54 protein-coding genes (2 of these 54 running past the window's edge) are annotated in these 57671 nt (G+C 52.5%); 47 read left to right on the forward strand and 7 right to left on the reverse strand.

Annotated elements, in window-relative coordinates:
- From PUR_RS06510 to PUR_RS06550, 9 genes are all read left to right on the forward strand, one after another.
- Positions 1-1194: the 3' portion of a TadA family conjugal transfer-associated ATPase gene (locus tag PUR_RS06510; RefSeq protein WP_179034532.1), read on the forward strand. The gene continues 75 nt to the left of window position 1, outside the view; only the last 1194 of its 1269 coding nucleotides appear in the window; its start codon lies beyond the left edge, outside the window; its stop codon occupies positions 1192-1194.
- On the forward strand, positions 1194-2165 hold the full coding sequence (locus PUR_RS06515) for a type II secretion system F family protein (RefSeq protein WP_332107935.1): 972 nt from the start codon (positions 1194-1196) through the stop codon (positions 2163-2165). Before PUR_RS06510 ends, PUR_RS06515 begins: the two co-directional genes overlap by 1 nt.
- 5 nt (positions 2166-2170) lie before the next feature.
- Complete coding sequence (locus PUR_RS06520; RefSeq protein ID WP_332107936.1) at positions 2171-3049, forward strand: type II secretion system F family protein; 879 nt, start codon at positions 2171-2173, stop codon at positions 3047-3049.
- Between the two features lie 12 nt (positions 3050-3061).
- Positions 3062-3250, forward strand: coding sequence for a Flp1 family type IVb pilin (locus PUR_RS06525; RefSeq protein ID WP_179034534.1), 189 nt, complete (start codon positions 3062-3064; stop codon positions 3248-3250).
- 11 nt (positions 3251-3261) lie between these two features.
- Positions 3262-3936 carry a TadE family protein gene (locus PUR_RS06530; protein ID WP_232101739.1) on the forward strand — a complete coding sequence of 225 codons (675 nt, stop codon included), beginning with the start codon at positions 3262-3264 and terminating at the stop codon, positions 3934-3936.
- 78 nt (positions 3937-4014) lie between these two features.
- Positions 4015-6261, forward strand: coding sequence for a hypothetical protein (locus tag PUR_RS06535; RefSeq protein WP_179034535.1), 2247 nt, complete (start codon positions 4015-4017; stop codon positions 6259-6261).
- Between the two features lie 19 nt (positions 6262-6280).
- Positions 6281-7282, forward strand: coding sequence for a TadE/TadG family type IV pilus assembly protein (locus PUR_RS06540; RefSeq protein ID WP_179034536.1), 1002 nt, complete (start codon positions 6281-6283; stop codon positions 7280-7282).
- Between the two features lie 24 nt (positions 7283-7306).
- Positions 7307-7822 carry an A24 family peptidase gene (locus PUR_RS06545; RefSeq protein WP_179034537.1) on the forward strand — a complete coding sequence of 172 codons (516 nt, stop codon included), beginning with the start codon at positions 7307-7309 and terminating at the stop codon, positions 7820-7822.
- Positions 7823-7860: 38 nt separating this feature from the next.
- The gene (locus PUR_RS06550; RefSeq protein WP_232101740.1) at positions 7861-9627 is read left to right on the forward strand and encodes a DUF6382 and FHA domain-containing protein; all 1767 of its coding nucleotides are present in this window, start codon (positions 7861-7863) and stop codon (positions 9625-9627) included.
- Positions 9628-9653: 26 nt separating this feature from the next.
- Here PUR_RS06550 and PUR_RS06555 read toward each other — a convergent pair whose 3' ends face one another.
- Both PUR_RS06555 and PUR_RS06560 read right to left on the reverse strand, forming a co-directional pair.
- Entirely contained in the window at positions 9654-10553 is a 900-nt protein-coding gene (locus PUR_RS06555; protein ID WP_179034538.1) for a TIGR01777 family oxidoreductase, read from the reverse strand.
- Positions 10554-10614: 61 nt separating this feature from the next.
- Positions 10615-11079, reverse strand: coding sequence for a DUF2621 family protein (locus PUR_RS06560; protein WP_179034539.1), 465 nt, complete (start codon positions 11077-11079; stop codon positions 10615-10617).
- 171 nt (positions 11080-11250) lie between these two features.
- On the opposite strand from PUR_RS06560, the gene PUR_RS06565 reads away from it, so the two are divergent.
- The 17 genes from PUR_RS06565 to PUR_RS06645 all read left to right on the forward strand — a co-directional run bounded on the left by PUR_RS06565 (position 11251) and on the right by PUR_RS06645 (position 31479).
- A complete protein-coding gene (locus PUR_RS06565; RefSeq protein ID WP_179034540.1) occupies positions 11251-12378 on the forward strand; it encodes a deoxyribonuclease IV in 1128 nt (375 codons plus the stop codon).
- Between the two features lie 42 nt (positions 12379-12420).
- Positions 12421-13320, forward strand: coding sequence for a formyltetrahydrofolate deformylase (purU, locus tag PUR_RS06570; RefSeq protein ID WP_179034541.1), 900 nt, complete (start codon positions 12421-12423; stop codon positions 13318-13320).
- A 111-nt stretch (positions 13321-13431) separates the two neighbouring features.
- Positions 13432-14169 carry a CpaB family protein gene (locus PUR_RS06575; RefSeq protein ID WP_179034542.1) on the forward strand — a complete coding sequence of 246 codons (738 nt, stop codon included), beginning with the start codon at positions 13432-13434 and terminating at the stop codon, positions 14167-14169.
- Between the two features lie 15 nt (positions 14170-14184).
- Positions 14185-15249 carry a CpaE/TadZ family protein gene (locus tag PUR_RS06580; protein WP_179034543.1) on the forward strand — a complete coding sequence of 355 codons (1065 nt, stop codon included), beginning with the start codon at positions 14185-14187 and terminating at the stop codon, positions 15247-15249.
- Positions 15246-16715: an ATPase, T2SS/T4P/T4SS family gene (locus PUR_RS06585; protein ID WP_179034544.1), complete on the forward strand. Its 1470-nt coding sequence runs from the start codon at positions 15246-15248 to the stop codon at positions 16713-16715. The genes PUR_RS06580 and PUR_RS06585 overlap by 4 nt, the downstream gene beginning before the upstream one ends.
- Positions 16716-16727: 12 nt before the next feature.
- Complete coding sequence (locus PUR_RS06590; protein ID WP_179034545.1) at positions 16728-17777, forward strand: hypothetical protein; 1050 nt, start codon at positions 16728-16730, stop codon at positions 17775-17777.
- A gap of 10 nt (positions 17778-17787) precedes the next feature.
- Positions 17788-18657, forward strand: a complete 870-nt coding sequence (locus PUR_RS06595) for a hypothetical protein (protein ID WP_179034546.1) — start codon at positions 17788-17790, stop codon at positions 18655-18657.
- A gap of 58 nt (positions 18658-18715) precedes the next feature.
- Positions 18716-18922 carry a hypothetical protein gene (locus PUR_RS06600; protein ID WP_179034547.1) on the forward strand — a complete coding sequence of 69 codons (207 nt, stop codon included), beginning with the start codon at positions 18716-18718 and terminating at the stop codon, positions 18920-18922.
- A 6-nt stretch (positions 18923-18928) separates the two neighbouring features.
- On the forward strand, positions 18929-19072 hold the full coding sequence (locus PUR_RS06605; protein ID WP_179034548.1) for a hypothetical protein: 144 nt from the start codon (positions 18929-18931) through the stop codon (positions 19070-19072).
- 24 nt (positions 19073-19096) lie between these two features.
- Positions 19097-19477 (forward strand): hypothetical protein, encoded by a 381-nt coding sequence (locus PUR_RS06610; protein ID WP_179034549.1) that lies wholly within the window; start codon positions 19097-19099, stop codon positions 19475-19477.
- 9 nt (positions 19478-19486) lie between these two features.
- A complete protein-coding gene (locus tag PUR_RS06615) occupies positions 19487-19984 on the forward strand; it encodes a hypothetical protein (RefSeq protein ID WP_179034550.1) in 498 nt (165 codons plus the stop codon).
- Positions 19985-20193: 209 nt separating this feature from the next.
- Positions 20194-20826 carry a hypothetical protein gene (locus PUR_RS06620; RefSeq protein ID WP_179034551.1) on the forward strand — a complete coding sequence of 211 codons (633 nt, stop codon included), beginning with the start codon at positions 20194-20196 and terminating at the stop codon, positions 20824-20826.
- The gene (locus PUR_RS06625) at positions 20823-23126 is read left to right on the forward strand and encodes a hypothetical protein (RefSeq protein ID WP_179034552.1); all 2304 of its coding nucleotides are present in this window, start codon (positions 20823-20825) and stop codon (positions 23124-23126) included. Before PUR_RS06620 ends, PUR_RS06625 begins: the two co-directional genes overlap by 4 nt.
- A 22-nt stretch (positions 23127-23148) precedes the next feature.
- Positions 23149-27051 (forward strand): glycoside hydrolase family 78 protein, encoded by a 3903-nt coding sequence (locus PUR_RS06630; RefSeq protein WP_179034553.1) that lies wholly within the window; start codon positions 23149-23151, stop codon positions 27049-27051.
- A 184-nt stretch (positions 27052-27235) separates the two neighbouring features.
- Positions 27236-29287: a transketolase gene (tkt, locus tag PUR_RS06635; protein WP_179034554.1), complete on the forward strand. Its 2052-nt coding sequence runs from the start codon at positions 27236-27238 to the stop codon at positions 29285-29287.
- Positions 29288-29331: 44 nt separating this feature from the next.
- Positions 29332-29652 carry a pyrimidine/purine nucleoside phosphorylase gene (ppnP, locus tag PUR_RS06640; RefSeq protein WP_179034555.1) on the forward strand — a complete coding sequence of 107 codons (321 nt, stop codon included), beginning with the start codon at positions 29332-29334 and terminating at the stop codon, positions 29650-29652.
- Positions 29653-29964: 312 nt separating this feature from the next.
- A complete protein-coding gene (locus tag PUR_RS06645) occupies positions 29965-31479 on the forward strand; it encodes a M14 family metallopeptidase (RefSeq protein WP_232101741.1) in 1515 nt (504 codons plus the stop codon).
- Positions 31480-31782: 303 nt separating this feature from the next.
- Here the strand turns inward: PUR_RS06645 and PUR_RS06650 are convergent, their stop codons facing one another.
- Complete coding sequence (locus PUR_RS06650; protein WP_179034556.1) at positions 31783-32670, reverse strand: NAD(P)-dependent oxidoreductase; 888 nt, start codon at positions 32668-32670, stop codon at positions 31783-31785.
- Between the two features lie 320 nt (positions 32671-32990).
- Between PUR_RS06650 and PUR_RS06655 the strand changes: the two genes are divergently transcribed.
- From PUR_RS06655 to PUR_RS06665, 3 genes are all read left to right on the forward strand, one after another.
- Positions 32991-34346 (forward strand): glucose-6-phosphate isomerase, encoded by a 1356-nt coding sequence (locus PUR_RS06655; protein WP_179034557.1) that lies wholly within the window; start codon positions 32991-32993, stop codon positions 34344-34346.
- A gap of 124 nt (positions 34347-34470) precedes the next feature.
- The gene (locus tag PUR_RS06660; RefSeq protein WP_179034558.1) at positions 34471-35103 is read left to right on the forward strand and encodes a YigZ family protein; all 633 of its coding nucleotides are present in this window, start codon (positions 34471-34473) and stop codon (positions 35101-35103) included.
- Positions 35104-35108: 5 nt separating this feature from the next.
- A complete protein-coding gene (locus PUR_RS06665) occupies positions 35109-35690 on the forward strand; it encodes a TetR/AcrR family transcriptional regulator (protein ID WP_179034559.1) in 582 nt (193 codons plus the stop codon).
- 248 nt (positions 35691-35938) lie between these two features.
- Here PUR_RS06665 and PUR_RS06670 read toward each other — a convergent pair whose 3' ends face one another.
- On the reverse strand, positions 35939-36340 hold the full coding sequence (locus PUR_RS06670) for a secondary thiamine-phosphate synthase enzyme YjbQ (RefSeq protein ID WP_179034560.1): 402 nt from the start codon (positions 36338-36340) through the stop codon (positions 35939-35941).
- Positions 36341-36540: 200 nt separating this feature from the next.
- Here PUR_RS06670 and cysT point away from each other — a divergent pair, with 200 nt between their 5' ends.
- From cysT to PUR_RS06720, 10 genes are all read left to right on the forward strand, one after another.
- Positions 36541-37356, forward strand: a complete 816-nt coding sequence (gene cysT / locus PUR_RS06675) for a sulfate ABC transporter permease subunit CysT (protein WP_179034561.1) — start codon at positions 36541-36543, stop codon at positions 37354-37356.
- Complete coding sequence (locus PUR_RS06680; RefSeq protein ID WP_124695447.1) at positions 37353-38150, forward strand: sulfate ABC transporter permease subunit; 798 nt, start codon at positions 37353-37355, stop codon at positions 38148-38150. Before cysT ends, PUR_RS06680 begins: the two co-directional genes overlap by 4 nt.
- A gap of 1 nt (position 38151) precedes the next feature.
- On the forward strand, positions 38152-39216 hold the full coding sequence (locus tag PUR_RS06685; RefSeq protein WP_179034562.1) for a sulfate/molybdate ABC transporter ATP-binding protein: 1065 nt from the start codon (positions 38152-38154) through the stop codon (positions 39214-39216).
- A gap of 173 nt (positions 39217-39389) precedes the next feature.
- Positions 39390-40448, forward strand: a complete 1059-nt coding sequence (locus PUR_RS06690; RefSeq protein WP_179034563.1) for a sulfate ABC transporter substrate-binding protein — start codon at positions 39390-39392, stop codon at positions 40446-40448.
- A 292-nt stretch (positions 40449-40740) separates the two neighbouring features.
- The gene (locus PUR_RS06695; protein WP_179034564.1) at positions 40741-41526 is read left to right on the forward strand and encodes an MBL fold metallo-hydrolase; all 786 of its coding nucleotides are present in this window, start codon (positions 40741-40743) and stop codon (positions 41524-41526) included.
- Between the two features lie 431 nt (positions 41527-41957).
- Positions 41958-43283, forward strand: coding sequence for an ABC transporter substrate-binding protein (locus tag PUR_RS06700; RefSeq protein ID WP_179034565.1), 1326 nt, complete (start codon positions 41958-41960; stop codon positions 43281-43283).
- Between the two features lie 67 nt (positions 43284-43350).
- The gene (locus PUR_RS06705; RefSeq protein ID WP_179034566.1) at positions 43351-44229 is read left to right on the forward strand and encodes a carbohydrate ABC transporter permease; all 879 of its coding nucleotides are present in this window, start codon (positions 43351-43353) and stop codon (positions 44227-44229) included.
- Positions 44230-44239: 10 nt separating this feature from the next.
- Positions 44240-45082: a carbohydrate ABC transporter permease gene (locus PUR_RS06710; RefSeq protein ID WP_179034567.1), complete on the forward strand. Its 843-nt coding sequence runs from the start codon at positions 44240-44242 to the stop codon at positions 45080-45082.
- 39 nt (positions 45083-45121) lie between these two features.
- Entirely contained in the window at positions 45122-46078 is a 957-nt protein-coding gene (locus PUR_RS06715) for a nucleoside hydrolase (protein ID WP_179037789.1), read from the forward strand.
- 74 nt (positions 46079-46152) lie between these two features.
- Positions 46153-46737 (forward strand): GNAT family N-acetyltransferase, encoded by a 585-nt coding sequence (locus tag PUR_RS06720; protein ID WP_179034568.1) that lies wholly within the window; start codon positions 46153-46155, stop codon positions 46735-46737.
- Positions 46738-47191: 454 nt separating this feature from the next.
- Here the strand turns inward: PUR_RS06720 and PUR_RS06725 are convergent, their stop codons facing one another.
- Complete coding sequence (locus PUR_RS06725) at positions 47192-47959, reverse strand: SDR family NAD(P)-dependent oxidoreductase (RefSeq protein WP_179034569.1); 768 nt, start codon at positions 47957-47959, stop codon at positions 47192-47194.
- Between the two features lie 16 nt (positions 47960-47975).
- Positions 47976-48434: an S-ribosylhomocysteine lyase gene (locus PUR_RS06730; protein ID WP_179034570.1), complete on the reverse strand. Its 459-nt coding sequence runs from the start codon at positions 48432-48434 to the stop codon at positions 47976-47978.
- 265 nt (positions 48435-48699) lie between these two features.
- Between PUR_RS06730 and PUR_RS06735 the strand changes: the two genes are divergently transcribed.
- From PUR_RS06735 to PUR_RS06760, 6 genes are read left to right on the forward strand one after another with little or no spacing between them, the layout of a single operon-like run.
- The gene (locus PUR_RS06735; RefSeq protein ID WP_179034571.1) at positions 48700-49560 is read left to right on the forward strand and encodes a MetQ/NlpA family ABC transporter substrate-binding protein; all 861 of its coding nucleotides are present in this window, start codon (positions 48700-48702) and stop codon (positions 49558-49560) included.
- 21 nt (positions 49561-49581) lie between these two features.
- On the forward strand, positions 49582-50796 hold the full coding sequence (locus PUR_RS06740) for an aminotransferase class I/II-fold pyridoxal phosphate-dependent enzyme (protein WP_179034572.1): 1215 nt from the start codon (positions 49582-49584) through the stop codon (positions 50794-50796).
- Positions 50793-51887, forward strand: coding sequence for a methionine ABC transporter ATP-binding protein (locus PUR_RS06745; RefSeq protein ID WP_179034573.1), 1095 nt, complete (start codon positions 50793-50795; stop codon positions 51885-51887). The genes PUR_RS06740 and PUR_RS06745 overlap by 4 nt, the downstream gene beginning before the upstream one ends.
- The gene (locus PUR_RS06750; protein WP_124695460.1) at positions 51884-52540 is read left to right on the forward strand and encodes a methionine ABC transporter permease; all 657 of its coding nucleotides are present in this window, start codon (positions 51884-51886) and stop codon (positions 52538-52540) included. The genes PUR_RS06745 and PUR_RS06750 overlap by 4 nt, the downstream gene beginning before the upstream one ends.
- A 59-nt stretch (positions 52541-52599) precedes the next feature.
- On the forward strand, positions 52600-53730 hold the full coding sequence (locus PUR_RS06755) for an iron-containing alcohol dehydrogenase family protein (protein WP_179034574.1): 1131 nt from the start codon (positions 52600-52602) through the stop codon (positions 53728-53730).
- A gap of 54 nt (positions 53731-53784) precedes the next feature.
- Positions 53785-54507 carry a 5'-methylthioadenosine/adenosylhomocysteine nucleosidase gene (locus PUR_RS06760; RefSeq protein WP_179034575.1) on the forward strand — a complete coding sequence of 241 codons (723 nt, stop codon included), beginning with the start codon at positions 53785-53787 and terminating at the stop codon, positions 54505-54507.
- 120 nt (positions 54508-54627) lie between these two features.
- Here the strand turns inward: PUR_RS06760 and PUR_RS06765 are convergent, their stop codons facing one another.
- A complete protein-coding gene (locus PUR_RS06765) occupies positions 54628-55422 on the reverse strand; it encodes a Cof-type HAD-IIB family hydrolase (RefSeq protein WP_179034576.1) in 795 nt (264 codons plus the stop codon).
- A gap of 233 nt (positions 55423-55655) precedes the next feature.
- Here PUR_RS06765 and PUR_RS06770 point away from each other — a divergent pair, with 233 nt between their 5' ends.
- A complete protein-coding gene (locus tag PUR_RS06770; RefSeq protein WP_179034577.1) occupies positions 55656-56369 on the forward strand; it encodes a metal-dependent hydrolase in 714 nt (237 codons plus the stop codon).
- Between the two features lie 238 nt (positions 56370-56607).
- Positions 56608-57671, forward strand: the 5' portion of a protein-coding gene (locus PUR_RS06775; RefSeq protein WP_179034578.1) for a cache domain-containing sensor histidine kinase. The gene runs 745 nt beyond the window's last position; the window shows 1064 of its 1809 coding nt (coding positions 1-1064); it begins with the start codon at positions 56608-56610; its stop codon lies beyond the right edge, outside the window.

The raw sequence follows: 57671 nt of genomic DNA on the forward strand, positions 1-57671 counted from the left end.
GGCGAGCTGGTCTCGCATATTGAAAGGACGATTTTTGAGCGGGAAGAGCTGCAGCGCTTAACTGCCCAGGAGAAGCACGGGCTCGTCCGGAGACTGTTCGATTCTTTTCGCGGTCTGGACGTTCTTCAGCCGCTCGTAGATAACCCGGCCATCAGCGAAATTATGATCAACAGCCATGAAGATATTTTTGTCGAGGAGGATGGGGAAATCCGCCGGCTGCCGCTGGCGTTCGAATCGGCGTCCAGACTGGAAGATATTATCCAGATCGTCGTCTCCGATGTCAACCGTGTAGTCAATGAATCGTCGCCGATCGTCGATGCCCGTTTAAAAGACGGCTCGCGGGTCAACATTGTGCTCCCGCCAGTAGCGCTGAAGGGTCCAACGATGACGATCCGAAAGTTTCCCGAGTCGCCGATGACAATGGATGACCTTGTCCGCCGGGAGGCCATCAGCCGGGAAGCGGCCGGTCTGCTTAAGACGCTCGTTGCCGCCAAATACAATATTTTTATCAGCGGTGGAACGGGGTCGGGGAAGACGACCTTTTTGAACGCTTTATCCCAGTTCATTCCACCGCAAGAGAGAGTCATTACGATCGAGGATTCGGCGGAGCTGCAAATCGTAACGGTGCCGAATCTGGTATCGCTGGAGACGAGGAACGCCAACACGGAGGGCAAAGGGGAAATCTCCATCCGCGATCTGATCCGCTCGTCGCTGCGGATGAGGCCGAACCGGATCGTCATCGGCGAGGTGCGCGGCGCTGAAGCTCTTGATATGCTGCAGGCGATGAACACTGGCCATGATGGAAGCTTGTCCACCGGCCATGCGAACAGCGCGCGCGACATGATCAGCCGACTGGAAACGATGGTGCTGGGCGGCGCTGATCTGCCGGTTGCCGTCGTCAGGCAGCAGATTAGCTCGGCCATCGATATTTTTGTCCATCTGGCGCGGATGCGGGATCGTTCACGGCGGGTCACAGAGATCAGCGAGGTAATCGGTCTGGATAACGGAGAAGTGCAGCTGAATCCGCTGTATGAATTCCGCGAAACCGGCGGGAGCGGCGGGCGCCTGAGGGGAGAGCTGGAAGCGTGCGGCAATTCTTTTCGGAATACGGCGAAGCTGGCTATGGCGGGAATAGCATATACTCCGCTGGCGCGCTTTGCCGGTGAAATTGAGAGAGGAGGAGAGGCAGAGTAATGTTCGAAATGACGAAAAAGAGCTGGGCACCGGCCGATCGTGCACCATCCGGTTCCGGACCGGACAGTCGCGAACCGGCGTATGGCGTGGAACCTTATCTTAATTCTGGCAGAAGGTTGGCTAAGCGCGATATCACGCGCATTGGCCGGGATACAACTAATGATGCGCCGCCCAAGAGCCTTCGAAACAACCTTGGACAGGCGGGAAGCGGAAACGTCTCTGCGCCGCTGTTGCCGGATTACACGGTTTACACGCTGAATCCGAGACAGAGAATCGTTTCGGCGGCGGCCGGGGGGCTTATTTTGTTCGGAATCGGCTATTTGTTTTATCATAATCCGCTGATTGCCCTGGTGCTGTCAGCGGGAGGATACTTTGCTCCGCGTATATGGCGGGATTATCTGAAGGCTCGCCGCCGCTCCGCGCTCAACCTCCAATTTAAGCAGATGCTGTTTTCGCTGTCTTCCTCGCTGTCCGCCGGAAGATCGGTAGAGAACGCATTTCGCGAAGCGGTGCAGGATTTGAAGATGCTTGACCCGGAAGGCGGCAGCGATATGATTGCCGAGCTGAACATCATCTGCGCGCGGCTTGAATACGGACAGCCCGTCGAAGAAGCGCTGCATGATTTCAGCAGAAGGGCGGGAATGGAGGATATCCGGCGGTTCGCCGATGTCTTCTCCGTCTGTAAACGGACGGGCGGCGACCTGGTGGAGGTGGTGCGGCGCACCTCAAGCATTATCGGCGAGAAACTGGATGTTCAACAGGAAATCGCCGTCAGCGTTTCCCAGAAACGGTTCGAGTCCAAGGCCTTGCTTGTTTCTCCGCTAGTTATGCTGCTGTTTATGAGCTTTAGCGCCGGGGATTACATGCAGCCCATGTACACCGGATTCGGGATGGCAATCTCGACGTTTGCTCTGGCTTCTCTGATTCTATGTTATTTCTGGATAAGAAAAATAATGGACATTCCGCTGTAAGGAGAGTGGGAAATCTGAGATGGATTTGCGGGCTAGCCGCCATTGCGCTGGTCTTGAGCTGGATCTCGCTCCGTGCTGTGAGCGGGAAGCGGTACGCCGCCCTCAGGAATCTGCCTGTGGACGGCCTGCGCCTGCGGAGTCTTTCGGAGCCGCTGCTTGTGCTGCTGGAGAAGGGCGGTATCGCCCGGAGATTTCCAGTATTCGTATTTCGGATGCAGCGGTCGGTTCAGCGGATATACGGGCAGCGCCACAGCGCGGAAATAACACTGCTCTTCATGGGCGAAATGCTGGCCTACGCCTGGCTGCTCGCCTTGGGGGGATGTGTTCTGGCGACGCTCAGCGGAGAGCGGGCCGCGCTCGTTCTTGGAGTTCTGCTGGCCGTCCTGCTTCCCGCCGCGCTTGCAGCCGATCTGCACAAAAAGGTTAAGGTACGCGAACAGCTCATCATGATGGAGCTTCCGGATCTGCTGAGCGGGATTGTGCTGCTGGTTAGCGCAGGTGAAACGGTGCAGCGGGCAATTATACGCTGTTTGGAAAGCCGGAAGAATGACAATCATCCACTGTACCGTGAACTGCTTGTCATGACCGGCGAGTGGGAGAAGGGCTACTCGTTCCAGCAGGCTTTCGAGAATTTCAGCAAGCGCTGCGCCGTGCAGGAAGTCTCGCTTTTTACGACGACGGTCCTGCTGAACGTCCGAAGAGGGGGGAGCGATTTCGCGCTTGCGCTTCGCGATTTATCGCGGCTGCTGTGGGAGAAGCGCAAGGCGGTCAGCCGGACGAGAGGGGAGCAGGCTTCCTCAAAGCTGGTGTTTCCGATGGTTGTCATTTTTGTAGTCGTGATTGTATTGGTGGGCACTCCGGCTTTTATGATGATGAATATGTAGGAGGTTGAGAGCATGTTAACGATTGTGGAGAAAAGTAAGAATTTTTGGCGGGATGAGGAAGGTCTGGGCACACTCGAAATGATTCTGATTATTGCCGTTCTGGTCGCTGTGGTTGTATTGTTCCGCCAAAAGATCAAAGAGGTGATTTCGGGTCTGATTGATACCGCCGGCGAAAAGAGCCAGGAAGTATTTGAAGAGTAGTCATTTATACGATGCTGAACAAAATCCGTAACGACGAAGGAAGCTTCACCGTCGAGGCGGCTATGGTGCTGCCGATCATCATGTGCGTGACCATGCTGCTGCTGTTCTTCTGCTTGTACAGCTACCAGAAATCGATGCTGCTTCAAATCGCGTCTTCCGCATCTGAACGTGCGGCCTATAACTGGGACAACAGCCACAAGGCCAGTGATGGGTCGTTTCCGCAGGGACAATACGATTCCCTTTACTGGCGAATTGGAGACGATCGTCTGCTGGGAAGCCTGTTCGGGACCGGAGAGAACGGCGAAGCCGCAGCAATACAGCTGCCGGACGGCAGGGCGGAAGAAAGCAATCTCCCGGCCGTCAAGCTGGGTAAGTCCGCTATGAGAATTCCCGACAACTTACAGGGAGAAATGAGCTACAGTTACACCCTCACGGGGAGAAAAGTAAAGGCCAAGCTTCGGCGAATGCTGAACCTGCCGGTTCTGGACGAAATTCTTTCGGATAGAGCGCAGCCCGAGGTTACCGCGCGGTCCCTTGTCGCCGAGCCGGTTGAATTTATTCGCACCGTGGAATTGATGCGCTACTATGGAGCTAAATTTAGAGGGAACTCGGCGAATGCTGAACCGGAGCAGGCCATGAAGCGGCAGGATGCTTCCACCATGATGTCCAAACTGGGTAAACGGTAAAGATTCATAACCATAGTCCGCAGGCTTGCCTGCACTTCCGCTATATGCTGCGCTTATATTTAACGAGAGGAAATAAGGATGAAAAGACGAATTGGGGCCGGAATCCGCCGCGCCGAACGGTTAAGAAGCGGGTGGAGACAGACGGAAGGTTCGGTATCGGTTTTCTTGATTATGGTGTTGGCCTTTGTATTCCTGTTCTCTGCGGTGCTCATCGATTACGCTCGGATGGCCGCCGCCAGTGTGCAGGGCGAACGCCTGGCCCGAGCGGGCGTACGGTCGGCGATGTCGGCGTACGATGCGGGACTGAGGGAACAGTACGGGCTGTTCGCCTTCGGCGGAAGCGACGGAGACGAAATAATGGCCCGCACGCTTGCCGATTCCTTTCATAAAAGCGGACGAGGCGACGGTTTTAATCTGATCGCCTTGGGCCTTGATTCCTCCACGCTAGAGTGGAGCCGCCCGATGGGCAGCTATGACGTGTTCCGCCGCCAAATGGGCGAGGAAATGAAATACAAGGCTCCGGTCGATTTCGCGCTGGAGCTTGCGGGAAAGTTCAAGCCGCTGTCCGGAGCGATGGAAGAAGCCTCCCGCACGACGGAATTATTCGCTAAGCTGCAGCCGCTGTACGACAAGCGGGAGGCGGAGCTCGACCGAATGCTGGAACGCAGGCGGCAGGCTGCCGAATGCGCGCGGACGCCGCTCACGCTCATTAAGAATCCGGCTGCCGGCGGCATTGCCGATTCTTCCATCGGCGCTGTCTCAAGCACTGCGGATATCGCTGCCCAGTATGACGATTATGTGTGGAAATCTAATATCGACATGTATAGAGGGCCAAAGAAACCGGCGATGTATACCCATGCTATCACTTCTTATCGTGAGCAATCCGCAGCGGTTCTCTCCGGACTGGGCAGCCGGCTTGCCGTTTGGCAGAATGATCACGCCCTGCTAATAAAGCAGGCAAGCGACGCGCTTAATGAGGCGAAGATAATCAACGAGGAAATGAGCGAAGCCATTAAGTTGGCAGAAAGCCGAAGCGCCGGACGCGGATATGACACGGCTGATTCCTGGGATATTCCTAATTCACAGGCAAGTGCCGCAGCCAGGCCTAACTTGCGTGAGCAAGCGAAGCAGTTGGTGCTTGACTCCGCGGACTTGCTCGGTATGGAGAATAGTCTGGCGGCGCAGGAAGCGGCTTTTCGGGATTCCTTCTTCCGGGCTTCATCCCTGCCGGGGGCGATGAGCCCAGCTTTGGGGCTAAACGGCGACGCCGGCGCGATGAAAGCCGCGGTAACCGGCGCGGCGGGCACCGTAGACGCATATTTGAGCGATTATGGAAACGGAGGGGGCGTTATCGGCCGGGATGCGGCCGAAATCGAGAAGCACCGCGGCTCGGACAATCAGCGAAAAGAACTGGAAAAAGAGGCGAAGACCAAGCTTGGGGAGGCGCTAAAAGTTGCCGACGCTCTTCGCAATCTGAATAGCGGTGCCAAAGAAGTGCTGGAGCGTTACGAATTATTGAATCAATACTATGAAGAAAGTAACGATTATAACAAGGGCCTGGCTGAAGATTCGGCGGATGAGCCAGCTAAGAGCGATCCGTATGCCGCCGAAAGCGAGGCTATGGACCAAATGGACAATCTTTACGAAGCGTTGAGCAGCGTTCTGCTTGCTTCAAGGGAAAGGCTGTTTCAAACCGAGTACGCGGCGCAGTATTTTCCCCATTTTGATCTTTCGCAGCTTAAGGAAATAGCCGAAGGCTCCGCTGAAGAAGTCGGGGATAAGCTGAAGGAGCAGCTCGATCCGCACAGCCAGGAGCTGGAATATATCTTGTATGGTTTTGACAAGCCTGGACTGAATGTGGCGGCGGCTTACAGTGAAATATTCGCAGCCCGGCTGGCTATCCGTACGATGGAAGGATTTGTGAAAAAAGCAGGAATGGGCAATCCGCTGCTAGTAGCGGCGGCGGCACTAGTGTACGGGCTGACGGAAGCGGTCAAGGATATGATTACGCTCTACCGCGAGGGAGCCGTCCCTTTATCCGAATATGTGCCTGCCAAACTGACCTACCGTGATTATTTGCGCCTGTTTTTGGCGCTACATGGCTCCGGAGAAGCCGAGCTGTCGCGGATGCTGGCCCTAATCCGGCTGAATACGGGGATCAATCCGGCAGAGAGAAGCACATATGCTTCCGCTGAGGTGCGTTTAGGGATGCGGCTTTGGTTCTTGCCCGGCATCATGAAGCTGCTTCAACATTCCGGCGCGGTTCCGGGGGAAATCGACGGCCATACTTTTTTTAAGTCGGTGAAGGCTGACTTTGCGTATTGACGGGAGGAACAGAGAAACAATGAAGAACCGGCTCAAAGAGGAAGGGAGGTTTAATAACGAAGGCAGCATGGTCGTGGAGGCGGCTATGGTGCTGCCCCTATTTTTGCTGTTCGTGCTGTTCCTGATCTTTATCGTGCAAATGACCCTATATTCAACCGCTTTGCAGAGCACCGTATCCGATACCGTAAAAGAAGTGGCCACGCATATGTACCCTGCCGCCTTGGCGGTGCAGAAGGGAGAACAGTCCGCGAACGCTTCAGATGAAGCCGGGAGCGGAATGAACGGCCAAGCAACTGCGGACAAGCCGTCCATTTGGACTATTCCGAGACTATCGGTTACGGATTGGGCTGAGCAATACGCCTCCAAGCTGCCTCCGCCGCTGGGTGATTGGGTCAGAAGCGCGGCTGAGAAGGGAGAAGCTCCTCTTCAGGAGCTCCAGGCCAAAGGCTCGGAGGCCGTTTTGGACGTTGCCGTCAAGCCGCTACTAAAGCCTTACATCGCTTCGGATATGCTGGACTACAGGCGACTCCACGTTTCTAATGTGACGGTTCCGAAGCTGAAAGACGGCTCCCAGCCCTATTTTGGTCTTCAGGTCAGCTATGAGCTCCCAATGAAGGTGCCGTTCCTGAATCGCAGCATTGTGCTGGAGGCCTCTGCCGTGGAGCGGCTATGGATAGGGGATACAGGCGAAGGTGGAAGCGGCGGTGAGGAGGGTGGAGCCAATGACAACAGCTTCATTTCTATTCTGGAGAAGCCGAATCCAGCAAGGCCTAACAAACAGGGAGTCATCCGGATTAAAACAGCGCCAAATGCTTCGGCGAATCTCACGGTCTTCTACAAAAGCGGTAAAAGCACCGCCAAGTATTTGGGCTGGAAGAAAGCGGACGAGAACGGCTATATCGAGTGGGAATGGAGGATCGGCGGCAAAACGACGCCGGGTTCATGGCCGACATTCGTCATAGAGACAGAAGGCGGTCAATCGGCGGAGGGCCAATTTTACGTGGCGGATAAGCCGAATTGATTCACAGAAAAAGGAGCCAAGGCAATGAATGAATGGGCGTTTTGGGGCTGTCTGCCCTTTTTGGCGGGGGCGTTCCTTACGGATACGCTGACGATGAAAATACCGAACTGGATTACGGCGCCGGCTGTGCTTATGGGCTTTATGGCACAGGGACTTTCCGGCGGCTGGAAAGGGGTGGTGTTTGCGGGAGCCGGCGCTGCCGCAGGATTTTTACCGCTTCTTCTCATGCACTTCATAGGGGCTGTTGGAGCGGGTGATGTCAAGCTTTTTGCCGGAATCGGCGCCTGGACGGGATCTTTGTTCACTGCTCAGGTCATCGTATACTCGCTGCTGTTTGCGGCGGTGATCGGCTGGGTGATTGTGCTCAAGAGACGGGAAGCCTTTCGCCGGCTGCGGAGTGTCGCAATATTGCTGGCTGGAATCTTTTATATACCGAAATGGACATTGTTCAAAAGCCGCGACGGCGATATGCTGCGATTTCCTTTTATGCTTGCCGTGATTCCCGGGGCGGCGGCCGCTTTTTTGGGGGGCTGGATTTAAGGGCCGTCCGTTCAATTGTAAGAGGGAGGTGATCGTCATTGTTTGGGTTAACCAGGGATTTTGTGCAGCAGGACGGCATCCGGATGGTGCTTGGAGGACGAGAGGGAATGCCGGCGTCCAGGCTCAATTCGGTTCAGAGCCGCATGCTGTCCTCCTTAACCATTCCGCATCATCTTAGGCTGTTTCTCAAAGAGGTGGATCTGAGCGTAACGCTGGAATACCCGGTATCCGGGAAAAAATTGCTCTCGCATCTTCTCAAGGGAGTCAAGCTGACCCTGGCCGAATTTTACGGGCTGCTGCTTCAGATCGCTCAAGGTATGGAGGACGGCCGGCTGCATATGCTTCATCCCGGGCAGTACGCTCTGCATGAGGATTATATTTTTATTGAAGGTCCCCTGCAAAGGGGGAAAGTCTACTTGACGTACGTTCCTCTTCAGATCATCGAACCGGCGCAGTCATTGGGAGAGAGCCTCAAGGGGCTGATTATGGCGCTGATGCCAAGCGTGGGGGAGTTGAAAGGAGACGGCGTCCAGCGGCTGCTGCACTACTGCGGCGAAGAGGAATTTACCGTTGGAGGGTGGAAGAAGCTTCTCTCAGCGCTGCTGACAGATGACGGGGAACGGAATCCGATGGTGCATGCGGAGACGGCCGCGGCCAAACCATCGACGGAAACCGGGCATTACACGGTGGATCGTTACTTTCAAGAAAAGGTTTTGGATAGGGCGGTTCAATCATTCGCTGACAACGGTAAAAGATCCACCGCGAAGCGTGACGGCCCGGATGCGAATCAACGTATTTTCAGCAGATCCGGTTCTTCGGTGGACTCCGCGGAAACAGATGCTTCACGGGAGAAGTTCAATTCGCCGATTGCCGAATGGATGAGCGGGAGTGCTTTTTTTAAAGGCAGGCAGCAGGAAGATAACAAGCAGGAAGGAGGAAGGGAGAGAAGCTGGAAGGAAGAGGAAAGTATGAACCCCGGTTTGGCTTCCGGCGAATTCCTCGAGGCCAACGATGGACGTTCCTCAAAAAAGACATATATTTTGCTGGGCTGCGTTCTGCTGGACGCCTTGCTGTGGAAATACCTGTACCTGGATCATCCGGGAAGGTTAATGCTGATTCTTTGCGGAATCGCTACGGTTCTGCTGATTGCAATAAACGGGTTAATCTGGGCGGGGAAAATAGGCGCAGGCCAAATGGAACAGGAAGAGACAGAAGAAGAGGGGGCCGAAGGTCCGGAATTTGGAATACCTGGGGGGTTCAGAATGATGCCGCCGTTTGGCGGGCGGAACAGGGACAAGCTTGAGGAATTCCGGCGGCTCAATCCTGAGCCAGTTGACCGGAATAAACGGGTCGTCGCCGAAATGCATGAATTCGGATCTGGCGGTATAGGGATTGAGGCAATGGAGGAATATCCAAAACCAACGGAGCCCGAACCGGCTACTGTGCTGCTTTCGAGAGAGAAAGCACCGGCTCCGGAAGAAACGAAGCTGCGCGAGGGAGCGGTGCCATATCTAGAAAGAACGGAGGAAGGAAGCGACCGCCGGGAGAAAATCGAACTGAACCGGACAAGCTTTATTATCGGCCGTTCACCTGAGGTGGCTCAGTATATGGAATCATCGGAGGGCGCATCCAGAGTGCATGCCGAGATATTCCGTAGCGGCGGAGGCTATGTCCTGAAAGATTTGGATTCGCGCAACGGCACCCGGTTTCGGGGAGAGGTAATGGTTCCCTACAAGGAGTATCCACTGACTGACGGGGACGCCTTCACAATTATAAAAGGGAATTATACCTTTCATCAGCGTTAACGCTTTTTGATCGCTATGTACCAGGCTCATGTTCTCAGCTGCCGCAGCGCTTTTGGAAGATCGGGATAAGCGAATACAAAGCCATGCTGCAGCAGCTTGGCGGGAAGAACGCGCTGGCCCTTAAGCAAAATCTCCGACAGCTCGCCGAGGACGGCTTTCAGCAGAAAGGCAGGCAGCGGGAACCAATGGGGACGACGGTACACTTGTCCGACAGCCGTGCCGAACCGGTCGTTGGTCACCGGGTCAGGGGCGGTCGCGTTAACGGGGCCTGAAATATCGGAACAAGCGGCGCAGTAATCAATCAAAGCGACCATGTCTGCTAGATGAATCCAGGACAACCACTGCCGGCCGCTGCCGATTTTGCCGCCGAAGCCGAGCATATAGGGCAGCTTCATCTTCGGGAAGGCGCCGCCTTCATTGCCGAGCACAACGCCGGTCCGCAGTTTGACCAGCCTGATGCCTTGGTAGGCCTGATCAGCGGCATCTTCCCAGGTCTTCACGACCTCGGAAGGGAAATCCATCACCCGCGGGGCAGAGGATTCATCGAAGGTCTCGCTGAACGATGTGCCGTAAATCGCAACAGCGGATGCCTGAATGATGACCTGCGGTTTGGACTTCAGGAGACTTAGCAGCTTGCCGGCTGCAGCAACGGTTCCAATCCGGGATTGCCGGATGAGCGATTTGCCGTGTTCGTTCCAGCGCTGGCTAAGGCTGGCGCCGGCGAGATTAACGAGGACATGGGTGTCTTCCGCCGGTTCGGGATAATCGGCCAATCCTTCCCAGGTTCGGTACAGCAGTTTGGGGTGAGTTATCGCTTCCTTCGGCGCTTCGCGGCCCACAATAATAATTTCATGTCCAGCCTGCAGCCAGTAATGGGTCAGCGCAGTACCGATAAAGCCGGTGCCGCCGCAAATAATCGCTTTCATTTTATGGCCTCCTTGCTATCGCGCAACGGCTGCGCCGGGGTGTGCCAAATTTTTTAAAAGTTTACTTCATCAGATGACGGTATGGGGAGTAGTCGATGTGGTTCTTTTCCAGAAATTGAACCAGAAAGCGGCTGTCCCGCCTTGGGGTGGCTGCAATGTAGCCCTTGATGCAGTGATCGCGTGTAACCTCGCTTGCGTGGCTTTCGATGGCGATCCTGCCGATTTCGGCGGCGATGGAATGCTTGGCGATATCGCGGAATGGCCCGGGTACGGGCTGCACCAACTGGTCGAGGAAGGCTTTGGATTCATCGCTCCACAGCGGACGGCTGCGTTCCACCCAGTAGTTTTGCCAGTCCAGCTTGGATTTTCCATCCGCCTTGGGCAGGACCTTGAGAAATTTGCGGAACATAAAATAGCCGCCAATGCACATGCAGCCCAGCAGCAGAAATGTCCAAAAAGCGATCGTGTTCATAAACCAACTGTTCGGTGACATGGACAACCAGCCAAGCCCTGATTTAATAAACATAATACTATCACCTCATCAATGATGATGATCACAGACTTCTTCCCAACTTAAATTATAGCGTATAACCGGCGTTTTGCGAAGGTGGAAGCCAGATATCGGCAATGCCTAGATTTATTGTCCCAATCACGATAAAATAAGTTTTAATTCGTGAAAGAAAGAGGGAAAAACGGCATGCTAAAAATTGGTTCCCATGTTTCGTGCGCGGCTAAGGGACTGCTCAGCGCGGCAAATGAAGCGAATGAATACGGTTCAAGCTCTTTTATGATATATACTGGCGCACCGCAAAATACCCGCCGGAAACCGATCGAAGACATGTATCCCGAAGAAGGCAAAGCGGCGATGCGGGACAACGGCGTAGAAGAGATTGTCGTTCACGCTCCTTACATCATTAATCTGGGTTCATACAAAAATCACACCTACCAGCTAGCCGTCGATTTTCTCCAGCAGGAGATCCACCGCACCCATGCGCTGGGCGTCAAGCATATCGTGCTCCATCCGGGCGCTTATACGGACAAGGACCCGGAATATGGCATCCAGCGGATTGCCGACGGTCTGAACGAGGTGCTCGGCGGCACGCATGAGACGGAGGTTCATATTGCGCTTGAAACCATGGCCGGCAAAGGAACGGAAATGGGCCGGAGCTTTGAGGAAATCGCGTCCATAATCGATAAGGTCGTACACAACGAGCGGCTGTCGATCTGCCTGGATACCTGCCATATCCACGATGCCGGTTACGATATTGTAGGCGACCTGGACGGCGTGCTCGAACAGTTCGACAAGACAATCGGCTTGGACCGGATCGGCGTAGTGCATATCAACGACAGCAAAAATCCGATCGGTTCGCGTAAAGACCGCCATACGCCGATCGGTTCGGGCTGGATCGGTTTTGATACGATTAACCGGGTGGTTCATCATGAACTCCTTGCCGGGCGCCCGTTCATTCTTGAAACGCCGTGGATCGGCAAAGACGCCAAGACCCAGCGGCCGATGTATGAAGCGGAAATCGCGCTGCTTCGCGGCAACGTCCAGGAGAGGTTCGGCGGAGAGTTTTTGGCCCAGGTCGAGGAACTGCACGCTTTCTTTGCCAAGCAGGAGCTGGACCCAAGGCAGTATGTGCTCGACATTTGGAATGTGCTCAAGACCGATGCCAAGGCCAAAAAGGCCGATCCGCGCGAGCCGATGGAACGCCTTTACGACCTGGTAATCGCCGCGGGTGTGTTTCCGGACTTGAGCGAAGAAGCGGTAAATCACCGGCTGATCGCTTGGCTGGCGGGCAAGCAGGTGCTGGTTAACGTTTAAACTCAGGCAATGCGTGAATGACGAGAGGATGGAAAGTACACAATGGAATTGCATGTAAAAAGAGAACATTCTTCTTCGGACGGGCAGCACCCGAACCGGGCGCGGATGCTCATTTCCTGTCCGGACGGCCCGGGAATTGTGGCCGCGGTATCCCGATTTTTATTCGAGCACGGAGCCAATATCGTACAATCGGATCAATATACGATGGACCCGTCCGGCGGAATGTTCTTTATGAGAATCGAATTCGATCTGCCGGAGCTGGAGAAGCGCATGGAGCAGCTTCAGGCGGAGTTCGGCGAAATTGCCGGACAGTTTCAAATGAACTGGCAAATGTTCAATGTCAGCCATAAAAAGAGACTCGCGATCTTCGTATCGAAGGAGGATCATTGTCTTGTCGAACTGCTCTGGCAGTGGCAGGCGGGTGATCTGGATGCCGATATCGCGCTGGTTGTGAGCAATCACGCGGATATGAAGGAGTACGTCGAGTCGTTCGGCATTCCGTATCATCACATTCCTGTAACGGGGGATACGAAGGCGGAGGCGGAACGGCGCCAATTGGAGGTTGTCGGAGAAGATATCGACGTCATTATCTTGGCGCGGTATATGCAGATTATCTCACCGTCGTTTATTGAGCATTACAAGAACCGGATTATCAATATCCACCATTCGTTTCTTCCGGCCTTCATCGGCGGCAATCCCTATGCCCAGGCGTACCGGCGCGGGGTGAAGATTATCGGCGCTACCGCCCACTATGTGACCGAGGAGCTTGACGGCGGTCCGATCATCGAACAGGATGTGCAGCGTGTCAGCCACGGGGATGACGTCGGCGAACTGAAGCGGATCGGCCGCACCATTGAGCGCGTCGTTCTCGCCAGGGCAGTCAAATGGCATATCGAAGACCGTATCCTTGTTCATCAAAACAAGACGGTCGTGTTCAACTAATCGAATAGCTGCTTGCTTTATAGGTAAAAAAGCATTTTACCCACACTTTGGCGCTCTATGCCAAAGTGTGTTTTTTATGCGCAAAATACACCTTGCAAAGGGGGGATCTGCTTGTCGGCGCAGCGCGGTCATTTATTGAAGCGCAATTATATTTTTGCTGTTCTGATTTTAATTGTCGGTTTCGGCGGTCTATTGGGATATGATCTTTACTTCAAGCCCTACGTGCTGTCCCAAACCGTAGTGAAAATTAAGGTGGACGGAGGCGGCGTGCTGCCCAAGAATCACGAGCTGCAGGCGGGAGAACTTTATCTCGATTCCGTCCAGACGAAGGATGTCCCGGGCGGTGCTGTTACTCAACTGAACCAGGCGGAGCGTAAAATTACGAACGTGAGCCTGACGGACGGCAGCATTTTGACAGAGGCGCTTGTCGATTTGAACGACTTGGAGCCGAGGACGGACGAAGGGATTTTTCCGGTGCCGAAGGAAGCTGTCTATGCGATCAATGGCTCTCTGCGCAGCAGGGACAAAGTCGACATCTATCTTGTGTTAGATGAAGCGAAGGCTGCGGAAAACTCCAACATTGCGAAGGCAGGATCTGCACAGGGAAGCCCTGGCAACGGGGAGGCGGCTGTGCCTGAGGTGGCTTTTTTAACCGGAGTGACCGTGAATTATGTACGCACGGAAGATAACAACGACGTTCGCGACACGGAGCTTGGCAATGACAATAACCGGGTCACCTCGACCGGCAAGGTGGCGGTTCCGGAGCTGAAGCTGAAGAAGAGTGACGGCGAACTGCTGAAGCAATATCTGGAGCGTGGCTGCAAGCTTTGGATTGTCCGGGTGGAATAGGAGGAATAAGGCTTTATGAAAATATTCAGTCTAGGCCTGGACCAACTGACGATAAATGATATCCGGCAGGCCGGCTATACCGTTGTTATGCAAAACGCGCTTCCCGATCCGCAGCAGGCAGCGGGCCATATGCTGATAGCGACGAGCGGACAGGCCGAAATCTCCGAACTCCGGGAGCTGCGCGAAAAGTTTCCGGATACGCTTATCCTGTATTTTTACATGGAACGGGGCGTACGCGGGTATTACGGCATCCATCTGACCTGTGAGGAGCTGGGCATCCATTTCCTGCCGCCGCGCTCGACTTCTTCGGCAATTATCGAAAAGATCAGGCTCGTCCTGAAGGACGACGGCGATGAACGCAGCAATGTGCTGGGGGTGCTTGGCTCCGGACCGGGAATCGGCTGCACGAGCGTGGCCGGACTGCTGGCGGGACGAATGGCGGCGGCGGGCAGACGGGTTATTTTGCTGGGAATGAATGTGTATGACCCGGGTTATGACCGTAAACCGGCAATCAGCCTGGACCGGATTCGGCCGAAGCTGACAGGCAGCAGACTCTATGACGAGGATTTTGCCCAACTGATTGTACAGGAGGGCTACCGCTATTTGCCGGGAAACTGCGATTACTTGAGCGCCCAGGATTATAAGGAGAACGAGATGGAGTATTTGCTCGCCCGTGCCTCGGACAACGCCGACATCGTTATCGCCGATCTCGGCTCCGTACCTGAGAGCGCGGCGTGGTATACCGGAATGAGAAAATCCGCGCTGCGCCTGCTCGTTACCCATCCGAAGCATGAACACAGACTTGAAGCGCTTATGGACTTGGCCTGGCATATGGACCTGCAGCCGCATGATTTCAAGCTCATCATGAACCGCGGCGGCCAGGAGGAGAGCGTTTCCCCAAAAAGCATGGCTCTGCGCTTCGGCACCGAGATTTTTCTGGATATTCCTTACTATCCGATGTCCTCCGGCAAGCTGCCGCTCGGAAAGAAAGAGCTTGCGCAGTCAGATGAAAAAGTCCGCTCGCTGTTGGCTGCTTTCGGCTTTGCGCCCGAGATCAAGAAGAAGGGGATGTTCTTATGAGCAGTGTAGCGGACTCCGGCCTTACAGTTGCTTCTGCGGCAGGAACTCCGTTCTCGCTTAAACAGAGCGTGCTCCGCGGCAGCAGACCGGGAAAGGATGACTTTCCTTCTTTCCTGCAAAAAATGAAAAGAGAGATGAACGCAGGTCTGGAGCGGGAGGACGAAGCGTATTTCGAGCTTAACGCCAAGGCGCTGACAGGCGACCCGCAGGCGGTCAGCTTTTTTATGAATGAAATTGAAAAATACTTGCGAAAGACGCCTTATACCGGCAGCGTTCCCGAAGCATACGACACGGCGGCCGAAGCGCTGTTTCATGAATGGAAAGGATTTGGCCCGGCTTACCGCTGGTTCACAGATCGGGCGTACAGTGAATCGACGGGGCTGCAAATTATCGGGAGGCAAATTTTTTACAATGTAAAAGGCAAATTTGTTCCTTACCCGTATGAGATGCCGTCACTGGACCGGGTGGAGCAGTTGAAGCGTTCGCTGCTGAAGAGCGATCCGAACAAGAAGCTGAATAAGGATAATCCGTCCGTGGAGTTCAAAATGGATGATCCCCTCTGGCCCGGCAGGTTTATCCGGCTCGCCATTTGGGTTTCGCCGCGTGTATGGGAAGGCTTTACGACGATTTCCATGCGGCGTCAGGTGGTCGAATTTCTCGATCTGGACGATCAGGCGGGAACGGGATGCATTCCGGCAGAGGCTGTGCCGATGATCCGCGCACTGGCAATGACTTTTCGCAACACGATTATTGCCGGCTCTGTCGGCTCGGGCAAAACGACCTTTGCCAATACGATTGTCGGCGAGCAGCTGCTCGGTTCCGCCTCCTGCATGGGCGTTGTGATGATTGAGAAGCATCCGGAATCGACGCTGCCTTACCAAATCAAAGGGCACCGGATTATCCCCATCCAGGCCGCCAATGAAGAACTGATGGAAGTGGGAATAGAATCGCTGCGGCATGATCCCAACCTGCTGTACATGACGGAAATGCGGTACAACGAATGGGAATTTTACCTGTGGAGCGGGGAAAAGGGTTACGACGGCATAACGGGAACCTTTCACACCGTCGATTCGGAGGATATTCCCTATCAGGGCGCTTTCGCCGTCTCGACCCGTATTGGCGGAAGTTTAAAAGGTCACCTGGTTTCCGCGCTGAAGGCATGCGAGCTTGTGTTTATTCTCGAAAGCGCGGGGGAAGGCAGAAAGCGGCTGGCATGTATTTCCGAAGTATTTTACGACGAAGCCCGTAATTCGGTGTTTGCCAATGATCTGATGCGCTGGGATGAGGATAAAAGAGATTGGACCTACAATGCCGGAATCACCGAGGGGCTTGCCCTAAAGATGCGGAAGAGAAACGTGGAAGCCGCTCAGGCGATGCGGGATTCGTTAAAAAGGCTGGCCGGCGCGAAGCCGTTGTCCAACCCTTTAAGGGAAAGTCTGAAATCCAGAATCGTGCTGAACGAATGAGGCGGTGAAAAAGTGAATGGAGTGTTTTACCTGCTGCGCTTTGTGCTGCACCTGCTGATCGTCTGGGGAATTTGGCTGCTGGTCAAACCGCTTACGGAACAGGGAATCCGGCATTTTGCGGCAAAAATCAATTACCTATTTATTAGCAGAAGGAAAATTCTCGGGCGGAAAGCGGGTGGTATTCCCCGGTATGTGCCGTTTTACAATCATTTGGACAATCTCTTGTACATCGCCAAGCGAAATTACGAGCCGGGAACGACTGTGCTGCGGTTCATGCTGCAATCGGGTCTTTTGGCCGTGGCCATATTCTTGTCAGGCTTGTTGACGCTCCGCGAGCTTCCGGGTCATTTGGCCTTTCATAATCCTTTTTTGGAAGGGGTGTCGTTTGACAGTGGACGTCCTTGGCAGGACGGGTGGCGGCTGCCTCTGTTCTTGGCGGTTCTCGCCGGAATGCTGCCCTATCTGCGGCTTCGGTATGCTTATGCGCATAAAAAAGTGAAAGGCAGCTACCACCTGCTGGATGTAGTCAAAATCGCCGCGAAGTTTACACACCTGCATGTCGATTCGTTACTGGATAGGACGGCCGATTTTTTGGACAAAGACAATGTTCTTATAACGCCGCTAAAAATACTGGCTGCCTCATTCGCCAATTACAGCAGTGAGCACGAGCTTGCTGCAGAGACGCAGCGTTTTGCCAATGCGGTCGGCACCACGTTTGCTGTTGAGTTCGTTTCGGATCTGCTGTACTGCGAGAAGGAGGGCGGCTTTTATTTGAAAAATTCCCTGATGATGCTTAACCGCTCGATGGAGCAGCAGCGGGAGACGATTCTGGAGGTCAAGGCCAACAGCCGGGATGCAATCAGTCTGGGGCTTTACGGTAATCTGGTTGTGCTGTTCTTTTCCATCGGAACCTTCATTTATATGCTGAAGCCCGGCGTCTACTTTCGACTGCAGTTTGAGACCCGGGCCGGTTTGGCCTTTCTGATGGTTATTGTCTCAGGCCTGTTTCTGTCTTTTGTGATCAGCAGCGTGCTGGCCAAGCCCAAACTCGATTACCACTGAGGAGATTTGTATGGACAGATTATTTTTGCTGACTGCCGTAATTGGCATCGTCTATCTCGTTTTAGTTGTGTTTGTCGGCGCCACAGGAAAGCGGGAGCGGTATATGCTGCGTTTGCAGCAGAGATGGAACGGATTGGGAGAACGCATGGAGAATGGCAGGCTTCAGCAGGTTCTTTATGCAGCAGGCTTGACTGTATCCGCCCGGAAGGTTACTCTGCTTCGTTATTTGGCGGCTTTTCTCTATCTTCTCGTAAAAATATTGGGCGACTATATCCGCGGTTTGCCGTTCAATGCATACGATTTGCTGATCGCCGCGCTGATTATCGGCCTTACGAGTCCGGCCCGCTATCTTCCGTTCGGCTGGCTGCTTTCGTGGCTGCATCAGAGATCCGTTGTTCAAAAAGATAGCGAATTGATCTCATTCCTGCGGCTGTATGAGAACAACAGGCTGCGCAGGCGGGGATATGTGCAGTTTGGCGCTTTCTGCGCCGGGGCTGCCGGACATTTTGTCCACATTCGTCACGATTTGTACGAACTGTCGGAACGGGCGGTCGATGAGGGGCCTGAGCGGGCCATCGAATGGTTCTGCGACCGGTTTCCTGAGGGCCATGCTTTTATCGGCGATATCCGTTCAATTCTGCTGGCTACGGAGGGGATGGATGATGATACGGAGGCCGCCGCTTATTTGCGGGAGCAGGGTAAAATGATCGCCAAAATATCCAGCGACCAATATCTGCGCAAATGGTCTCTGATTGGGGATATCTCCTCGATTATTAATGTGATTCCGTCGATTGCCACCTTTTTAATGATCGTAACACTGGCCATGCAGTACATCATGCTGATCAAGGGGAATTTTAACGATACTCGCCTATTTCAGTGAATAAATGTCATATTCAATCAGCACATAAAAAAATAAAATTAAAAGGGAGATATTAACAATGAAAAAAGATGCTATTTCTACGGGGCTGTTTATCGCAATCGGGTTTCTATGTGTCGCTATTGTCATTGCCGTGCTGATTCCGATCGTGCGGGATGTAATTGATGATGCCGACGACAACCGTCCGACCGTGCCGGCGGTCAGTATGATCCAGCCGCTTAACCCTGCTGATCCGACGTCTGATGTATCATTCCTCTTGGGAGCCTAGCAGTCGATGAAAAAAGATTCGATCTCCGTCGCCTTGTTTCTCGCCATCGGATTTATTATTGCCGGGATCTTCATCACGTCCGCCACAGGTATGATTGGCAGCAGCCAGGATGACATTATCGCCCATACGAAGCAGGTGGAGAATTACTAGCCGAAAGGAGTACGAGTATAGACCATGAAAGCGACGGTCCTCCGGGCTTTGTTTATGTGGCTGGTTTTGTTCATTATTTTGCAGCCAATCTTTACCTATATCGATTATTTGCTGGATTTGCAGGTCAAGGCCAACACCTCTTACATTGCACAGAAAGCCGCAATCGAAGGGATGGTGACTACCGGCATGCGGAGCGAAGTCGTGAACAATCTGAAGGCCTTAGGTTTCTCGGGAGCATCTATTGAAATTACCAGCAGCTCCGAGACGGTTCAGGATAGAAAAACGAGACTCGACGTATACGTCAAAGCCCCTCGGATCTCCATGTTTCCGTACGACTTTTCAGGAGAGGCGCAGTCTTCGTTCTATTACGGCCATGGTTCCATTATGAGCGAATATCTCGATTAAGGTGACATTATGGATTACATTATCAAGCTTGCTTTTGTGCTGCTGATCTTTATTTATGGCTGGTTTTTTCAGACGCAGAATCAGGAATGGGACATCGACCGGGAACTGCTCAAAAGTGCAAACAACATGGCCGTCCACGATGCCGCCCAGGAAATGAACGAGTCGGAACGCGCGCGAGGACGGTTGATCTTCGATCGGGCTGCGGCGGAAGCAAGTTTTAAGGAAACGCTGGAAGCCAATCTAGGACTGGATGATAGCCTGACTCCCCTCGCTGGCAGCCGCCTGCATTCCAGAGTGGATGTCGTTCATTTTGAAGTGATCGATGAATCCACCGACGTGACCTTTCCGTTTCTCTATGAAGACAGCCGCTATGGCATTACAAAATATATACAAGGACCATCCGTAATTGCCGTTATAAAAACAAGGCATCCGGTGCTAATCGCAAGAACCAAAAATCAGGAAGACATTCAGGTCCCTGCGATTCAGGAGTACAAGTACAATAAGTAGCTGTTTAGATGGGAAAACCGATTTGAAGGACAGTGGCGCGGCTTGGATATTGCGCTTTCTACGGCTTCCAGGCCGCTGCGCATTGCCTTTCAGTTTATCGGCAAGGGACTTTCCCGGCTGTTGAGAGCCTTTGCCGATAAATGGATTGACAGGAGAGCAAGTTTGACTATCTTACATAAATAATTCATTAAAAAAGGAGAGGTAAGAAAATGAAAAAGATGATTTTGAAAGTAAGTACGGCTGCGTTGCTGCTCACGCAAATTGTTTTGGTGGGGGGAGTTTCGGCAAAAGCGGTGGACGCAGCGGCACACCGTGTGGTAGCTGCGACTTCGGCTAAAACAAATACTCCTGTTATGACTGACAACCTGTCCAAGTATGGACTAAAAAAGGCTATGAATCTGCCTGTTACGCTGTCCTCCGAGGGGTTAAGCTACACTCTACATAAAGTGATGATTTATGATTTTAATTCGCCAGAGGTTAAAAAGCTGCAAAAGCTTTATGGATTTCAGAATGGTAGTGACGTTATCATTGTTCCTAAATATTTTATCTGGACTAAAGTTACTATAAGAAACAATACTTCTAAGATGTTAAAGGGAGATGGGACAGATATTTATAGATTGATCCGACTTACGTTCCAAACGGGTGAAATTACTGATCCGGCATGGCCGATGAACCTAGCTCAAAAAATAAACAGTAAAGATGCGCTATGGACATATAGAATAAAACCGGGTGAACAGATTACGACCTATTTAGCATATTATTACGATAAAGAGATAGATTATTTCGTAATTCGTATGCTGTATGGTAAAAATTTCGTAGAAAAGTATGTGGTACCTGAATGAAAAGAATCTCAAATATTCTAATCATTTTCATTTTGCTGGCATCTATTTTGGCTGAACCGACCTCTGTTAAAGCGGCAGAAACAAGTGCGTCAGTCGCGATTCCTGTGAATACGGGACTTGTGGGTGACGACAATGCGGTAAAATCGTATACGCTTGATTTGCCGAGCGGTGTTTCGGCGGCTTCCATAAATACCAACTCCCTAAAATATACGGGCAACAATACTTTAGATGGGAGTATTACCGTCGAAAATGGAAAAATCAGATTGAAGCTTAAAGGGGTAGCAAATACTAAAACGCTGACTAATCTAGTTGGTTATCAATCATCATTTGAAGAAGAATTTTTTACCAATCCAAGTAACTCGATCTGGCGGTATTCTGACGGAGTTCGCTGGCAGATTAATGAGTATAGCGAAGCATCCGATTCATTGATCTCAAAAGATGTGCCCGCAGAGGATAGCAGCATCCCATCCGATCACCCGCCTAGAACGATCGTTTCGGCTGCCCCTATGCAGGATACGAATTATCTTAAATGGTATGATGGAGCGAAAACGAAGGTTATTGATTCAAAATATGTTATTCCATCAACGATTAAACCTGTTTGGGATGATAAGAAATCTTCTAACACTATCAAAGAGCCTCCGAAATTTAAAAATGGGAAAGTCATTGTGAACTATGCTATTCCCTGGTATGTGGTTACAGCGGGTCCAGATGCGGGAAAGATACGATTGCAAACATATGAGAATGTAAGTGATGAAGCGACCCATCCTCTTGTCGGTCATGCCCAAGGGAGAGAGTTCAAGGTAAATGTGTTTTATTACTACATAGCCGATGCAAAGGTCCCAACCTACAGCTATAGCGGGAGCATATCTTTTAACTATTCGCCCATCACCGAACCTACCTTGGACGGCAGCGTTATTGTCGTCCAACCTAATCCTAACCCAACCAAAGGTGATGGGAGCGATGTGTCGGTTACGCTAAAGGTTAATGGCGAGCTTCTGGCTTTTACGGATTCGTCTAACATCGAAGAATGGATATTCTACGCCAAGGAATCCGGATCAAGCGATGTTAAGATGAAGAAGGATTATGGCAAGGTTCAAACTTCCAGCCGGACTTTTGATGATTTCAAAATACCTAAAGCGAAGTTTGCCAGCGGCGAGTATGAGCAGGAGTATACGCTGACTGTTACCGTGCGCTTTTCCAAGCCGCTTATAAGCGCTGGCGGGGACATCCCCTCAATAACCAAAACGATGAAAGCGAAGGTCGGCGTATATACAGGGCCGCAGCCATCGTACATGCCTGATCCGCCTCCGACTCTCCCTAGCGGAAAACCGCCTGTGGCGGTCTTGGACGTACCCGATACTGTCGTTGCCGGTGAAAATTTCACCATATCTGGAGGCGGGTCCTATGATCCTGATGGAACGATTAAGAGCTATGTGTGGGATACTCCTGCTGTTGTAGATGCGATTAGCGGCAAATATGGAGAAACGAAATATCCGCTTTCAGCAATAGGTACGACACAGACGGTTGTACTTGAAGTTGTCGATAACGACGGTCTATCGGGCGTAACATCTAAGAAAATTGATGTTGTGGCCCCGGTTCCGCAGGCGAAGGTAGAAGTTAGGGGTTCACTTAAACAAAATCGGAGAGTGACCTTGCATAATGCCAGCCGCAATGAAGCGGATGCCTTCCCGCTCGTTGAGTCGAAGACCAAGTTCACGGTTGTTCCCATATCTGGAGGTTCGGCTTCAGACATTAAGTATAGTGGTTCCCTGAGCGGGGTGAACGACAAGGATATTTTATTTAGGCAGCCCGGGACATACAGAGCTACGATTACCGTGGAAAATACGGCAGGGTACACGGGAACAAGTTCAACTACTTTTGTCATTGTTCCTGATGAAACACCAACCGCCTTAATATCCGTTCCGAGGGAAGCCTACCGTGATCCTGGTAACGGAAACAAAGCGTCGGCTACAATAGACGATCTATCATTTTCTCCAGATTATGACTATCTAGCTAGGCGTTTGTGGGAATATCGATATGATTCCAATAACAATGGGAGTTTTGATGATGAGTCTTGGGTTATTTTAAGCAATGACAACGAAAACAGACTCACCTTTATGCCTACTCAGGTAGGCCGATACGAAATCAAGCTGACGGTATTTGAAGAATTCGGCCAGCCGACGATTGATGAATTTGTAACGGATGCGGACCGGAGATCCGCCGATTCCGGAACTCAAAACAGCATTGAAAAGATTATTACGGTCTATAACCGCGCTCCAGTCACGGATTGGACATGGTAGGCACTGGTAGGGGGTGGATAAAATGAAGCATAGAAGCACAAATAGAGGGCTGAAAATACTCCTTTGTTCTGCACTTCTGATGATACCATTGCTGATACAGTGGGGAGACAATAAAGCTTTTGCCACAGATACTTCAATAGTTAATTATATGGATTATACAGTCCCCGCAACTGATGTGATGGGGCAATTAGCGGACATTGCTCCAGACCCGAATGATGAATCATGGTTGTTTGACCCTGCCCTTGCTGCAAAAAATGAAAAAATAAATCTTTATATTTCAAGAATGGAAGCTAAGAGTTACGTACATCGAGATGAATACAAAGTAACTAATATCCGGTTCAACAGAGTTACCCGCACTCTTACCTACGACACCAGTCCGTATGTCACAAAGATTCGTTCTTACCGCACATACAAACCTGGAATGCCCACCGGATGGGCAGTAGCAGCGCCATCTCTAGGTGTGTTCTATTGGATAGAAGGTGATGTATGGGATAATCATGGAAATAACCTTCAAGATGATCAATTCCCTTTTTTGTTTGAAAATCGCACATATGTATTTGGTGAAAATTCTTATTATAGCAATGAATTTTCTTATACTGAGCGTACCGTAACCGTACCTGGGGGTAGTCATAGTTATTCTTTCGCTGATTATACAAATGCGGTTAATATAAGTTATACCATCAATGGTGATCCATCCAGCATAATAATTAATACTAAATGGGAGGATGAAATTTTTGGTGGTTCATTTGTAACCTACCCTATAAACGATAAACAACAGATCCCGCTTGCTGTTAATTCACCACCCAGTCTTAAACTTATTAGCCCCAATAATGTCACTCTTTACAACGAGAATGGCAAAAACATTCTAAATATCGAAGGTTTTGCTCAAGACCCGGATAACGAAGATTTGGATGTAACGGTGGAAGTACCAAATGTCTTTTACCGCAAGGCCAAAGTGTACGGAGCATTAACGGCAAAATACTTCAAGGTTCCCATTGATGTGATAGCCGATTCGATCCCTCCGGGAGATTATCAGGCTAAAGTGTCAGTAGTGGACCGTTACAATTTCAAAGCGGAATCGCACTTGAATTTTTCAGTACGAAATCACTTAAAGAATAAAGCCTTTTATCTGATCAACAGTCCCGTAGAAATCAATAAAACATATGGAGACTATGAGAACGACCCTCAACACTCCGAACGGTACAGGTACGATCAAGACCCGGACTTTTTTGATAACTCAATGGGGATGATTTGGGACTCCGGATTGTGGCGATCCAGTAAGTATACTTCTTTCCCTTTCAGTGGAGCGTACACGGCCAGAGTACAGGTACGTGACAACCCGCAGAATGATGACCGGTTTGATGCATTTCGAATGTGGAGCGGTGACAATCTTTCTTCGATGACCTTTTTGGTTCACCGGAAACCGATTGCGCTGTTCTCAGCCAAACTAGTGAACGGCAGCTTGCAGCTTTCCGACAGTTCGTACGACCTGGATCACGTTTCAAGCCCCAATAAAGGCTTAATTGATCGGCAATGGCAATGGCGAAAAAGCGGGATGGAAGTCTGGAACGATGGACAACCGCCATCACCATTACCAACGAGTGACCCTTATGAAATGCGCCTTCGGGTAAGGGATGTTGACGGGCCAAGCGGAATCGGGGTCTGGAGCGATTGGTTCCAGCAAACCGTTGGCAGTCCAGGGAATCTTCCTCCAGTGGCTTTGTTTACTGTCGATCCGAATAATGTCAGCTACCGGAAAGCTACTACGATCACGGATAAGTCCTTCGATCCGGACAATGATTATCTGGATACTTACGAATGGAGAGTAGTCAAGGATGGCTGGCAGGAGGTTTGGTATCATTATGGAGGAGCGACGACCCCGCCTAACATCGCTGGCTTCGGCATAGGCAACTACCAGGTTACTTTGAAAGTGCATGATAACCGTGGGCTTTGGTCAGCTCCATACAGCCAAGCCGTACAAGTATTAAATCATCCCCCTGTCGCTGATTTTAACATGCCGAATGAAGTGTACCGGGATACCGTAATCACGATGGAAAACCTAACGCCCGATCCGGACCAAGACGGTGATTGGCTTTCATATGAATGGTATGGGCGATTGAACGGGGGTTCCTATTTCTGGACAGGAAATAGCCGGAATCCGTCAATGACCATTAAAGGCTTAATCAATAGCTATGGCATTTCCGATAAAGACGCTATCTCTGATAATTGGGAAATGCGGCTTAACGTATCGGACGGCAGCAACACATCGTATGCAACAGAAATGTTCGTAGTCAAAAATCATCGTCCAACTGCGGATATATCCGGGCCGTCTACTGTGAATCAGTATGATATGAGAACCTTTGCTTCAGCGGATGAAGATCTCGATACGTCTGATCAGAGTAGCTTGCATTACTATTGGAGAGTTACGGATAGTGATGGGAAAATCAAGGTGTATAATACAATAAATCTTGATAATCTGACATTTGACCAAGTAGGAGTGTTTACCTTGGAACATTGGGTGGTAGATCAAATCGGTGATAAGTCCAATATTGCCACCCTAAAAGTCAATGTCATTGAGAATTTGCCCCCATCCATGACGCTTATATCCCCTGCCGGAACCCCTGGTAATCCTACCATCATCGACGCTGAGCTAGAAGGCGACCCGTTGATCCAGTGGACCTATGCCGATCCGGAAAACGACGGTCAGGAGAAGTACCGGTTGGAATTTTTCACGAAAGACGGGCTGCTTGCTAAAAGTGTGGAGAATACGGACAGTACCGGTAATACAAGACAGCGGCAGATGCCGAACCACTCTCTGGAGCGGTTCCTGTTCTACTCCGTTCAGGGCCGGGCTTTTTCCAAAAACAACTGGTCTGAAATATCCAATGAAAAAGCCTTCATCATCGACAACCCGCCGGTTCCCGGTTTCACGTTGATGACGGACACCGGAAAAGATGCAAGCCTGACGCCGATTTACCGGACCGATGTCTTGCAGATTACAAGCACGGCTTACGATGACGATCAGCCGAAGGGAGACAGTCTAACTTATAAATATTACCTGAAACCGAGCGGGGGAACTGAAGGATTAATCAGCGCAACCGACAGCTTTACGAAACAGTTTACGACCAATGATACGTTTACCATCCGCCAGGTTGTGACCGACTCGTTGGGGTTATGGCGGGAAGTCTCTCATACGCTCACTGTAAAAAACCGGCTTCCCGTGGTGAATCTCACCTTTCCGACCAGCGACACCGCAGCCAAGCCGACAATCGCCAGTACGATGACACCGATTATGAAATGGAGCTATACCGATGATGACGGCGATGAGCAGCAACGGTACCGGGTGCGCATACTGGATGCAGCAACCGGCAATATCGTCGTTCAGTCCGGGAATCAAGCGTCCAGCCAGAAGCAGTGGACCGTACCGGCCGGAGCGCTTGTAGAGAACCATAAGTATGTAGTTGAGATTGAAGCATATGACGGCTTTGATTGGAGCGCAACCTCACCGCGCAAATATTTTATGGTCAACCTACTGAGCGTAAAGGGCGGCGTGAAGCATACCGCGGAGTGGAACGCTAACCGGCAGAGCTACAATTTAAAGATATCGGGAGACAAAGAGCAGCCGCGTAATTATAATGTATTTTGGGCCGGGGAGAAATTCATGCTTCAGGCGGACGCGACCGGGCTCCCGGATACGATTGACGTAACTATGAACAGCGGATTTACGGCGCAGCTTCGTCCTTCGGACAGCGATAAGACATTTTGGACAGGGGAGCTCTACGATTCTACTTTTGAGAAGCTGCCTAACGGACCGGTGACCTTTACCTTCACGGCGAAGAACGAATATAACACGAAGATCGACAAGGTAACGGTGATCATTTCTGAGGATTGGAGCCAATATTTCCGCAGCCATCGGGTGAAGTAAGAACGGGTGAAAAACTGAATTATTTTTTCAAATCCTCGCTAAACTCAGTGTATAAAAAATTTCCAGGCCGCGATACTTAAAGGATTGAAGCCTCTGGTTCGTAAAAACATTGGAAATGCTTCCACATTAGTGATACAATAATAGTCAAAATGACATTCTTGAGACTTAGAGGAGGACTATTTGAATGACTGAACAACAGGCAAAAGAGCAAGCGATCCATAAGGATGAGAACTCCACGGTCGACAACCTGGCAATTACGACGATCCGCACTTTGGCCATCGACGCGATTGAAAAAGCCAAGTCCGGCCATCCGGGTATGCCGATGGGTTCCGCTCCGATGGGTTATCAACTCTTCGCAAAGACGATGAACCATAACCCTGAGCATCCGACCTGGGTCAATCGCGACCGGTTTGTCCTGTCCGCCGGCCACGGCTCCATGCTGCTGTACAGCCTGCTGCATCTTAGCGGTTACGATCTGCCTATCGAAGAGCTGAAGCAGTTCCGTCAATGGGGCAGCCTCACGCCGGGCCACCCGGAATTCGGTCATACCGCAGGCGTTGACGCCACAACGGGTCCGCTCGGCCAAGGTATCGGCATGGCGGTCGGCATGGCGATCGCGGAAGCTCAGCTCTCCGCCACCTACAATAAGGATCAGTTTAATGTGATCGATCACTATACTTACGCAATCTGCGGCGACGGCGACCTCATGGAAGGCATTTCTTCAGAAGCCGCTTCGCTTGCGGGTCATCTTAAGCTTGGCAAGTTAATCGTGCTGTATGATTCGAACGACATTTCGCTTGACGGCAAGTTGAATCTTTCTTTCTCCGAAAATGTTGCGAAACGCTTTGAAGCTTATGAATGGCATGTGCTGCGCGTGGAGGACGGAAACGATCTTCCGGCAATCGGCAAGGCCATCGCGGAAGCGCAGGCTGTCACGGACAAGCCTACGCTTATCGAAGTGAAGACCGTCATTGGCTATGGCAGCCCGAACAAGCAGGGCATAGGCGGGCACGGCGGCACGCACGGCTCCCCTCTCGGCTCCGAGGAAGCGAAACTGACCAAGGAATTCTACAAATGGGTATATGAAGAAGACTTCTATGTGCCGGATGAAGTCCGCGCCAGTTTTGCTGAAGTGAAGGAAAAAGGCATCGCCGCAAACAAGGAGTGGGACGAGAAGTTCGCAGCGTACAAGAAGGCTTATCCGGAGCTGGCTGCGCAGCTTGAAACCGTGCTGAGCGGCGACCTTCCTGAAGGCTGGGACGCTAAGCTGCCGTTATACACAGCCGAAGATAAAGCTGTATCCACGCGCGTCGCTTCAGGGAACGCACTGAACGGATTGGCTGCGGGTGTGCCTCAGCTGTTCGGCGGCTCCGCTGACCTGGAAAGCTCCACAATGACCCATCTGAACGGGCTGGCTTCCTTTACGCCGGAATCGTACGACGGCCGCAATATTTACTTCGGTGTCCGCGAATTCGGCATGGCGGCGGCTATGAACGGTATTGCGCTGCATAGCGGACTGAAAGTATTCGGCGGCACATTCTTCGTCTTCACAGACTATCTGCGTCCGGCGGTCCGTTTGGCTTCCATTATGAAGCTGCCGGTCACTTACGTGCTTACTCATGACAGTATTGCTGTCGGCGAAGACGGACCTACGCATGAACCGATTGAACAGCTGGCTTCCCTGCGCATCATTCCGGGGCTGACCGTTATACGCCCTGCCGATGCGAATGAAACCTCCGCAGCTTGGGCCTACGCGGTGGAGAACAAGGAGAATCCGGTGGCGCTCGTGCTTACCCGCCAAAACCTGCCGATTCTGTCCGGAACGGTGGACGGCGTGCGCGAGAACATCAAGCGCGGCGGCTACGTCGTATCCGATGCCAAGAACGGCAAACCTCAGGCGCAAATTATCGCAACGGGTTCCGAGGTGCAGTTGGCCGTCAAGGCTCAGGCCGCACTCGCTGAAGAAGGCATCGATGTTCGCGTAATCAGCCTTCCAAGCTGGGATCTGTTCGAAAAGCAGGATAAAGCATACCGCGATTCTGTCATCCTGCCGGATGTCAAGGCGCGTCTTGCGATCGAAATGGCTCAATCCTTCGGCTGGGAACGATATGTCGGCGACCAAGGCGATATTCTCGGCATTACAACGTTTGGCGCTTCCGCACCTGGCGACACGGTTATCAGCGAATACGGCTTCACTGTGGAAAATGTCGTTAACCGCGTGAAGGCTTTGCTGTAGAATAATGTTGGGATAATCGGGAATCTAGGGGGAAGAAAAAAGAGATGAGTCAATTTAACAACGCGACAATTCAAAAAGAAGCTAATGTTTACTATGATGGGAAAGTAACCAGCCGTACGGTGATTTTGGAAGGCGGCCTTAAGGTTACGCTTGGCATCATGCTTCCGGGTGTGTATGAGTTCGGCACAGACGGCCCGGAAACTATGGAAATCCTGTCCGGAAAGCTCAAAATATTGCTGCCCGGTTCGGAAGTATGGCAGGAAATTGACGGCGCGGAGACCTTCCATGTGCCCGGCAATTCGAAATTTTCGCTTGAAGTGTTCACAGTTACGGATTACTGCTGTTCTTACCCGGCGACTTTGTAATTCGTGAGCAACGAGTATCACAATGGAGAGAGCATCCTAGCCTAAAGCAGGCGAAGGATGCTTTTTTCATTGTATTGGCGTTCAAACAAAGCGGACGCATTTTTATCATTTCGAAAAACTGTTTGTGAAGGCCGTTCTCCTTCGTTCCTCGCGATCAAGTGATGAACGTTATTTTCAAATATTCAAAAATAGCAGCCTCCAGACGATGAATATTATGATAGATTCATACATCGATCTAAGGGGCTGGAAACGCTGAAACTAACGCCGTATAAGTCAATCAATAATTCTATTTTTTTATGCCAAATCTTGCTGTTGTCTGTATTTATCTTTCACCCCGGCAGGGCCCGGGCCTCAGCCGATATCGTAAATCCGAAACAAGTCTATTCCTATTCCATTATGCAGCGGGATATCGGAAAACTGGCAGCCACATATTCCGACCTGGTGTCGGTCCAGACCTTGGGCCAGACCGCGTACGGAAGACAACTGTGGGCGGTAAAGCTTGGCCGCGGGGAGTCTGTGTTATTCCTGAACGGTTCACATCACGCCAGGGAATGGATGACAACCGCGCTGCTTATGAAAATGATCGATACATACGCTCAAAGCTATTATCTCGATAAGCCGATCGGACCCTATGATGTTAGGGATTTACTGAACCGCGTCAGTATCTGGATCGTACCGATGGTCAACCCGGACGGGGTAACCCTGTCTCAGCAGGGGACCGCCGGTTTGCCGAAATCGGCAGCCGCATTGCTGAACCGTTATAACAGAGGCAGCGCCAACTTTGCCCGGTGGAAGGCCAATATGCAGGGACTCGACCTGAACCGCCAGTACCCGGCGAATTGGAGCACGCTGAAGAATGCCGTCAATTACCCCTACTATCAAAATTATAGAGGAACAAAGCCTGCTCAGGCGCCTGAAGTCAAGATGATGATGGATTTTACCTATAAAATTGATCCGGACGTTACAATTTCTTACCACAGCTCAGGCGAAATTATTTTCTGGCATTATCATACATTTACCGCGAATCTGGCGCGCGATCGGGAGATCGCCTCCTCGCTGGCACAGCTAACAGGCTACAGTCTTGTCAAACCGGAAAAAAATCCATCGGGTGGAGGCTATAAGGACTGGTTCATTCAGGAGTTCGGCCGTCCGGGATTTACCATTGAAATCGGAAATTATGCCGGGGAGAGCAACTTGCCGCTGAGCGCCTTCGGGAAAATATGGAACGAGAATAGACAGGTTCCGTTATATACCGCTTCACAGACATATAAGCTGTGGCTGAAGCGGCAGAATGTTCAGATTCTGAATCAACACATGAGTTTGTTTAAAAGTACGCCGGTTTATCAGGGGGCAGGTGCCGTCGCGTCTTCTTCGGTTACCAGTCCGCATGACGTATTAACGCTTGCCCGAAAAGGCGACTGGTACCAAATCAAGACGGAAACCGGTGCCGGATGGATTCATCCCGCCCCCGGTCAGCTAGGAATTGTGGAAGAGATCGGTGCGGAAGCCGATATTAAGCAAAAAGCCGTGTTGCGCAAATATCCCGATGCTTTTGCTCCAAAAGTCGCCTATTTGTCTCCGCAAAGCCTTAAAGTAACGGGCCGGATCGGCTCATGGCTTCGTGTCAATTCGGGACAAGGGGAATGGTGGCTGGACGGCCGCGAGGCGGTTCTCCGGTGGCCTGTGGAACCCGCCAATACGGACAATGCGGAAGAGGGAGCGGCTGCTGCAACTGAAGGCGCCGGAGCTGAAAGTGCCGGACCGGAAAACGCAACGAATAGTGCCGGACCGGATAGCACAGCGCCGGAGACAATGCCGGCCCCTTAACCGGCCGCTAATAAGCCTCCTTGCGCTAGGCGCCGACGATGGAGCCCGGGCCGTAGATACGCCCCTGCCTAGGCCTAGCCAGCCCTGTACAAGCCGCACGGCACGAGAGTCGGCGCCTTCATCACCGGCCGCTGTAGAGTCGCATTGCGATGGGCGCCGACGATGGCACACCGTAGATACACCCCGGCACACAAGCCCTTCCGCCGCCGAACCGAAATATAACCCAAACAGCCTGCCCTCATGCAGATACGAATACTGCATAGAGGCAGGCTGTTCTTGTACCTTATTGAAAATTTGGCGACCTTATTCGCCTATCTTACGGCCGATCCAGGCTTCGTAGGTTTTCACGACAGCGGATAGGTCTTCCTCGCTGCTGCCGCTGTTGTATCCCGCTTGGAACAGACTCTTGGCGAGTTCCAAGGCAGGTGTAGGTACGCCGCTCGCGTCGCTCAGCGCAGATGCAAGTTTCAGATCCTTCAGCATCAGCCCCCGCGAGAACTGGTTGCTGAAGTCGCCCTCGATAATTTTGCGGCCCTTCAGTTCAACCTGTTTGCTGCCGGCTGAGCCGTTCCGCACTAGTTCCAGGAATTTGTCGGCAGGCACACCGGACTTCACCGCGATGGAGAAGCCTTCGGCAAGCGCGATATTATGAATGCCGACCATCGCGTTGTGCGCCAGCTTCGCCGCGGCGCCGCTGCCATTCTCGCCCATGTGAAGTAGCAGCTTGCCCATCGCGTCGAACAGGTCGCGGTTTGATTCAATAATATCGGCGCTGCCGCCGACCATGAATACGAGCGTACCTTCCACAGCGCCCGGCTTGCTGCCGGTCACCGGAGCGTCGAGGAAATGCCCGCCCTTGCTTTCGACGGCGGACGCGATTTCCTTCACTAGCCCCGGTGAGATCGTGCTGGAGTCGATCACAACCGCTCCCGGCTTCAGAGCTTCCAGAATTCCAGCCGGGCCGTAAAAGATTTCGCGGATCGAATCATCGTTGCTGACCATGGTAATAATAACGTCCTTGCCTTCCGAGGCGGCCTGTGGAGTAGCCGCGGCTGCGGCGCCTTCTTTTACCAGCGGATCGCATTTTGAAGCTGTGCGGTTGTACACCGTTACCTGAAATCCTGCGCGCAGCAGGTTGGAGGCCATGGGTGCTCCCATCGTACCGAGTCCGATAAATCCGATTTGTTTCATAAAATTTCACACCTTTGCTAATAGAGGTAGCAGAAGAACGGAAATAACTGCGGAAGAAGGACTGGACCTGTTCCGAATCAGCTTATCCCCCGGACTTCCAGCCTATTCTTTTTCATTTTAGCACGAGCTGGAGAGTGGTTCCAACCCGCGCAAGCCGCTCCTGCATGGGAAACGCTTCCGTCAAAGACTCCGTTTTTATCAAATTGATACTTTTGCCTGTGCCTTAGGACCTTGCCAGCCCAGTGAAATTAAAGTATCCTATTATAAAGTTGTTACAATTCGTGTCAAATCGATAGCTAAATAGGAGGGTTCCTTAACCGATGTCCAAAAAGATCAGTTTTGATTACAGCAAAGCCCTGTCCTTCATTAACCAGCACGAAATCGACTATTTTGCAGCACCAATCAAACTAGCCCATGAGCAATTGCATACCAAAACTGGCACGGGTTCCGACTATACCGGATGGATCGATCTTCCCCACGACTACGATAAAGAAGAGTTCGCCCGCATTCAGGCGGCCGCGAAGAAAATTCAAAGCGACTCCGATGTGCTGATCGTTATCGGCATCGGCGGTTCTTACTTGGGAGCCCGCGCAGCGATTGAATCGCTGACCCATTCTTTCTACAACAATCTGGAGAAGGGCAAGCGGAAGACGCCCGAAATTTATTTTGCAGGAAACAATATCAGCTCGACTTATCTCACCCATTTGATCAATCTTCTTGAAGGCAAGGATTTCTCGGTCAACGTCATTTCCAAATCCGGTACGACTACCGAGCCTGCGATTGCTTTCCGGGTGTTCCGCGCCGAGCTGGAGAAGAAATACGGCAAGGAAGAAGCTCGCAAGCGTATTTACGCTACAACCGACAAGGCAAGAGGCGCGCTCAAGACACTGGCTAACGAAGAGGGCTATGAGTCGTTTATTATTCCGGACGATGTGGGTGGACGCTATTCCGTACTGACCCCGGTTGGCCTGCTGCCGATTGCCGCTGCCGGTATCGACATCGAAGAAATGATGAAAGGCGCCGCAGCCGCCGCTGACGAGTTCAACAATCCGGATGTGGCGACTAACCAGAGCTATCAATACGCAGCCGTCCGCAATGCTCTTTACCGCAAAGGCAAGACGACGGAAATTCTCGTAAACTACGAGCCGTCGCTCCATTACGTATCCGAATGGTGGAAGCAGCTGTTCGGCGAGAGCGAAGGCAAGGACTTCAAAGGGATTTACCCTTCCTCCGTGGATTTCTCGACGGACCTGCACTCGATGGGACAATTCATTCAGGAGGGCAACCGCAACATTTTTGAAACGGTTATCCAAGTGGATCAAGTTCGGGAACACATTACAATCGAGAGCGATCCAGACGATCTGGACGGACTCAACTTCCTGGCCGGACAGACCGTGGACTTCGTGAACAAGAAGGCGTTCCAAGGCACGCTGCTTGCGCATACCGACGGGCAAGTTCCGAACTTGGTTGTCACGATCCCGGATCAAACGGCTTACAGCTTTGGCTATCTCGTATACTTCTTTGAAAAAGCCTGCGGTATCAGCGGATATCTGCTTGGCGTCAACCCGTTCGACCAACCGGGCGTAGAAGCGTACAAGAAGAACATGTTCGCGCTGCTCGGCAAGCCGGGGTATGAAAAAGAAAAAGCGGAGCTCGAGGCCAGACTTACCGAATAGATTATCATTTCTCACCTCATATCACACTACAGTAATTCACCAGGGAGCAGTCCATAGGTAATCCAATACCGCGGGCTGCTCCTCGTATATATCAAGATCACAGCGAATAAGGAATGAATGAACAATGCTGGAACAATACCGGACGGTGCGGTCTTCCGGTTCCAAGGAAATCGTTATCCGCAAGTCACGTTTTATCGGACATGTCATGCCGGTGGAGACGGAAGAAGAAGCGGTTCAGTTTATTGAAGACGTTAAGAAGAAGCATTGGAATGCTACGCATAACTGTTCCGCGTATATGATTGGGGAACGGGACGAAATTCAGAAGCAGTCGGACGACGGGGAACCGAGCGGTACGGCGGGGAAGCCGATTCTGGAAGTCATTCGCAGCCAAGGCATCAAAAATGCGGCTATAGTCGTTACACGTTACTTCGGAGGGATTTTGCTTGGAGCGGGAGGCCTGATTCGGGCCTACACGGACGGCGCCGTACTGGCGCTTGAAGCCGGCGAAGTCATCACCCGCGTTCTGCGCCGTGAAGTGTTTGTGGAATTGGACTATACCTGGCTCGGCAAGGTCGAGAATGAACTGAGGGGCCGGGGGACGAAAACCGGCGAAACGGAGTTCACCGACAAGGTCAAGCTGACATGCCTGCCGCGGAATGAAGAATCAGATGCCTTCAAGGCTTGGATAACGGATTTGACCCAGGGACAAGCGGTTGTTACGGAGGGAAGACAGATTTATTACAGCGAAGGGGAATAAAAATTATGGCTAGAAGAGCAGTGGAACAGGAGTTGTCGAGGGAAAGGATTCTGGAGGCGGCAAGACACCTTTTCATTACGAAGGGTTATCGGGCCATCTCCATGCGCAGCATAGGTCAACATTTGGGATACAGCCACGGGTCCCTCTATTATCACTTTAAGGAAAAAGCGGAGCTGTTCTATGCCATCGTGGTTGAAGATTTCAACCGTTTGGCCGAATTGCTCGACGATTCGATGAGCAGACCTCCGGAAGAAGGAGTAAGCAAGGTGGAGCAGCTCATGCTGGAGTTTATCCGCTTCGGGCTGGACCATCCGTATCAATACGAAATTATGTTCATGATCCGGGACGAAGAGCTGTTGGCTTACTGTCGAGCGGAACAGGGAAAATGTTTTGATTTGTTCTCCGGTATGATCCGGCGCCATTTGAAAGAGGAAGGCTATGTGCCGGAAGACTGGCAGAGCGTGCCGCTGACGCTGTTCCTGTCCGCCCACGGCTTTATTTCGTACTACATCCAGGACAAAATCATGTTTGACGATGTGAAGTCAGCAGCGCTGGCGCATGTCAGGGTGTTGTGCCGCAGCCTGTAGGCGGATATTTTTTCATCCTTTTACGCTTTATGGCTGTAAATTGGTAATCAGGTGCTCCTCTGCCACGTAAAAGTGGAAAGGCGCAGCAAGTAAAAGGCCGATTCGGCGTTTTGTTCCGAAAGCGGCCTTTTACTTGAAATATCAGAAATTATAAGCTTCGCGCTTATCTTTAACCTGATATTTTTACGAGAGACGGATGCCTTCCTCTTCCAGAGGACGGCGAAGCCGTTTCTTCTTATGTCCTGCTGCTACCCTTCAATGATTTTTACATAATACTGCCGGCGTCTGGGGCCGTCGAATTCGCAAAAATAAATGCCCTGCCACCGTCCCAGCAGCAGTTCGCCTTCGTGGATAATAATGCTCTGGGATGGCCCCGCCGTTATCGATTTGAGATGCGCCGCCGTGTTGCCTTCCGCATGGCGATACTTTGGATGCTCCCAAGGATACACCTCGTCCAGACGCATCAGCACATCATGCTTCACATCGGGATCGGCGTTTTCGTTGATCGCGATGCCGGCTGTTGTGTGGGGGCAATATACAACCGCTATTCCGTTCCGGACGCCGCTTTTTCTCAGATAAGAAATAACCTCTCTGGTAATATCCCGCAGCTCATCCCGCTTGCTCGTAGCAATCTCGACCGTATGCAACACTAACGGATTCCCCTTTCATTAGTCGATTTCAACCCTTTCACAAACTATTTTACCCTAAAATGATTCGAAAGTAATTGACGATGGCAAGAGGAGGGTGGTAAAGTAGTAATAATTATTAAACCCAGTATGTTAATAGGAATTAAAGATCGCCACATTGCTAGTATACCGACCCGTCAGCCGGAGGTAGGAGGATATATCTTTTGAATTCGCTGCTAAGACACAAAGGATGGACCTGGGGATTCCGAACCACGATTCTGCTTTACTTCGTCGTATTGATCGTGCTTCCGATTCTTGGCGTCTATTACAACTCATTTTCACTCGGCTTCAAAAATTTTGTCGAAAGTATATCTGACCCCATTGCCTGGAAATCAGTACTGCTCACGCTCAGACTTGCGCTGATTGCGACTATTATGAATGTCGCTCTGGGAACTATGATCGCCTGGGTGCTGGTCCGCTACAAATTCCCCGGAAGGTCGCTGCTCAACAGTCTGGTCGATCTGCCATTCGCTCTGCCGACGGCGGTCGGGGGACTGATGATTCTGCTGCTGCTCGGTCCGGGAAGCCTTATCGGCGGAGCGGCGGAAGCGCTTGGGCTGGAAATCGTCTTTCATCAGCCGGCCATTGTCATCGCGATGGTCTTTGTAACCTTTCCGTTTGTCATCCGGGCGGTACAGCCGCTGCTGGAAGAGCTTGACCCTTCCGAGGAAGAAGCGGCCTACACGATGGGAGCCGCGGGCAGCCGGGTGTTCCGGAAGGTTATTCTACCGTCCATGGCGCCCGGCATGATCGGTGGAGGTATGCTTGCCTTCTCCCGGGCGCTTGCCGAATTCGGGGCCGTCGTATTGGTGGCGGGCAATATTCCGGGGCGAACGCTTGTCTCGTCGGTATTTATATACGGCGAGGTGGAGAGCGACAATCCGACTGGCGCCGCGGCCGTCTCCATTATTTTGCTGACTCTCTCCTTCCTGATCCTCTGGCTGATCAACATGGCGCAAATGAGGGGGAGAAGATCATGAGAAGGCTGTGGATTGGACTTACCTATATCGTTTTCTTTCTGTTGATAGCCGCTCCCCTGGGTAAAATAATCTCCAATGCCTTCAGTCAAGGTCTTCCCGGATTCCGGGATGCCCTGACAAGGCCGGAGGCGCTGCACGCACTGATGATGACCGCGCTGGTCGTCGTAACGGTGACGGTGCTGAACACAGTGTTCGGGATAATGACGGCTCTTTATCTGGTTCGAGCCGAGTGGCTCAGCTCCCGGCTGAAGAACCTGCTTAACAGTATCGTCGATCTTCCATACGCGGTATCACCTGTCATCGGCGGATTGATGATTGTCCTGCTGCTTGGACCGGACAGCGCGCTTGGGGCGGTGTTTGAACATATCGGCTTCAATATCGTTTATGCTTTTCCAGGGATGGTCATCGCCACCCTGTTCGTAACATTCCCGCTGATGGTCAGGGAAGTGATGCCCGTTCTGCAGGAAATCGGCGGGCAGCAGGAGGAGGCCGCTTCGACGCTCGGAGCGTACGGGTGGAAGACCTTCTGGAAGGTAACCTGGCCTTCGATTCAATGGGCGGTGACCTATGGCGTCATTCTTACGGTCGCCCGCTCGCTGGGTGAATTCGGGGCCGTGCTCGTTGTATCAGGCAACATTATGAACAAGACTCAGACGGCGACGACGCTGGTCTACCAGGATGTCGAGAACTTTAATGTAACGGCGGCGGGCGGCGTCGCGCTCGTATTGGCCGCTTTTTCGGTAGGACTTCTGCTGCTCATGGAATGGAGCAAGAAAAGAAAGGAAGTGCGTTGACATGCATGTGGAAGTACGCGGACTTAACAAGCATTTTGGCAATTTTCATGCGGTGAAGGATGTCAGCTTTGAAATTACAAAAGGTCATCTGATCGGCCTGCTCGGCCCGAGCGGAGGCGGCAAAACGTCCATCCTGCGGATGCTGGCGGGTCTTGAAACGCCGGATGCCGGCGAAATCGTCTTCCATGGGCAGGTGGTCAATAATCTTCCTCCGCAGGAGCGCGGGATTGGATTTGTGTTCCAGAACTATGCGCTGTTCAAGCATATGACGGTATATGATAACATTGCCTTCGGGCTTAAAGTGAAAAAAGCGAACAAAAGCTTCATTCGCGACCGGGTTATGGAATTGGTGGAGCTGACGGGGCTTAAGGGCTTCGAGAAGCGGTATCCGCAGCAGCTGTCCGGCGGACAGCGCCAGCGGGTGGCGTTCGCCCGGGCGCTTGCGCCAGAGCCACAGCTGCTGCTGCTCGACGAGCCGTTCGCCGCGATCGACGCCAAGATCCGCCAAGAACTTCGCTCCTGGCTGCGTGAACTGATCGAACGTGTCGGAATCACTTCGATATTCGTGACTCATGACCAGGATGAGGCGATTGAAGTTGCGGACGAAATCATGATCATTAACCAGGGCCGCTTGGAACAGAAAGGCACGCCGTGGGATATTTACAAGGAGCCAAAGACGACATTCGTGGCGACCTTTATCGGTGAATCGACGCTGATCGAGAACGCTGCCGAGCTGAAAGGGTTCCAGCCGGCTGAAGGCAGCCAGTCGACAAAAGCACTGATCCGTCCCGAATACATCGAAGTTGGCGAGCTTCAGGATTTCAAAATGGCTTCGGCAACCGAGAAAGGCATTGTCAAGCATCTGCAATTCCGAGGCAGCGAATGGCTGGTCGAGGTGGAAGTGAACGGTCACAAGCTGGTGACCTACCGTTCGCTGGAGAAGGAAACGCTGCAGGTGGGGCAGGAAGTTGCCGTGCTGGTACACCGCGCCTACCTGTTCAACGACGAGCGCAGCTGGATTCAGGAGAACAGCCTGAAGGAAGATCCGATGCCGGTTTACATTTAAGGCCAATTCCCCGCAAAGTAATCGGAATAGGCATCGGAGCATGGACTTCACTTTGTGGGGTGTTTTAGATGAGTATGGGGTCCCCGCAAAGTAATCGGAACAGGCATCGGAGCATGGACTTCACTTTGTGGGGTGTTTTGGCGGGGCGACTTGGGAAGGAATGAGGCTTGGGAATGAAGCTTTTCAGAAGGAGCAGACAACTGCACGGATGGCTGGCCGTATTGCTGCTGGCGCTGACACTCACCGCCTGCGGGACGGAACAGAAAGGCACGGCGGCTAATGCAGCGGCAAAAGGCGATGTAACCTTGGTTATTGGCGCGTACAGCGTGGCTAAGGATGCGATGGCGGATATTTTGCCGCTGTTTGCGGAGAAGTGGAAGGCTGAAACCGGACAAACGATAACGTTTCAGCAGTCGTACGAAGCTTCGGGGACTCAGGCCCGCGCGATTGCCGGCGGGTTCGAGGCCGATGTGACGCTTCTGGCGATGGAGGGTGATGTGGGCAAGCTCGTCAAAGCCGGGCTTGTGAACCCATCCTGGCAGAAACGGGGCGAGAACGGCATGGTGACGCGTTCGATCGTCGTGATGGGTACCCGCGAAGGCAACCCGAAGGGGATTAAGGATTTTACCGATTTGACGAAGCCCGGTGTTAATGTGCTGTACCCCAATCCGAAGACCTCGGGCGGCGCGCAGTGGGATATCAACGCGATCTATGGCGCTGGACTGAAGCGGTCGGAGGAGAAGGAAGGGCATAAGGAACCGGAGGCGGCCAAAGCCTTCCTGGCAGACGTCCACTCCAATGTGGAGTCGCTGGACAAGAGCGGACGCGCATCGATGGCTGCGTTCGAGTATGGTGTCGGCGATGTCATTGTAACCTATGAGAATGAACTGCTGGCACGAATCGCCCAGGGCGTGAAGTATGAAGTGGTCATTCCCAAGGATACGATTCTGATCGAGAATCCGGCGGCGGTGGTCGATAAATATGCCGATAAGCACGGCACCCGGAAGGCGGCCGAGGCCTTCGTCGATTTCCTGGTGTCGCCTCAGGCGCAGGAGATTTTCGCCGAGCATGGTTTCCGGCCTGTTGACCGACAGGTGTACGAAGCAAATAAGAACCGTTTCCCTGTCCCTTCGGGGTTATTCGATATCAACTATTTGGGCGGATGGGACAAGGTACGCAGCACGCTGTACTCGAAACGGGGCGTATGGTACGAGGTGCTTGCGGGAATTTAAGGTTATGGAAAAAGCAGACAACCCTTCATGAGAGAGGGCGGTCTGCTTTTTTTAAATATAAGAATTTATAAGCTAAGCGCTTATATTTTGACTTATATTTCTACGAGAAGCGCACCTGCGTCTTTAAAAGACGCCGTTAGGCGTTTCTTCTTGATGAGTCAATAAGCTGCACGTCTTGTTCTGCCTAATCCCGGAGAACGAACTTTTGCCGCATTAGGCAGACAGCGCTTTCCTATTTTATAATAGGAGACAGGCTGAATTTTCCAAGCGAAATTAGAAGGGGGAGCAGAGAATGGATACTTTGAAGTTCCTGGGCACGGGCGACGCCATGGGTACGCCGAGGGTGTACTGCGGCTGCCCGGTATGCGAAGAAGCGAGAACAAGCGGAATGAATGCGCGGCTGCGGTCCTCTGTGCTGGTTGAGAGCGGCGACGATTTCTTCGTGATCGACTGCGGGCCGGACTGGCGCCGGCAGATGGAGAACCTTGGCATTCGCGTTATGCGCAGACTGCTGGTTACCCACGCCCACTTTGACCATATCGGCGGTCTGCCGGAATGGGCGGATGCCTGCCGCTGGGTAGGGATCAAGGGCGAGCTGTATGCGCCGGCGGAGGTCATCCCGGTCATTTTACGGCAGTATCCCTGGCTGGGTAGCCATATCGAACTGATGCCTCTAGATGAAGGGATCGTGCTGGACGGGTGGCAAATCGCCGCCTGGAGAGTGAACCACGGCAAGAATGGTTACTCTTACGCTTTTCGTCTGGAAAAAGAAGGCTACGCCTGGGTATACTGCCCGGATTCGATCTCCTTGGGAGACGAGGAGACACGGTTAATGCGGGAAGCCGATCTGCTCGTGCTGGGCACCAGCTTTTATCATGAGGAAGCCGAACTGTCGACCCGTTCCGTCTATGACATGACCGAGGCGGCCGATTTGCTTGCGGATGTGAAGCCGCGCCGGGCCGTTTATACGCATATGTCGCATGACGTGGATCTTCGGAAGTCTTATGACCTGCCGGAAAATGTGGAGCTGGGGTATGCAGGGATGAACGTGACGCTGGGGCGCCGGATTGAAGAATGACGCTTAGGTCCTGAAGATCAAGGCCGATTGGTGTAAAGATGGAAGCTCTCTTTCATCGGATAATGGACAGATATTACGCATCGCACGTGTTCAGACGAAACATAAATTTAACGAAAGCCGTCACATTCATGTGACGGTTTTTATTCGTTTTTTCGATTAAATATCCACAAATCACCAAGGATTCTAGTTTAATCATTTACATTGCTAATTATGCAAAATTTAAATATTAGCCTTTTGACAGACTGTCTAGTGTTCCGGAATTTGAAACAATGCTAAGGTGTGATTAATTCTGACAAACCTAATAATGTGCGTCATCTTAACTGACATGGCGGAGAGCAAGGGGTCAGCATAATTATACAAAGAAAGGGGGATAGTTTCGGAACGCTGCAATCGTCGTTGCTTGCTGAACTATGACCATAAGGAGGCATTTAATGAAGATCAAGTGGACGAAAAAAATCGGGACAAGCATGCTGGTGGCTGCCATGATAGCCGTGTTATCGGCTTGCGGACAGTCCAATAACGCGGACACTGCCTCGGGCCAATCGGGCGAAGCGAAGAAAGAGCCGGTTGTGCTCTCTTTTATGACAACATGGTCGGAAAACGATCCTTTTACAGGCGTCTATTATAAAAATGCAATGGCTTTCCAGGAAGCCAATCCGGATATCAAGCTGGACATTGAAACGATTCCCTATAATGATTACCCGGTAAAATTAAGCACGACCGCGGCTGCAGGCAAATTAACGGATTTGATTCTGATGATCGGCGGGGGTTCCACGTTTGAACAGATCGCCCGTTCCGGCGCGCTGATGCCGATTGACGATATGATGGGCAACTGGAAGGAAGATTTTTTACCGTCCTCGAAAATCAAGGAGTTTAATGTCGATGGCAAGCAGTACGGGATTCCGGGCGAGGTTTCATACGCTACGGTCATTTTTTACAACAAAAAAATAATGAAGGATGCCGGTTATACCGAATTTCCGAAGACGTATGAAGCTTTCAAAGCGATGGTGAAGGATCTGAAGGCTAAAAATATTACTCCAATCGCCTATGGCAATAAAACGGGCAGCGTCCTGCTGTCGTCTCTTCTGTCGCCTCTTAATGAAAGAATCTCGGGGCCGGATCTTTATGCGAAAATCAAGTCCGGAGAACAGAAGTTTACCGGCCCGGATTTTATTAACGCTCTGAAAGATATCAAGGAGCTTTCCGATATGGGAGCGTTTAACGTTGATTTGAACAGTATTGACAATGTGCAGGCGACCAACCTGTTCCTCTCCGGCAATACAGCTATGTATGTAGACGGCAGCTGGGGAGTCAAGCAAATTTCCATGGATAAGGCTGCGGATTTTGAAGTAGGCTTCGCCGTATTCCCGCAAATTGAGGAAGGCAAAGGCAGCATGTCCACGATGCCGGGTGCGACGAATCAGGGAGTTGTCTTGAACGCAAAGCTGGACGAGACCAAAAAGGCGGCAGCCGAGAAGTTTTTGCAGTTCATGTACAGTGAACAATCCTACCAAAATATTATCCGGTCGGGAAATATGGTTCCGGCCAATGTAGAGGCGCCTGCGGATATCGATCCGCTGTTTAAAGAAATGACCGGCGCGCTTGCAGATGTCAAGGAAGTTACTCCGGTATTTGATATCGTAATGCCCGCTACCGTAGTCGCGGCAACCAAAAACGGCCTTCAAGGACTGACTACGCCAGGCGGAAGCGCTCCGGAGGCCGTAGCGGAGGAACTGCAGAAGGAATTGGGCCAATAATGTTCTTCAGGCGGAGAGCAGGCTTTCAGGGGCTCTCCGCCTTCACTTTTACCCGGAGGTACCGCGCATGGAGATTCTTCTTCGCCGTAAATGGATAATAGCCGCCGGACTCCTTCCGGCCCTGCTGATCTATACCCTGTTCTCGGTCTATCCGATTCTCAGCTCCATCTATTTCTCGTTGTTCAAATGGGACGGTTTCTCGCCGAAACAGTGGCACGGGCTTCAGAATTACGTCAATTTGATCGGCGACGGCGTATTTTGGCAGTCCATCCGGAACAATCTTTATTTTGTACTTTTCTCCGTGCTGGGAGAAATCCCGCTTGGCTTGTATCTTGCGATTATGCTGAACGGCAAGCTGTTCCGCAGAGACGGCATTTTTCGAACGGTCTTCTTCATGCCTGTCGTCATCTCCACAATCGTTGTTTCCTTGATCTGGAATATGTTTTACAATTATCAATTTGGCCTTGTTAATACGGCGCTGCGGGCCTTCGGTCTGGACCACTGGGCGCAGAACTGGCTTGGCAATCCCAAGCTGGCGATCTTTGTACTCTGTATTGTGGTGGTCTGGCAGTATACCGGGCTGTACATGGTGATATTTCTGGCAGCGCTGCAAAATGTGCCGTCGGAGGTGCTGGAAGCGGCCGAACTGGATGGTGCCGTCGGTTTTAAACGGACCTGGAATATTGTGGTGCCGATTATCGCGGATACGATTTTTGCTTCTGTGGTGCTGTGCATCAGCGGCGCGCTCCGCGCGTTCGATTTGATCTTCATCATGACGAACGGAGGACCGAACCATTCCACGGAAGTAGGAGCCACTTATATGTTCGCCCAGACCTTCAACTCGATGAAATATGGGTACGGAAGCGCGATTTCCACGGCTATTATCATTATCAGCTTTGGCCTGATTATGATAAGCCAGTTCATGATGCGATCTCTGAAGAGGTGATTTTTTGTCCATGGTACAACGACTGCTGCTCAAACGGCCCTTGTCGGCTCATATCCACCGCCTTGTCCTTTTGCTGCTGCTCGCGGTTAACATTTATCCTCTGCTGTGGATGATTCTCAATTCGCTGAAAACGGAGCAGGAGCTGTCCATGAATCCGTTCGGAGTGGCCCGCAAGCCGATGTGGAGCAATTATATTGAAGCCTGGAAAGTTGCGAAGCTGGGTCCGTATCTTGTCAACAGCATTACGGTTACGCTGGCTTCGGTCGTGCTCACGCTGCTGGTCGGAGCTTTGGCGGCGTTCTTTTTAAGCCGGTTTGAGTTCAAATCGAAGGGCTTCCTGCTTGTCTATTTTACCTTCGGCATGCTGATTCCGATCCACGCCACACTCGTACCGCTGTTTATCGAAATGCGCACTTTTAATCTATTGGATAACCGGCTGACCCTGCTGTTTCCCTATACGGCCTTCAATTTGCCGATAACGATCTTTATTCTGGCGGGCTTCATGAACGCTTTTCCGAAAGAGGTGGAAGAGGCCGGAATTGTGGATGGCTGCAGTGTGATGGGTGTTTTTGGACGACTGATTATTCCGATGCTTACGCCCGCGCTGGCGACCGCCTTTATCATCAATTTCCTGAATAACTGGAATGAATTCTCCTTCGCGCTGGTGCTGATCAGCGATAGCGCGCTCAAGACGCTTCCGCTCGGTCTGGCCAATTTCGCGGGTCAGTATAACCGCAGCTACACGCTGCAAATGGCGGGGTTGACGATCGTGCTCGTTCCCACGCTTCTCTTCTATCTCTCGGTTCAAAAATATCTGACCGCCGGCATGACCGCGGGAGCGGTTAAAGGATAACTGACGTCCGGTATACGGATCAGGCTTGGAGTGAACACAATCATGAAGCGAAAGATCATTATCGATTGCGATCCCGGTCATGACGATGCGATTGCCATTCTGGTCGCCGCGGCTCATCCGGCTCTCGATCTGCTGGCCATTACCACGGTAGCCGGCAACGCGGGACTGGACCAAACGACTCTGAACGCGCTAAAAGTATGCGAAATGGCCGGCATTGGCAATGTGCCGGTCGCTCCGGGCGCGGGCCGTCCTCTAGTAAGAAACGGGGAGGCGGCGCCGGCCATTCACGGAAGCTCCGGCATGGACGGGCCTGTGCTGCCAGAACCATCCCTGCAGGCGGCTGAGGAGCATGCCGTCGATCTGATTATCCGCAGGCTCATGGAGTCGGAAGGTGATATTACACTTGTGCCGGTAGGCCCGCTGACCAATATCGCACTGGCGCTCCGGCGCGAGCCCCGTATCGTGCCGAAAATTCAGGAGATCGTCCTGATGGGAGGCGGGACGTTCGGAAATTGGACGCCGGCCGCGGAGTTTAATATTTGGGCGGATGCGGAGGCCGCGCAAATCGTGTTCGGGAGCGGAGCTCCGGTAACGATGATCGGACTGGACGCGACCCATCAGGCGCTGGCTACTCCCGATATTAACGGCCGGATAGGGGCGCTCGGCAACCGGGTAAGCGGCTTTGCCTACGAACTGCTCCAATATTTTGGCCGGACCTACAAGCAGTTTTTCAATTTCGACCATCCGCCCGTACATGATGTATGCAGCGTGGTGTACTGCATTGATCCGGCGATCTTTGACTGCAGGTTCCTGAACGTTACGGTGGAGACCAAGGGCGAACTAAGTTACGGCATGACCCTGGTGGATATTCACGGCGTTACGGGCCGTCCGCCCAATATTAACACAGCCCTCGGTCTCGATCATGAGAAACTGTGGGACGTCATCATCGGCGCGCTTGGCCGGTATGGAGAAGGAGACGGCGCCGGACAAGATTAGTTTAAAAAACCTGGCTTTCTCATGGGGAAACGAGTGATATAATGGTATTACTTTGTAATCCCGGAGGGACTGCCATGACTCATTCTGTTGATCCTATCATGCTATCCATTCCTGAAAGGTTGGAGACCGAGCGGCTGCTGATCCGCGCACCGTTGTGGGGAGACGGCACCGCGATGAACGAGGCGATTCTGGAAAGTCTGGAGGAGCTGCGGCCGTGGATGCCGTTTGCCCGAACCGCCCCCACCCTGGAGGACTCGGAGAAGCATATACGGCTGGCAAGAGTGGAGTATTTGAAGCATTCGGAGCTGCATATGCTTATTTTCAATAAGCACACGGGAGAGTTGATCGGGAGCAGCGGCCTACACCGGATCGACTGGGATATCCGCAGCTTCGAGACCGGCTACTGGATTCGAACCTCCTGCGCGGGGAAGGGTTATATTACGGAGGCGGTGAACGGAATTGCCGATTTCGCCATCCGCGAGCTTGAGGCGAACCGGATCGAGATCCGGTGCAACGCGAAGAACGTCAAAAGCGCGGCGGTCGCGGAGCGTGCGGGCTTTACACTGGAAGGCATTTACCGAAACAACCGGCGAGGAGAGAACGGAGAGCTAGAGAACACGAAAGTGTTCGCCAAAGTAAGGGGCATTGAATACGAATAGGTTCGTGCCCGGAAGGATGGAGCCTGTCGCTGTCATCCGGATCGCTTGAAGCCCCGATAACGGAGCGGGAGAGCGACAAGTGCCGGAGGGAAGGAACGGCGCGAACAAGATGGCACCAGCTGTAAAAAAGGAACGAACCGACCGCTTGCCGCGGAAGATTCGCTCCTTTTTTCGCGTTCAAATATAAGACTTTATAAGCCGGGCGCTTATCATTTTGACTTATATTTCTACGAGAAACGGTGCCTAAAAGCGATAATCGTATCGCTACTTCGGAAGCATAAGCTCCCTAAAAGGACGGTGAAGCCGTTTCTTCTTGAAATATCAGATTAAGGATAAGCTTCGCGCTTATCCTTAATCTGATATTTTTACGAGAAACGGATGCCTTCCTCTTCCAGAGGACGGCGAAGCCGTTTCTTCTTACATTACGTATTTCCCGGCCCTGCTTTCGCTTCGCCTAATTCATGGTCATGCCGCCAGTTACATTGATCGCCTGTCCGGTCATGTATGACGCAAGAGGGCTGGCCAGAAAAAGCACGACGTTCGCGACATCCTCCGGCTGCGCCGTCCGGCCCAGCGGCACCTGCGAACAGTCCTCGGCCAGAATGTCCTCTGGCGTCATGCCGCGCAGCTGTGCTCCTTCCACGCGTTCGCGCCGCTTCATGTCCGTCTCGACAATGCCCGGACATACCGCGTTCACAAGGATTTGCTCGCGGGCAAGCTCCAGAGCCATAACCTTAGTGAATCCGAGAACGGCATGCTTGGAGGCGACATATCCTCCCATACAGCGATAGCCGTTCTTCCCGGCCTGCGAGGCGATATTAATGATGCGTCCTCCGCCGCCTTGCCGCAGCATTTGCGCCGCGCCTGCCTTGGAGACGAGAAAGACGCCCTTGGCGTTGACGTCCATCACTTTATTCCAGTCGCTTTCCTTGATGTCCACCGCAAAATCCATCGTTGAAATCCCGCTGTTGTTCACCACGAAATCGATTCTTCCGAATGTCCTTACGGCAAAGTCGATCAGTTTATCGGCGTCTTCCTCCCGGGTAACATCGCAGCGGATAACTGCCAGCCGTTCCCCCCGCCGCTCCTCACCTTCACAGGCGATATCTCCGATAACGACATTGGCTCCGGCTACCAGAAACAGATCCGCGATACCTTTGCCGATTCCGGACAGACCTCCGGTTATGACCAGCGTCCTGCCGGTCAAATTGATCGTCAGCATATCTCTTTCCCGCTCCTCACTTGCGTGTGAAGGGATCGTCGCTGATGCCCGCCTCAAGCACAAGCTTGGCGTATTCCTTCGCTCCGAAGAGGGAATGGTCCTTATAGTTGCCGCATTCCAGCGCGCTGACGGCCGGTACGGTCTCCGTCTCCAGAACTTTGTGCAGCACTTTGGTCAGCGCCGCAGCGACTGCTGCCGGCTCGTGCTCGTTCCAGATGATCAGATAGAAGCCGGTGCGGCATCCCATGGGCGAAATATCGATAATTCCGGGCAGCTCATCGCGAAGATAGGTTGCCAGGAGATGCTCCAGCGTATGAAGGGCCGCAGTCGGCAGCGCGTCGGTATTCGGTTGCAGCAGTCTTAAATCGTATTTTTGCAGGACGGCGCCTGTTCCGTTTCGCTCTGTTCCGGCAACGCGTACATAAGGAGCTTTAACTTTCGTATGATCCAATTGAAAACTTTCGACTTTAGCCATGGGTCTCTTCCTTTCACATGTTGATTCTATGATTCTATGAGTCGTACTCTTATTTCAAAGTAACATACTCGGAATTTAATGTAAACCAGCAACTCATACTTATTCAATAGAATTAATAAACACAGCTAAAACCGCAGTTTCTGACGTATTGACAGTAATAAAGATGCATACTATGATATAAAAAAATTAAAATCCGATTAATTTAATGGGAAAAGTTATAAAATCGGACAATCTATCAAAGTGGATATTTAAGGGGGAAACTGGAATGAAAAAAAGAAAGATTCAATGGATGTCGCCGTTATTCGTAATTATGGCTGTTGCACTTCTAATATCGGGCTGCGGTGAAAGCTCCAATGCCGCTTCGTCAGGAAACGGTTCGGAGCAGGAAGCCAAAACGCTGCGCATCAGCTTTAATCCGGGGCCTTACAGCGATCAATTCAAAAATGGCGTTTCGCCTTACCTTGAGAAAAAGGGATACAAGATTACATATAAGGAGTTCACGGACGGCATTCAACCGAATGTGGCCGTAGCGAACGGGGAGATTGACGCCAATGTGTTTCAACATTCCCTTTACCTTGAATCGATCAACAAAAGAGAAGGCATCAGCCTGATTGGCGCAGTTCAGGTTCCGACGCCTCCGATGGGCCTGTATTCCAAGAAGCACAAGAGTCTGGATGAAATCACCGACGGCGCGCAGGTCAATCTTCCGAACGAACCGGTCAACATGCTGCGGGCATTGACGATTCTGAAAGAAGTAGGCTGGATTACGCTGAAGGATAATATTGATCCGCTGCAAACCTCGCTTAACGACGTAACTTCCAATCCGCATAACATTGAATTTGTGGCGACGGAGCCCGCGCAGGGTCCCCAGGCGCTTCAGGATGTGGATTTTGCCGCCATTCAGGGCAACTTCGCCATAGCGAATAACATTAAACTCACCACGGCGCTGAACCTTGAAAATATGACGGACCCGTTCACCAACATTGTCGCTGTGGACAGCAAAAATAAAGACAAGCAGTTCGTAAAGGATATCATCGAAGGCTATCATTCCCAGGAATTCAAGGACTACATCAAATCCAATCCGGCTTATGAAGGCTACAAATTGCCGGCCTATTTCAACGAATAAAGATCAGAAGGAGGTGTCATCATGGCGAATTTTAAACCTTCGGCAGTCATCGGCCGGCTTCCCGAGCACTATTTCAGGGCACTTAAGGAAAAAGTGGCCGACTATCGCAGCAGAGGTATAGATATTATCGATCTGTCCAGCGGAAATCCGGATCAGCTGACCCCGGAGCATATTGTCCACAGCTTGAAGGAAGCGGCCGACAGGCCGGAGAACCATGGATACCCTCCTTTTTACGGGAAAAAGAGTACGCTTGAAGCCGTCGCCGCCTTTTACAAGCGCGAGTATGACGTTGATCTGGACCCGGAAACGGAAATCGCCGTATTTCACGGGTCGAGCACCGGAATTATGGGGATTGCACAAACATTGCTCGGAACCGGCGATGTTCTGCTGACGGCCAACCCGGCCTATCCGCCTTATAATGCCGCCGCTGCGCTGGCCGGGGCGGAGGTGCACGCGATCCCGGTATACGAGAAGGACGGATTTCTGCCGGATTACCGGACGGTTCCCGAAGAAATCGTTCGCCGCGTCAAACTGCTGCTGCTCAATTACCCGAACAATCCTACCGGAGCAGTGGCGACGCGGACATTCTTCGAGCAGTCCATCGCCTTGGCCGCCGAGCATCATTTTCCGGTGGTGAACGATTTTGCATACGGCGCGTTCGGTTTCGACGGGCATAAGCCGATTAGTCTTCTGCAGATCCCCGGGGGCAAGGAGTACGGCGTGGAGATCAATACGCTGTCCAAGACCTACAATATGGCGGGATGGCGGTTCGGGTTCGCTGTCGGCAACGCTTCGGTCATCACCGCCCTTAAGCTGTATCACACCCATGCGTACAGCACGATATTCGGAGCGGTGCAGGATGCGGCAGCAGACGCTCTGCTTGGGCCTCAGGGCAATGTGAAGCAGCTGACCGGATGCTATGAACGCAGGCGCGATTCTTTAGTATCGAAGCTGCGCAGCATCGGATGGGACGTTTCCGCTCCCAAAGGAACCTTTTTCGCCTGGTTTAAAGTGCCGGCAGGCTATCGTTCGCGGGAATTTGCCGAGAAACTGCTGGAAGAGGCTCATGTGGCGGTCGCACCGGGCGAGGGATTCGGCTCGCAGGGCGATTCCTATGTGCGGATCGGACTGGTGAACAGCGAGGAACAGCTTCTGGAAGCCGCCGAGCGGATCGCCAAGACGGGAATCTTCCACAGGTCTGCCGTTCAGTCAAGCGAGGGGAGCCGACGAGGATGATCGAATTACAGGACATTCACAAAACGTTTAAACGCAAAGGACAGACGATCGAAGCGCTGAAAGGCGTAAACTTACGGGTGAATAAAGGCGATATTTTCGGTGTCATCGGGTACAGCGGCGCCGGCAAAAGCACACTGATCCGGATGGTAAATTATCTGGAGCGGCCGACAAAAGGCCGGGTCTTGGTGGAAGGTGAAGCGCTGGATCAATTCTCGCCGGCGCAGCTCCGCAAGGCCAAGAAGAAGATCGGGATGATTTTTCAGCATTTCAATCTGCTGGAATCCAAGACGGTATACGACAACATCGCCATTCCGCTCGTGCTGCTGAAGCAGGACAAGAATCGTATCCGGGAGCGCGTGACCGAGCTGCTGCGGTTTATCGGGCTAAGCGACAAAGCGGACAGTTATCCGAAAGAGCTGTCGGGAGGCCAGAAGCAGCGGGTGGGCATAGCCAGAGCGCTGGCGAGCAATCCTTCGATTCTTTTGTGCGACGAAGCCACCTCGGCGCTTGATCCGCAGACAACCAAATCCATTTTGGATCTGCTCAAAAAGATCAACGAACAGTACCATATCACCATTCTCATCATCACACATGAAATGGCCGTCATTCAGCAAATTTGCAACAAGGTGGCCGTTATGGAAAAAGGTGAGATCATCGAGCAGGGCGAGGTGCTGGAAGTCTTCGGCAATCCGCAGCATCCCACTACGGAGAGCTTCGTGCGGACCGTTATCCAAACCTCCGTTCCGGAAAGTGTACTGCGTACGCTGAGTCCCGAAGGAGCGGGGCGGCTGTTCAAACTGAAATTCGTAGGCGGAAACGCCTCGGAGCCGATTATCGACAGCCTGATCCGAAAATATAACGTCAGGGTCAATATCCTGTTTGCCAATATGAGCGAAATCCAGAATACCACGCTTGGAACCTTGATCTTGCAGATACAGGGCGAGGACAAGGATATTTTCCGGGCAGTGGAATTTCTTGGAACACGGGGCGTGGAAATTCAGGAGCTTCGGGAGTTTCAAAGCTTTTCGGCAGCCGGGGATGTCGAAGAGGGTGTAGAGCAGAGAAAGATTAAGGAGGTGAAAGCCGTATGAATACGATTATCACCGCCGATCAGCTGTTTCAGGCGCTGCGCGAAACGGTGGTCATGGTGGGCGTATCGCTTTTTTTCGGGGCATTGCTTGGAATACCGATCGGCATTGTGCTAGTTATTACCCGGCCCGGAGGCATTTTGCAAAACAGATTCGTATACGGGGTGCTGGGTCCGGTGATCAATGTGGTCCGGTCGCTGCCGTTCATTATTTTGCTGGTCGCCATCATTCCTTTCACCCGTATGCTCGTTCATACTTCCATTGGGACCAGCGCCGCCATCGTTCCGTTGGTCGTCTATGTGGCGCCGTATATCGGCCGGCTGGTCGAGAACTCCCTGCTGGAGGTCAGTCCCGGAATCATGGAAGCGGCTGAAGCGATGGGAGCGACGACGTTTCAGGTGATCTGGCATTTTCTGCTCCCCGAGGCGTTCGGTTCCCTGATCCTGACGATGACCACCGCGACCATCGGACTCATCGGCGCTACTGCGATGGCCGGAACGGTCGGCGGGGGAGGCATCGGCGATCTCGCCATATCCTACGGCTACCAGCGATTTGATACTTTCGTCATTCTAGTTACGGTTGCTATTCTTATCGTGTTTGTTCAGGGCATACAATCCGCTGGTAACCGGCTTGCCCGCAAGGCGCGCCGGGATTAGCGGCAGGCGGACCGTAAAATCTTGAACTGTGAACTTGAACGGTGGAAAACGAAGGAGGAATGAGAAGGGTGGAAGATACACTGATCGTTCGCGCGGCTCCGCAGGAATATATTTGCGGGCAAGGCTGCTGGAACGGACTTGAGCATCATCTGGAGCGCAGGGGGATTTCCTCCGCACTCGTCGTGCGCGGCGGGCGTTCATGGGAAGCGGCGAAGGGCTATTTTCCCGATTTCAAGCGGCTTGAGCTTCAGTTTTATCGTTACGGAGGAGAGTGCACCTACGCCGAGCGGGATGTGATCGCCTCGGAGGTGACCCGTCTCGGGCTTCAGGCCATTATCGCCGTCGGCGGAGGCAAGGTCAGCGATTCGGCGAAGGCAGCGGCGGCGCTGCTGCGGATTCCCGTTATCATTTTGCCTACCTTGGCGGCAACCTGCTCGGCCTGGTCTTCCCTCAGCGTCATGTATGACGAGGCCGGAACGATGGTCGGCTTCGAAGTCTATCCTCACAGCAACTCGCTCGTTCTGCTGGACCCGCGGGTGATACTGGATTCACCTCCGGAGCTGCTGGTCGCGGGGATCGGGGATACACTGGCCAAATGGTATGAAGCCGACGCGATTATCGCCCATTTACCCTCCCCGTCCGAAGAGATCGCGCTGGCTCATTATGCCGCGCGCCGATGCCGCGACAATCTGACGGCCCACAGCGCCGAAGCGCTTGCCGCGCAGAAGGCGGGGGAGCTGAACGACGCTTTCGTAAGAGTCGTGGAGACGAATATACTGACCGCCGGCCTTGTGGGCGGCTTCGGCGAAGACTACGGCCGTACCGCGGGCGCGCATTCCATTCACGATGCCCTGACGATTCTGCCGGAGACTCACCAGCTGCTGCACGGGAGCAAGGTAGCTTACGGAGTGCTTGTCCAGCTCGTTCTTGAAGGAAAACGGGAGGAGATCGGCCGTCTTCTTCCGTTCTATGGAGAGATCGGGCTGCCTGGCACCCTGAAGGACATGGGGCTAGGCGGTCTGACCCGTGAGGGGCGGCTCATCGTCGCTGCCCGCGCGGTTGAACCAAGCGCGTCCATCCATCGGATGCAGGGAACGTACGATGCGGTGAAAGTGGCGGATGCGATGGAAGAGCTGGAGAGTCTTGTTTCGGCGCTTCGCGCACGCGAAACCGCCGCTGCCAGCCGCTAAGGGGAGACATGCCGGGCTAAGTGCAATCGATGCCCCGGCTGAAGGAGAGAAACGATGAGCATAGCGATCATTGGCGCAATGGAAGAAGAGGTTGAAGTCTTGCGAAGCCGGCTGGAAAATGTCCGGAGAACGGAAGCGGCTGGAGGCAGTTATTACAGCGGAACTTTGGAGGGGCGGGACATTGTGCTGCTGCAAAGCGGCATCGGCAAAGTCAACGCGGCGCTGACGACGACGCTTCTAATCGAGCGGTATCAGCCGGAGCTGATTATTAATACCGGCGCTGCCGGCGGTATTGGAAGCAGCTTGCGGATCGGCGATGTCGTCGTCGGGACGGAGCTGGCGTACAGCGATGTCGACGCGACGGCTTTTCTCCAGTACGAATACGGTCAAGTGCCGCGTATGCCGGCCCGTTATCCTGTGCCGGAGGAATTTCTGGCGCTTGCTCGGCAGTTGGCCGCCGCCCGGAAGCAGGACGGGAGAGTCTTGACGGGCCTGATTACGACCGCCGATTCTTTTATCGGCAGTAAAGAGGCAGCCGACTTCATCCGCGGGCGGTTTCCGGAATCGCTGGCGACGGATATGGAAGGTGCCGCGATCGCTCAAACCGCGTACCGTTTCGGTGTGCCGTTTCTGGCGGTGCGCGCCATTTCCGATCTCGCCGGCAGCGAGGCGGAAGGGCTGTTCACTTCCCATCTTGATCTGGCGGCCGTGAACGCCGCCGAGTTTGTTCTGGACTGGGTGAAGCTTTATCGTCCGGCGTTTCACGCCGAAATTTAAGATTCACGGCGAGCACTTGCAAATACAAACAAAGGGAGCGCAAGACCCGTATTGTTCGGGCTTGCGCTCCCTTTTCCTTTTTGTTGTAAAAATGTATTGGTTAAAGGCTGTTGAGAGTGGTTATTGCAAGATGAATTTATCAATAACCTGCTTGACGCCGTCCTCGTTATTGCTTGCCGTTATATAGTTCGCAATTTCCTTCAGCGCGGGAATGGCATTGCCCATCGCTACGCCAAGACCGGCAGTCTCCAGCATTTCATGGTCGTTCCAGGAGTCGCCGACCGCGATTGTCTCGGACAAGGAGCAGCCGAAATAGTCTGCCAGAAATTCAAGCGCCAGCCCTTTCGTGCCTTCGCTGTGCATGATCTCGAGAAAGTGCGGCTTCGATTTGGTAATGTGAACCTCGCTGCCGAGCAGCTCCCGGAGTTTGGGCGACAGTTCGTCAAGGAAGTCTGGATCGTCGATAATCAGCAGCTTGGGTGTCTTGATCGAGGCAAGCTTTTCCCAATCCGGTTCAATGTAATATTGGGTCTTGTTCAGCGTTGCATAATCGACCAGCTTCTGGTTCTCCTCGCGGGAATACAGCTTGTCGTCAATATAGGTTTGCAGATGCAGGTCGTGTTCAATGCAATACTTAAAGACTTTATGAACCGCGTTCTGAGGCACATAGCGCTCGTACAGCACTTTCTCGTCGATCAGGTTCTTAACCAGGGAGCCCTGATATGTAATGATCGGCACGTTAAGTCCGGTCTGGCGGGCAATGGCCTGGGCGGATGCGTAGGCGCGTCCGGTGGCAAGCGTAACGACTACACCAGCGGCAACTGCCGCTTCCAGCGCCTGCTGTGTGGCGGGGGTTACTTCCTTGTCGTCATTGATCAGCGTATCGTCAATATCGATGGCAATCAGCTTGTACATTCGGTTTCTCTCCTTAGTAAGTCCGCTGTTTGGGAAACGGACAATTTGACTAAATTGTATCCTAAAAATAAGGGGAGAACAATCGCATAAATACGGACTGGACAAAAGGAAAGAGGCTTGTTATACTTCGATAGCCGCACATTTGTTCGCGTTTGTAAGAAATGGTGCTGTCCCGTTTAGAGGACGGCGCAGCCATTTCTTCATAGCATCTTAGAAAGGGGCGTTGCATAGCGATGATGGGCAAATCCCACCTGGTGATCAGCACCGGGGTCACTCTGTCGGCCATGCAGCTGGCCGGCTGTCATATCACAGTTCCCGCCGTCGCCGTAGCGGCGCTCAGCTCGCTGCTGCCCGACATCGATGAACCGAATTCGCTGCTCGTACGCAAGGCGGTTCCCACCTTTTTGCTGCGTGCGCTGCAGTTAACGTTAATCGCCGCCGCCGTTTTTCTGTATTTTGCGGATATTGCGCCATATCCCTGGAATATCGTGCTGGCGTTGCTCATTGGCAGCGTGGCGTTTCTGCCGGGACGAAGGCTGCGCAAGCTCATCATGCTGCTGATCGCAGTAGGACTGATAGCGTTCGGGAGCGCCTATGATCCGTGGAATACGATCGCCGGTTGTATTCTGGTCATTGCCGCGCTGGTTCCCCACCGGGGACTGACCCATACCCTGTACGGCATAGCCGGGTGGACGGCGCTGCTTTATTTTGCCGGGAGGGGAATAGAAGGCGGGGACATCCTGTGGATTGCCGGCGGTCTGTCATACGCGCTGCATCTGCTCGCGGACTCGCTCACCCAGCGGGGCATCACACCGCTGCCTCCCCTGCCCTTTAAGCTTCGTCTGAAGCTGATGAGCACTGGCACGAAGAAGGGCGGGGCCGTTGAAGGCATCTGCGTGACGCTGACGCTGGTGCTGGTCGTCTTGACTTTTGTTGTTGGCCGGTAGCGGTTAGCTTTGGATCATTGAAGTTCCACAGGGTCGCCCTAGCGCGGCCTAAGGCGCGGAGAGCTTTTCATCGTTCGGATTCATCGGAACCTTGAGCCCTCCGCGCTTTTTTGTCAAAATAATTTGACTTTCTTTAAAGGAGCACAAATAATGAAACTCAGCTTGAGTTGATCAGTGAATGCTATGATTGAATGGAAGCCGGCGTACATTTTGCAAGCGCAATCAAGGGGAAGGTGGTATGGGAGTGCGAAACGGTATATCGGAATGGTTCGGAAGACTGCCGATCCGCAGAAAGATCGTCCTTATATTTTTGCCGCTGATCATCTTTCCGCTGCTTGCGCTTGGTCTGCTGTCCGGTGAAATGTTCAGCCGCTCGGTGATTGAGAAGACGAAGAACAATGTCCGGGACGAGTCCCGGCTCATTCTCTCGCAGATTGACTCCATCGTGAAAAACACGGAGAGCAGCGCAAATATCATGACGACCGATATCATCCGTCTTTATGATGAACGCTCGGCTTCGTCCGAGGAGATACAAGAGGAAAAGTTCCGTAATCTGATGGAGAGCCGACTTTCCATTGACCTTGTGCTGTTTCCCGATGCGGACTCGGCCGTATTCGTCGATGTGACCGGAAGGGTGTACTCGTCCTACCCTCCCCAAGAAAGCCGGGATAGGAAGGTATTATACAGCGGCCTGCCGGAAAAGGTAAAATTGATGGGCAGCTACGGTGTGGGCCGCTGGCTGCCGGTGGAACGGCGGGATTTCATGGTAAGCGACCCCGCTGTTCCGGTGCTGACGCTAGGTAAGATCGTATTCAACCTGGATACCGGCAGCCAGCTGGGTACGCTGTTTGTCAATGTCAAGGAGACAACCTTCGCTTCGATTCTTCAGGTCATGGGTGAGAGCTCGTCTTCCAAGCAGTATTATATTGTTGACGGCTCCGGCAGAATTGTCTCTTCGCCCAATGAACGGCTGCTGCTGACGCCGTTTGCGGCGAGCGTAGCTCCGGGTCTTCTGGAGCGTGAAGCCCCGGTTTCTGACATTGTCGGCTCGGGGAAGGGGAGCAGCCTGGCGACGCTAATCGCTTACGACAGGTTGAACTGGAAGCTGGTAAACATCGTTTCGCTTCAGACGCTGAACGGCGATATCCGCCGGAATTTTGCTCTGACTTTCGCATTCGGCGCCTTATGTCTGCTGCTGTCGCTGCTGCTTGCGGGGAAGCTGTCCCAGATCATCGTGAATCCTTTGCTTCAAGTTACAAAGGCGATGCGAAAGGTGAAGGAGGGCGACATCAATGTCTCTTC

Source organism: Paenibacillus sp. URB8-2 (genome assembly GCF_013393385.1).
Taxonomy (GTDB): Bacteria; Bacillota; Bacilli; order Paenibacillales; family Paenibacillaceae; genus Paenibacillus_AQ.

Excerpts from the sequence above, each read along its gene's own strand:
- tkt (WP_179034554.1), top strand. The coding sequence starts at position 27,236 with ATGACTGAACAACAGGCAAAAGAGCAAGCGATCCATAAGGATGAGAAC.
- PUR_RS06630 (WP_179034553.1), top strand. The coding sequence starts at position 23,149 with ATGAAGCATAGAAGCACAAATAGAGGGCTGAAAATACTCCTTTGTTCT.
- PUR_RS06605 (WP_179034548.1), top strand. The coding sequence starts at position 18,929 with ATGAAAAAAGATTCGATCTCCGTCGCCTTGTTTCTCGCCATCGGATTT.
- PUR_RS06705 (WP_179034566.1), top strand. The coding sequence starts at position 43,351 with ATGGAGATTCTTCTTCGCCGTAAATGGATAATAGCCGCCGGACTCCTT.
- PUR_RS06625 (WP_179034552.1), top strand. The coding sequence starts at position 20,823 with ATGAAAAGAATCTCAAATATTCTAATCATTTTCATTTTGCTGGCATCT.
- PUR_RS06770 (WP_179034577.1), top strand. The coding sequence starts at position 55,656 with ATGATGGGCAAATCCCACCTGGTGATCAGCACCGGGGTCACTCTGTCG.
- PUR_RS06545 (WP_179034537.1), top strand. The coding sequence starts at position 7,307 with ATGAATGAATGGGCGTTTTGGGGCTGTCTGCCCTTTTTGGCGGGGGCG.
- PUR_RS06755 (WP_179034574.1), top strand. The coding sequence starts at position 52,600 with ATGAGAAGGGTGGAAGATACACTGATCGTTCGCGCGGCTCCGCAGGAA.
- PUR_RS06765 (WP_179034576.1), bottom strand. The coding sequence starts at position 55,422 with ATGTACAAGCTGATTGCCATCGATATTGACGATACGCTGATCAATGAC.
- PUR_RS06595 (WP_179034546.1), top strand. The coding sequence starts at position 17,788 with ATGGACAGATTATTTTTGCTGACTGCCGTAATTGGCATCGTCTATCTC.
- PUR_RS06740 (WP_179034572.1), top strand. The coding sequence starts at position 49,582 with ATGGCGAATTTTAAACCTTCGGCAGTCATCGGCCGGCTTCCCGAGCAC.
- PUR_RS06750 (WP_124695460.1), top strand. The coding sequence starts at position 51,884 with ATGAATACGATTATCACCGCCGATCAGCTGTTTCAGGCGCTGCGCGAA.
- PUR_RS06515 (WP_332107935.1), top strand. The coding sequence starts at position 1,194 with ATGTTCGAAATGACGAAAAAGAGCTGGGCACCGGCCGATCGTGCACCA.
- PUR_RS06530 (WP_232101739.1), top strand. The coding sequence starts at position 3,262 with ATGCTGAACAAAATCCGTAACGACGAAGGAAGCTTCACCGTCGAGGCG.
- PUR_RS06720 (WP_179034568.1), top strand. The coding sequence starts at position 46,153 with ATGACTCATTCTGTTGATCCTATCATGCTATCCATTCCTGAAAGGTTG.
- purU (WP_179034541.1), top strand. The coding sequence starts at position 12,421 with ATGGAATTGCATGTAAAAAGAGAACATTCTTCTTCGGACGGGCAGCAC.
- PUR_RS06560 (WP_179034539.1), bottom strand. The coding sequence starts at position 11,079 with ATGTTTATTAAATCAGGGCTTGGCTGGTTGTCCATGTCACCGAACAGT.
- PUR_RS06685 (WP_179034562.1), top strand. The coding sequence starts at position 38,152 with ATGCATGTGGAAGTACGCGGACTTAACAAGCATTTTGGCAATTTTCAT.
- PUR_RS06660 (WP_179034558.1), top strand. The coding sequence starts at position 34,471 with ATGCTGGAACAATACCGGACGGTGCGGTCTTCCGGTTCCAAGGAAATC.
- PUR_RS06690 (WP_179034563.1), top strand. The coding sequence starts at position 39,390 with ATGAAGCTTTTCAGAAGGAGCAGACAACTGCACGGATGGCTGGCCGTA.
- PUR_RS06580 (WP_179034543.1), top strand. The coding sequence starts at position 14,185 with ATGAAAATATTCAGTCTAGGCCTGGACCAACTGACGATAAATGATATC.
- PUR_RS06620 (WP_179034551.1), top strand. The coding sequence starts at position 20,194 with ATGAAAAAGATGATTTTGAAAGTAAGTACGGCTGCGTTGCTGCTCACG.
- PUR_RS06540 (WP_179034536.1), top strand. The coding sequence starts at position 6,281 with ATGAAGAACCGGCTCAAAGAGGAAGGGAGGTTTAATAACGAAGGCAGC.
- PUR_RS06710 (WP_179034567.1), top strand. The coding sequence starts at position 44,240 with ATGGTACAACGACTGCTGCTCAAACGGCCCTTGTCGGCTCATATCCAC.
- PUR_RS06680 (WP_124695447.1), top strand. The coding sequence starts at position 37,353 with ATGAGAAGGCTGTGGATTGGACTTACCTATATCGTTTTCTTTCTGTTG.
- PUR_RS06555 (WP_179034538.1), bottom strand. The coding sequence starts at position 10,553 with ATGAAAGCGATTATTTGCGGCGGCACCGGCTTTATCGGTACTGCGCTG.
- PUR_RS06665 (WP_179034559.1), top strand. The coding sequence starts at position 35,109 with ATGGCTAGAAGAGCAGTGGAACAGGAGTTGTCGAGGGAAAGGATTCTG.
- PUR_RS06610 (WP_179034549.1), top strand. The coding sequence starts at position 19,097 with ATGAAAGCGACGGTCCTCCGGGCTTTGTTTATGTGGCTGGTTTTGTTC.
- ppnP (WP_179034555.1), top strand. The coding sequence starts at position 29,332 with ATGAGTCAATTTAACAACGCGACAATTCAAAAAGAAGCTAATGTTTAC.
- PUR_RS06725 (WP_179034569.1), bottom strand. The coding sequence starts at position 47,959 with ATGCTGACGATCAATTTGACCGGCAGGACGCTGGTCATAACCGGAGGT.
- PUR_RS06735 (WP_179034571.1), top strand. The coding sequence starts at position 48,700 with ATGAAAAAAAGAAAGATTCAATGGATGTCGCCGTTATTCGTAATTATG.
- PUR_RS06760 (WP_179034575.1), top strand. The coding sequence starts at position 53,785 with ATGAGCATAGCGATCATTGGCGCAATGGAAGAAGAGGTTGAAGTCTTG.
- PUR_RS06535 (WP_179034535.1), top strand. The coding sequence starts at position 4,015 with ATGAAAAGACGAATTGGGGCCGGAATCCGCCGCGCCGAACGGTTAAGA.
- PUR_RS06585 (WP_179034544.1), top strand. The coding sequence starts at position 15,246 with ATGAGCAGTGTAGCGGACTCCGGCCTTACAGTTGCTTCTGCGGCAGGA.
- PUR_RS06565 (WP_179034540.1), top strand. The coding sequence starts at position 11,251 with ATGCTAAAAATTGGTTCCCATGTTTCGTGCGCGGCTAAGGGACTGCTC.
- PUR_RS06745 (WP_179034573.1), top strand. The coding sequence starts at position 50,793 with ATGATCGAATTACAGGACATTCACAAAACGTTTAAACGCAAAGGACAG.
- PUR_RS06730 (WP_179034570.1), bottom strand. The coding sequence starts at position 48,434 with ATGGCTAAAGTCGAAAGTTTTCAATTGGATCATACGAAAGTTAAAGCT.
- PUR_RS06655 (WP_179034557.1), top strand. The coding sequence starts at position 32,991 with ATGTCCAAAAAGATCAGTTTTGATTACAGCAAAGCCCTGTCCTTCATT.
- PUR_RS06700 (WP_179034565.1), top strand. The coding sequence starts at position 41,958 with ATGAAGATCAAGTGGACGAAAAAAATCGGGACAAGCATGCTGGTGGCT.
- PUR_RS06525 (WP_179034534.1), top strand. The coding sequence starts at position 3,062 with ATGTTAACGATTGTGGAGAAAAGTAAGAATTTTTGGCGGGATGAGGAA.
- PUR_RS06615 (WP_179034550.1), top strand. The coding sequence starts at position 19,487 with ATGGATTACATTATCAAGCTTGCTTTTGTGCTGCTGATCTTTATTTAT.
- PUR_RS06695 (WP_179034564.1), top strand. The coding sequence starts at position 40,741 with ATGGATACTTTGAAGTTCCTGGGCACGGGCGACGCCATGGGTACGCCG.
- PUR_RS06600 (WP_179034547.1), top strand. The coding sequence starts at position 18,716 with ATGAAAAAAGATGCTATTTCTACGGGGCTGTTTATCGCAATCGGGTTT.
- PUR_RS06650 (WP_179034556.1), bottom strand. The coding sequence starts at position 32,670 with ATGAAACAAATCGGATTTATCGGACTCGGTACGATGGGAGCACCCATG.